Origin of the sequence: Bradyrhizobium lablabi (genome assembly GCF_900141755.1) — a bacterium.
Taxonomy (GTDB): domain Bacteria; phylum Pseudomonadota; class Alphaproteobacteria; order Rhizobiales; family Xanthobacteraceae; genus Bradyrhizobium; species Bradyrhizobium lablabi_A.
Window position 1 is genome coordinate 7166373 of sequence record NZ_LT670844.1, and the last position, 57671, is coordinate 7224043.

Sequence of the window (57671 nt, forward strand, 5' to 3'; positions counted from 1 at the left end):
TTCCCTCCTGCGCCGCGCCCTCTGGGACGGGTCAGCCGGGAAGTACCACCCGGAAGATCACTATATGCGTGGTCCCGGGCCGAAATGGCGGGAAAAGCATTTTGGCGACCGCACGCCCGCCGGCGGCCGGTGAGTGAGTCTCGGCAGACAGCTCTCCGCACGCTGCGGCCTTGCGGATTTGACCACTACGATTTGGCCGCCGCATCCTCGTGAGAGCGACGCCGGCTTTCGCCGGGACCGGCGAGATCCTCGCCGATCGCCGCGATTGCGCCGGCGACCTCGGCCTTCGCGGCATCGGTGAGTTCAACGATGGGCAGGCGCGTGGCGGGTGACATGAAGCCGAGCAGGCAGAGCGCATATTTCAGCGCTGCCGGGTTCTCCCTGGAAAGTGCTGATGTCAGCGGCGCCAGCCGATGTTGCACATATCTCGCGGACTGCAGGCGCCCTTGCCTGGAGCTCGAATACATCGCCAGGCACAGATCCGGCGCGACGTTCGAAATCGTCGAGATGGAGCCATCCCCGCCATTGGCGAAATAAGCCAACGCCGTCGCATCGTCTCCGGACAACAGTCGAAAGCCTGACGGCAGCAGCGGCCGCAACCGCATCGGACGCGCAACGTCGGCTGTCGCATCTCTTAGTCCGATGAACTGTTCCGCCTCGGCGAGCCGGGCGAGGGTGTCGTCGGCGAGTTCGCGGATCGTGCGGGAGGGAATGTCGTGCAGAATGATAGGCAGGTTGGTCGCCTCCGCGATCGCCCGAAAATGCGCATGGATGCCGGCCTGCATCGGCCTGTTGTAATAGGGCACGACCGAAAGCACCGCGTCCGCGCCGGCGCGTTCGGCGCGCCGCGTCAGTTCGATCGCGTGGCTGGTTGAATTCGACCCCGCTCCGGCAATGACGCGGACGCGGCGGCGGGCCACCTCGACGGCGACACCGACGATGCGCTGTTGCTCGACAGGCGTTAGCGTCGAGGCTTCGCCGGCGGTCTCGCAAACCACGATCGCCGGGACACGTGCGTCGATCTGACGTTCGCAAAGTTTGGCCAAGGTCGCGAGGTCGACCGCGCCGCTTTCGTCGAACGGCGTCGGAAGATCGGGGATGTAGCCCGCGAGCCAGGTAGCGGGAAATGCCGGCGCGGCCATTGGATGTCACGCCGCCTTTTCGATATGCCAAAAACCCTGCCGGCAGGCGGAGAGCACGAGACCCTGCTGGCACCTGACCCCGGCCTCGATCCGAAAGCCGATCTGCTCCAGGCGGGCACGGACCTTCAGGCAGAAGCCGCTTTCGCGAGAAGGGATCAGAACGGCGATCGCCGCGTTGGCGCAGAGCAGCGGCGAGATCTGGGTAAGAGCGGCCTCGATCTCGTGAAGCGAATTTTGGGAGGTGACGAGGCCGACCGAATATTGTCGCCTTGGCAGGCGGCTGGCGGTAGCTGTGGCGACGCGAATGAATCCGCGCCGCCGCAGCGCCAGACAGAGCTCCATTCGATCGGCGCCGGCGACGATCACGCGATGCAGGCTTGATAAGCGGGTGAGCCCGATCATGGTGTCCACGACCTGCTCGCCCTCGGGGACTGAATGAGGCTGAACCATTTGGCGCTCCATAACGGTCGGCCGGCTTGTCATGCGACGCGCCGCGCGCTCGTGGCGGGATCGGACGAGGGGAGCTTGCCATCGATGTCGAGCTCGATCCCGCGCGACAGCTCGACGATCGTCTCCGGATGGTGGCCATTCTCGAACAGCGCGTATTTGATGGCTTGCGCGCGGTTGACGAACAGGCCGCCGTAGAGGCCGTTCTGTTCCTGGGCGACCCAGTTGCCGCGCCTGTTCTTGCCGATGAAAACGACGGTGGATGCAGCGCTTAACGATGGAGGTTCGACGAGCTTCACGTTGGTATTCCTTCTCTTGACGAGCAGCGCTAGGTCCCGACGCGGCCGGATGTTCCGCCGCTTTGTCTTGTTTGCAAATGTTCGGAGGGGAGTGATCGATCGGGAGACTGCCTTACTCATGCTCCCAATATCTTCCCGCCCGGATATGAATTCGAGGCAGGCAAGACGGCGATCTCATAAGCGCCGCATAAGCTGGCGCGAGGCTGCCCCAAACCGGGACGGTGGCGCGCGCGACGCGCGGCCGGGAAGTGCCGCAATAAAAAAGCCCCGGGCGATGCCGGGGCTTGGAGGTGGTGGAGAGATGGAAAAAATCAGTATTTCGCGACCACCGGCGAGTCCCAGTGGAATTTGTAGTTCACGCCGACAAGCGCGGTTTGCACCCGCTGCCGCGTCAGGATGGTTTCGCCGGTAATGGCCTGGCCGGGTGTCGTGGTGAAGTGCTGCGCGAAATCATCTTCGAAGAAGATATAATTGTATTCCGCGAACACCGACCAGTTCGGCGCAAACATCCATTCGAGGCCAACGCCGACGTCCATGCCGGGCATCGTGAAGCTGCCGGAGGACTCAAACAGCGCGCCGCTTCGCAGGAAGACCGAATTGCGATTGGTCACCCACGCCATACCGCCCTTGCCGTAACCGAGCAGCGTCGGCGTCCACAAATAACCGATCCTACCGGTTGCCGTGTAGATCGCCTTGAGACTGTTGGTCTCCGTGAACCCCGGGACATCCGGAATCAAATGCCTGCCGTTGACATTGCCGAAGTCGAAGCTGCCGCCGACACCAAACACCAAATTGCTGGCCTGGAAGTCACAACCGGCCTGACCGCCTCCGACAAACCCGCTGTCGTTTTCGCGGCCGTAATTCGCGAAGGTGGGGCCGATCCCGTCCTGGCCTACCTGCGTCGTATCCATCTTGCTCCAGGCGCCGCCGACGTTGCCGCCGATGTAGCAACCAGTCCAGGGGTACACGACCGGTGCGACGACCGGCCGGGCCTTGACCGCCATGTCGGCGGCCGAGGCAACGCCGGTTGCGCCCAAGCCGACCAAAATGCCCGCGGCAAAAGCCAGTTTCAGATGTCGGTTCATACATTCCCCCTGCGCGGCCCCGCGGCCAAAGAACGAGTCTTGAAGGAATTATTAAATTGAATGTTTCGCTTGTGCGACTGCGAACTGCACGATGTGGACTGCGCAAACTCACTTTCCCCGCGCGCGTTGTACATCTGCGACATCGCAAGGCACCAAAAAAAATATAAAAATAATATAGTTCGATATCTCGCGCGTTGATTAATCACGGGAATATTAGGGGAGACGACCTTACATATCCCGACATCTCTCCGTCACGTTTCAGCGTTGCCGGCGTGGCGCTTCAAGGCGAAGGGCGCTTTGCGATTCACCAACGAGTGTGAAAATCATCCTCGCGCGCCGCGAAGGCGCGGCTCGAATAGCGATGTGAGTAGATCGGCGCGGTTGGGGCGGCCGATCAGAACCACGCCATCGCCTTCGCCGACAACGGTGGTTGCCGGCGGGGCCGTGAACACATCGCCGTCGCGGCGATTGATCTGAATGACGTCGTTCGCGCCACGGCTCTTTGCAAACGGCTCTTTGCAAATAATACGCAAGCAATATGCAAGCCACCCGGACTGGCTGGGTCGCACCGCATTCCGAAACGTTTCGTCCCCTCGAGGCGAATACCAAAATGAAAACCCGCCCGAAGCTGAAATTCGGGCGGGTTCGCTTTAGCTTAGGGGTAAAACACGACGCCTTGTTCAAGGGCACCGCACAACAATTCTATCACCAGATTCTGCACTGCACTACAAAAGATTCTCGATCACCACACTTCTATGCCCGTTAGACATAACGGGAGGAACATCGCTCGATCATTTCGCGCGAATGAGCGGAGCGCGATCTCAGTTTGTAGATCGGGACGGGCGTGCCACGGCATTTGTTAACGGCGAGATCGCAGGCCGGTCTGCTCCTTGTAAGTCTTATCATCGATAAAATGATGCGCTCGCTGCGACATGTTGCAAGCCGCAACCGGGGGCATGATCAAATTGCCCAATTGGCGCGGTCCGAGCGCGCATCAGAGCCGATCGCGAGTCTTCCAGACCAAAAAAACAAAAGCCGCGGTCAATCCGGCCGCGATGAGCATCCAGTTTTGGCCTTCGAAACCGAGAAAATTGAAATGCTTGACCAAAAATTGCACCGCGTCCGCCCCATTTTTTGGGCAGATTAATGGGTTCCGCGGCGAAAATATATTATTTTTATATTTATTTGTCAGTCCAGGCCACCGCGGCCCGCGAGCTCAATGGCGCTTCGCTTAGCGTCCTCCGACGCGGCACAGCTCTCGGAGATCGCTGCGGAGGAAGTTTGGTGGCCAGTTAGACCTTGGTAGCAAGGATGCTCAAAACAGTGAACGGGCGGGAAGTGCCGGACCAAGCGAAAGCAGTCTGTCGAACTCGCTGGGGTAGTAGCGGATGCCATCCGGCCCTGTGATGAAGACCTGCCAGCCCTGTTCTGCAAGGGCCTGTCCCTTGGCGATCGCGGCGGCAACGCTCAACCGTATCGTCGTCGTGCCTTCTTCGCCTCTTGTTGCCTGCACAATGAAGGTCACGGCAATCCCTTTTGCGCAATGCCCGATGTCGCGTTCTAGCAATTTCCGTTCCAGCGTCTTGGAGCGCGTGCGCTGTTGTTGCCGCAAGATTCATTCGTATTGCGTCGTTTCAATGTTCGAGTCGGATGAAAGATACTTCGATCAAAGATACTTCGATCAAAGATATTTGTATCAAACGTAAGATTTGGATCAGAACATCAGACATGAGATTTCGAGCGCACCTCGATCGACAGGCCATTTAGAAAATCCTCCAGGGCCTGCCGGCCGGCCAGTTGAGCCGCGTGATGGGAGCGGAAGCCGCCTTCCCACAATCTGACGCCCATCGGCTTGCGTTTGCGGCGTATCTCCCAGCACCAGGCGTTCTGATCGCTCCAGGAAACGGCAACGTAGAATGACCGGCGCGGCGAAGGACGGAGCATAGCGATTCTAGGCCCCTTCGGTTTGACGGAAGGGCTTTTGCGAGCGCCGGTCGTCGGCTGTGCGACACCGCATCGCTTTAGTCCGCTGACGAATTTTCAAGGCGGGCCTGAAGGCGATAGCCGACGCCCGACTCCGTCACCAGCAGGCGCGGGTGATTGGGATCGGTTTCGATTTTCTGCCGCAGTTTGCGAACCAGAATTCGCAAGTACTGGATATTGTCTCTCTGGTTGCCGCTCCAGATCTCTTTGAGGAGCTGGTCGTGCGTCACCACGAGGCCGACATGCGTCGCCAGGATGTGGAGCAGGCGATACTCTTTTCTGGTCAATCGGATCTGGCCGCTATTGAGAGAAACGGTGCGGCCGACGAGATCGACCGACAGCGGACCGGCGACGACGATCGGATTTTCCGTCGCGGTCTTGAAATATCGTCGCAGCGCAGCCTCGCTGCGCGCGAGCAGTTCGGCCATGCCGAACGGCTTGACCACGTAATCATCGGCTCCGGACTGCAGCAGCCGAACCTTCTCGTCCTCATCAGACACCACCGAGAGAATGATGACGGGCACGTTCGACCATGATCGAAGTCGTTCGAGAACTTCCGTTCCATGGAGGTCCGGCAGAGCCAGATCAAGAATGATGAGGTCTGGTGCGCTAAATGTCGCGGCCTTCAATCCCTCCTCGCCGTTTTCCGCCTCGAGCACGCTGAAGCCGCGAAGTTCGAAACCCGCGCGAAGAAACCGTCTTATCTTTGGCTCGTCGTCGATCAAGAGCACGACGTTGCTGGGTTTATTCATCTCTCAGCGCTGCCAATTCAGAAGGCTCCATTGAAGCGCCGGGCAGGGCGATGGAAGCCGTCGTTCCCTGTCCCTGGCCCCGGCTCGAGACATCAATGGTTCCGCCGTTTGCCTTGACAAAGGTTGATGCGATCCAAAAGCCGAGGCCCGACCCCGGAATGCTGGCCCGATGGCGCTGGCTGCGGAATGAGCGAAGGCCAAGCTGTTGCCGCTCGTCCGGCGTTATTCCGACGCCTTGATCGGAAATCGACAGAACGACGCGATCCGCTTCCGCCCGTGCGCGGATCGAAATCGTCGAGCCGGACGGCGAGTATTTGGCGGCATTTTCGAGAAGCTGTCCGCAGGATTCCTCGATCAGACCTGAATCCACATTGACCAGCGGCAAATCTTCGCCGAATTCGACCTCGACCTCATGGGCCAGCAATTGCCGGGCTCTTCCCTTGACGGCTGCGTTGACGATGTCCCTTGGATCTGCCCATTCGAGGCGCGGGCTGACGCCGCCCGCGGTAACCCTTGTCGCATTGAGAAGGTTTCGAATGAAGCCATCGAGCTGCGCCGCTTCATCGGAGATTGCCTCGACCAGCGAATGAAGCGGGCCGTTTCCCCGGACGTCAGGCATCGAATCCATCACGCTTGCCGAACCCCGGATGGCGGCGAGCGGCGTGCACAATTCATGCGAAAGCGTGCCATGGAAGGCGTCTCGCAACAGCTGCGCCTGCAGATGCAGCCTTGCGTCCGCCATCGCCTTTTCGATATGGAGACGCTGCAGCGTCATGGACACTTCTTCAAGGATGCTCTCGACGCGGCGCGTCTTGAGGGCAACCGCTTCGCGCGAGCCGTCTCCGATATTGACGGCAACGAGGCCATGAACCGCAGTTTCGGAACTGACCGTTCCAAGCAACCAGACGTCCTGTGTCGCTTCATTGACGATCGCGTGGGCGGGATCGCCGATTTTTGCGGGCATCGCGGCGACACGGTCTCGCACCAGTGTTGGAACCGAGCCTGAATCGGGCGGCTCAAAGCGATCATCGGCGCCGGCTGCGAAGAATACGACCTGTTGTCCGAGCGTGCGAGACAGGTAGTTCTCAATGGCCGCGATCAGGTCCGATACCGTGAAACAGGCCGCCAAGCGTCGCGAGAATTCGTAAAGCTGCAGAATTTCGGTTTCGCGCCGGCGTACCGCGTCGGTCTCCTGGCGCAAGCGTGAGGCCAGATTGCTGCTGACCAGCGCCACCACCAGAAACACCAGCAAGTCGATGACCTCTTGCGGATCGTCGACGCGAAAACTGAAGAGCGGAGGAAAAAAGAAGAAATCGGCCGCGGCCATGCCGGCGATCGATGTCAGGGTGGCCGGCCAGATTCCCCACCTGGTTGCGGCGACAATGACGGGTATCAGGTAAGCGACCGGGACGAGGCTGGCAGCGACCGCCTTGTCAAGCGGCAGCAGGACGGCGGTGACCAGGCCGACCGACAGCAAGGACAACAGCAGAGGCAGCACGTCCGCCCGCAAGACACGATACGCAGTTAGCTCGTCATCCGGCTGCAGGACGCCCTCATTGCCGCTTCCAACCGGCCTCGCACGCGCCTTTGCGGGCTTTGGCACCATGAGCAGATCAGAATTCAAAAAATATGCCTCGTAGGTAAGACATCGAATGCTCGTCACGACGAAGGATCGTCACAATGGCTCGCTAACAGCCTTCGTGAGACCTAGCCCCCGGCAACGTTTGATCGCGACGCAAGAGTTATAAAAGTTAAGAGTATCTGCTCGCAGGGCTAGCGATCGCTAACCGCAGCGCGTCGCGAAAAAATCGTTCACCGTTTTTGCTTCAATCGTTGCCTCGATGTCGCCAACTACCCAGCAATGCGAGCATTCTCTATAACGACGTAGAAAATCTATGTTGTTGAGAGAGCAAGGAAATATAAAAAACATATATAAAATCGAATTGCCTATTCGATCCGCCCACGTTTTTGGCGCGTCTGAGCAGCTTTTCAGCAGAATCCGGGAGCTGGGGCTGGTCAGCCGGTTCTCATATCGCGGCCAAACAGCATAGAGAATCAATGTACCAACCGCGCGCCGTGCTTCGGCGCTCGAGGTTCGCAATCACCCGGGCGAAGCGCCGTCGGGGTGCGGCAGCCTTCCGTCCGGCGTCCGCGCCATCGCGTTGATGTAGTTGAGCGCCTGTTTTTCACCGGCAAGCTCCGGCTTCGACGCACGATACAATTCCGCTTCGCTGGGTTGACGATGCGGAGGAGGGGCGAGGGTCGCGATCGCGCTCGAGCTGATGTATTTCGGCGGATACAGATAGAATTCCATCAATGGCATATGCGGGCTGCGCCCATTGCGCTTGAGAATCGCTTGCGCCAACGATCCCGCTTCCGGGTAGATCGCGCTCCAGCCCGCAAAACTGCTGGCCAATATCTCCAGCGACAAAATCGTCGTCGCGATCCCAGCGAAGCCTTCGTTGGACTTCTTTGCACTCCTGGTCGTCGAAGCCTTTTTGAGAAGGCGACGAAACTCCCGATGCTTCTCGATGAAGGGCCCGAGCCGCGCCTTCCACATGATGTCCGGCAGGCACGAATAGCCGTGCAGCTCGTGGTAGCTCTCGATCAGGCTGCGGCATTGCGCCGTCAGGCTCTTCGGCAGGAAGCCGGGATCGAAGTTCGCAGCCTTGTCGGCGAGAACGGCGCCACCTGAATCGTTCGCAACCTCTGCCACGACTTTGCCTCGCCTTGCGATAAACGAACAGATTTCGCCCAACGCGTCGCAGCATAACGAGCAGTGGCATATATCTTCGATAGGTAGTCAGGGTCGCCTTCGTAGGAAAAAAATAGGACGAGGCGTCGCTGATGATTCAGCGCGCGAAAAATTGTTGTGTTGGTTCTTCTAAGTATTGCGAAAAAGTCACATCGCGGGACAAACTGTTGCGGCGCACCGCGAGAATTCGCGGAAACGTCACGAATTTCGCCTGGCATTTGAGCAAACCACCAGGGAATTGGCTCGAGCTTGTGCAGTCGAGCGCCAAAATGCGGCTTTCCCTATTTTTTCCCAATTAAATGCCGCGCCAAGTCCAATCGATAATTTTTGCCCCCTTGGGAAAGATGAGCAGGGTTAACGGACTCGTGAGCGCGTCTGTAAGGCGACTGTAAGGCGACTACAAACAACAGGTTGGGGCAAGACTATGAAAAGACTTCTTCTAGCGGGCGTCGCGGTGTCAGCGATTGGTCTGAGCAGCGCGGCACAAGCGGCCAATCCGTGCCCCTACGGCGGCGATCCCTACAAGAATTATGATTGCCTCGACCCTTATCTCGGCACCGACTTCCTCAGCCGCTTCATCAACTACTACCGGCTCGAATGGGGACATGACGTTGCGCCTGCCGATCCGAAGGCGCCGTCGTCACGCCGCCCTGAGAGCGAGGTGCCGCCGGCGCCGCAGAGCACGCCGCCGATGCCGTTCGCCGAGTGGCCCTATGGCGGCAGCACCAACCTCGGCGTGACCCGGCCGAGCTCGGTCGACAGCCCGCTGATGGCGGCGATGTCGAATACACCGTTCGGCCAGTGGATGAACGACATGCACATCCAGGTCTACGGCTGGGTCGATCCCGGCGGTAACCTCTCGACCAACTCGGTCCGCGGCGGCAACGCGCCGGCGGCCTATAGCTACAATCCGAACACCGTGCAGCTCGATCAGGCGGTGCTCTATATCGAGCGTCTGCCGGATACGGTTCAGAAGGATCACATCGACTGGGGCTTCCGTCTCGCGCCGATCTACGGCGAGAATTATCGCTACACCACCGCGTTCGGGCTCTGGAGCTACCAGCTCCTGAACCAGAACAAGAACAACGGCTACGACATGCCGATGGCCTATGGCGAGGTGTTCATTCCGCAGGTGATGGAAGGCTTGCTGATCCGGTTCGGCCGTTACATCTCGATCCCGGACATCGAGGCCCAGCTTGCGCCGAACAATTACATGTACTCGCACTCGATGACCTATACCTTCGACAACTATACCAACACCGGCATCGAAGCGACGCTGGCGGCGACCAAGAACTGGATTTTCCAGGCAGGCTTTATTGACGGCACCGAGGCGATGCCCTGGCATGTCGGTGCAAGGATCGCCAATCCGTTCCCGAATGCGCTCTATCCCGGACTAACCATGCCGAAAGATCCGGGCGCGGTTCCGACCATCACCCTGGGCGTGCGCTGGACCAGCGACGACGGCAAGGACGACCTCAATCTCGTTGCGGACGGCATCAACGGCGGCCAGTGGGGTTACAACAACCTGCAATGGTACGGTGGCACGTACTACCACAAGTTCAACGACCAGTGGCACATCTCGATCGAATCCTACAACGAGCACCAGAACAACGTAGCTAATCTGCTCAATCCGCAGGCGCTTGCCATCATCAATAACGGCGGCACGCCGTTCTCACCGCAATACATGCCGTTCAACGCACCGTTCGGCGCGATCTGCAAGACGGCCGCGGTGCTGAGCTGTACCGCCGAATTCCAGACCGCGCTGATGTATCTGAACTACAAGCCAACGCCTTTGGACAACATCTCCTATCGCGCCGAATTCGTCGACGACAAGGAAGGCCAGCGCACCGGTATCAAGACGCGCTACATCGAGACCGGCATCGGCTGGCAGCACTGGTTCTCGCCCCAGATCGAAATCCGGCCCGAGGTTTCCTACTACAAGGCGCTGGATAATTTCGCATTCAACGGCAACCCGAACCTCTTGATCGCGCCGACCAAGAAGTACGCCATCATCGGTGCGGCGGACATCATCATTCATTTCTGATGCGTGGAAAGATCGCGGCGGCCTTAGCCGTCAGACGCAGAACAGTTCGATAGGGGAATACAATGAAGCGAATTCTTTTCACCACCGTCTCGCTCGGGATGCTGGGCCTGATATCGCCCGCGCTTGGCGCCGATCTTCCGATGAAGGCTCCGGTGGTCGCGACGCCGCTGTATGACTGGTCCGGCTTCTATGTCGGCGTCTATGGCGGCGGCGGTTTCGGCAACCACAATCTCAACAACGCGCTCGGCCCTCTCGGCTTTGCCAATTTCACCATCAACTACGACTCCACCGGTGCCATCGGCGGCGGCGAGGTCGGCTACAATGTGCAGAGCGGCAATATCGTGGTCGGTGTCGAGGCCGATGGGTTCTGGTCCGGCATCAAGGGCAGCGATCTCAGCCAGTTCAACAACGGCACGCTGCCGATCTTCGCGATCGACCAGACCAAGCTCAAGGATGGCGCCTCGTTTCGCGCCCGCGCCGGCATTGCCGCTGACCGCTTGTTGCTGTTCTTCGACGGTGGCTGGGCTTTGGGCTACCTGGATCATACCAACACCGTTCCCGGCGTCGGCGTCGATGCGTTTACGGTTCACCGCAGCGGCCTGGCCGCCGGCGGCGGTATCGCCTATGCGATCACCAACAACCTGATCGGCAAGTTCGAATATCGCTACTACGATTTCGGCAGGTTCGTCCGCAGCAACCCGACAACCGGCGTGCTGCCCTACACCGTCGACAGCACCTATTCGGTCGTGACGCTGGGCCTCGACTACAAATTCAACTGGGGCGGCCCGGTCGTTGCGAAATACTGATCGGTTCGCCTGAGCTGATGGCGGCACCCTGATGGATCGAGTCTGAAATCCCCGATCCCGTCAGGCCGTTAGGTGAGTGCGGGTTTTCATTTGGAGGCAGAGATGACCTATTTGATGGGAAGAAGTGCGCGAATCGGGTTCGCGACCGTGGTTGCAGCGATCGTGACCGCGGGGTTCAGCGGCAATGCGCTCGCAGCTCACAAGGGACACCGGCACGTTCACGGCACAGTCTATGAGAGCCGCGCGCAGCTCGTCTCGCAACCGCCGGCGCAGCTTGGGCCGATGCGTTACTACGGCGGTCCGAAATCGCCGATGTGGCGATAACGCGGCGCGCGGAGCGTCACCTTTGGTGAGGTTCGTTTGCCGAGCCAGGTCCGATTGTTTGACATGCGATCCGGCAAGTTGCACGGACCAATCGTGCTAGGACTTTGCAACATCCCCGAACCGGGCTTGCAGGCGATAGCCGATGCCGGACTCGGTGATCAGCAGCCGCGGATGATCCGGATCGGGTTCGATGATCTGCCTGAGGTCGCGGACGAGGATTCGCAGATACTGAATATTCTTTCGGACGTTGCCCTTCCAGATCTCCTCCAGCAATTCGTCGTGCGTGACCACCAGGCCGACATGTTTGGCGAGGATGTGCAGAAGGCTGTACTGCTTTCGGGTCAATTTGATCTGGTAATTATTCAAAAGGACGGTTCGGTCGACGAGATTGATCGACAGCGGACCGGCGACCACGATGGGGCTCTCGGTGGCCGACTTGAAATATCGCCGCAGTGCAGCCTCGCTGCGCGCCAGCAGCTCGGCCATGCCGAACGGCTTCACCACGTAGTCGTCCGCGCCGGCCCGGAGCAGGCCGACTTTTTCTTCCTCGTTCGATTCGACCGAAAGGATGATGATCGGGACATCCGACCAGGACCGGATTGTCTCGAGCACCTCCGCTCCACGACGGTCGGGCAGGGCCAGGTCGAGGATAATGAGATCCGGCGAATTGAAGGTCGCCGCTCGCAGTCCTTCGGCGGCGCCTTCGGCTTCCTGCACGGAAAAGCCGCCGTGAAGCTCGAAACCCGCGCGGATGAACCGTCTTATCTTGGGTTCATCATCAATCAGGAGCACGAGATTTGTGAGTTTGCTCATTGGCCGTATCCCGCCAATTCAGAATCCTCGGTCCGGGCGAAGGACATTAAGACGCGGCGGGATAGGCAAACGCGCCGCAACCCCATGAAAGGCCCGTATTCCATACTGTTGTTGAGTCAGACGTTGCCCCGTTACCGAAAGCTATTTCCGGACAACACGAACGTGCATTGTTTCCGTATAAGAAATCAATGTGGCTACGTCGCAGAAGAAGTATGAATAAAGATAGGATTGCTGGAACGAGCGGTGGCCTGGAATCGTTGCCGCTCGATGTCTAGCCGCCGACCGAAAACACCTTGGCAAGGTCGGAGGCGCCAGGCAGATCAACAGCGCCCAGCTTGCTCGGCGGCGGCGCGAGCGTCGCGATGGCGGCGGAGCTGATATATTTCGGCGGATACAGATAGAACTCCATCAAGGGCATATGCGCGCTGCGCGCATTGCGCTTGAGGATCGCCTGCGCCATCGATCCCGCTTCCGGGTAGATCGCGCTCCAGCCGGCAAAACTGCTAGCCAATATCTCCAGCGACAATAGCGTCGTGGCGATCCGCACAAAGCCTTCATTGGACTTCTTTGCGCTTCTGGTGGTCGAGGCTTTCTTGAGGAGTTGCTGAAACTCCCGATGCTGCTGGATGAACGGTCCCAGCCGGGCTTTCCACAGGATGTCGGGCAGGCACGTGTAGCCGTGCAGCTCGTGATAGCTCTCGATCAGGCTCCGGCATTGCGCTGTCAGGCTTTTTGGCAAGAAACTGAAATCAAGGTTTTCAGCCTTGTCGGGAAACGCCGCGCTATCTGCGTTGGCAATCTGTGCAACGGCTTCCATCGTCCCGCCTCGCCAAGAGCGAACAGATTCCGCTCAATGCGTCAGCTTAGCGATGGGCGACATATATCTTCGATGTGCAATCACAGCCATTTGCATAGAAAAAATATAGCCAATGAATGCGTGAGTTTTTTCAGCAGCAGGCGAGAGCGTGCTCAATCGGCGCTAAGCGTCGGGAATGTAGCGCAAAAGACACATCGCGGAACAAACTGCTGCGACGCATCGCGCAAATCCAAAGAAATGTCATGAATTCCGCCGCGCGCTTGAGCAACGCGATGAGCAATTGACGCTTTCGGATGCAATCAGCGTCAATCGCATTCGTTCAGCTATTTATTTTTAATCTATTCGCCGACGAAACCGTATCGATTTTTCTTAAGCCCCCAACGAATGATCGATCACGAGGGTTAACGGAATCGTGAGAACGCCTGAAGGCGTCTGTGGCAACAGCTTGGGGCAAGACTATGAAAAGAATTCTTTTGGCGGGCGTCGCGCTGTCAGCGATTGGTCTGAGCAGCGCGGCACAAGCGGCGAGTCCGTGCCCCTACGGCGGCGATCCCTACAAGAATTATGACTGCCTCGACCCCTATCTCGGCACCGACTTCCTGAGCCGCTTCATCAACTATTACCGTCTTGAGTGGGGACACGAAGCCCCGCCGGCCGATCCCAAGGCGCCGCCATCGCGCCGCGACTACTGGCCCGGAACGCCGCAGGCCGTTCCGCCCTATCCGTTCACCGAATGGCCGTACGGCGGCGCCACCAGCCTTGGCGTCACGCGGCCGAGCTCGATCGACAGCCCGCTGATGGCGGCGATGTCGAATACGCCGTTCGGCCAGTGGCTGAACGACATGCACATTCAGGTCTACGGCTGGGTCGATCCCAGCGGCAACCTTTCCAGCAACACGGTGCGCGGCGGCAACGCGCCGGCGGCCTATAGCTACAATCCGAACACCGTGCAGCTCGATCAGGCGGTGATCTATTTCGAGCGTCTGCCCGATACCGTCCAGAAGGATCACATCGACTGGGGCTTCCGCATCGCGCCGATCTACGGCGAAAACTATCGCTACACCACGGCATTCGGGCTCTGGAGCTACCAGCTCCTGAACCAGAACAAGAACAACGGCTACGACATGCCGATGGCCTATGGCGAGGTGTTCATTCCGGGCGTCATGGAAGGACTGATGGTCCGGTTCGGCCGTTACATCTCGATCCCGGACATCGAGGCCCAGCTTGCGCCGAACAACTACATGTCATCGCACTCGATGACCTACACCTTCGACAACTACACCAACACCGGTATCGAAGCGACGCTGGCAGCGACCAAGAACTGGATCTTCCAGGCCGGCTTGACGGTCGGCACCGAGGCAATGCCCTGGCATGCCGGCGCAAGGATCGCCAATCCGTTCCCGAACGCGCTCTATCCGATGTCCACGATGGCGAAAGATCCGGGCGCGATGCCGAGCGTGACCCTCGGCGTGCGCTGGACCAGCGATAGCGGCAATGACGACATCAACCTCGTCGCAGACGCCATCAACACCGGCCAGTGGGGTTACAACAACCTGCAATGGTTCGGCGGCACCTATTATCACAAATTCAACGACCAGTGGCACATCTCGATCGAATCCTACAACGAGCACCAGAATAACGTCCTGAACATTCTCAATCCGCAGGCGCTCGCCATCTTCAACGCCGGAGGCACGCCGTTCTCGCCGCAATACATGCCGTTCAACTCGCCGTTCGGCGCGCAGTGCAAGAGCGTGGCGGTGCTGAGCTGCACGGCGGACTGGCAGACGGCCCTGATGTACGTGAACTACAAGGCGACCCCGCTCGACAACATCTCCTACCGCGCTGAATTCGTCGACGACTATCAGGGTCAGCGCACCGGCACCAAGACCCGCTACATCGAGACCGGCATCGGCTGGCAGCACTGGTTCTCGCCCCAGATCGAGGTCCGGCCCGAGGTTTCCTACTACAAGGCGCTGGATGCGTTCGCCTTCAACGGCAATCCGAACCTCGGCATCCCGGCCAACAGGAAGTACGCCCTCATTGGCTTGGCGGACATCATCATTCACTTCTGACGCGTGGAAAGATCGCGGCGGCCTTAGCCGTCAGACGCAGAACAGTTCGATAGGGGAATACAATGAAGCGAGTTCTTTTCACCACCGTCTCAGTGCTGGGGCTGATGTCGCCCGCGCTTGGCGCCGATCTTGCCATGAAGGCGCCGGTGGTCGCGACGCCGATGTATGACTGGTCCGGCTTCTATGTCGGCGTCTACGGCGGCGGCGGCTTCGGCAATCACAATCTCAACAACGCGCTCGGCCCGCTCGGCTTTGCGAATTACACGATCAACTACGACTCGACTGGCGGCATCGGCGGCGGTGAGGTCGGCTACAACGTGCAGAGCGGCAATTACGTGGTCGGCGTCGAAGGCGACGGGTTCTGGTCCGGCATCAAGGGCAGCGACCGTAGTCAGTTCAACAATGGCACGCTGCCGATTTTCGCGATCGACGAGACCAAGCTTCGCTACGGCGGCTCGTTTCGTGCGCGAGGCGGTATCGCTCTTGACCGCATCTTGCTGTTCGTCGACGGCGGCTGGGCAACCGGCAGCCTGGTTCATACCAACACCGTTCCCGGCGTCGGCGTCGATTCATTCACGGTTCAGCGCAGCGGCCTGACCGCCGGCGGCGGTATCGCCTATGCGATCACCAACAACCTGATCGGTAAGTTCGAATATCGCTACTACGATTTCGGCAGGTTCGTCCGCAGCAACCCGACAACCGGTGTGCTGCCTTACACCATCGACAACACCTATTCGGTCGTGACGGTTGGCCTCGACTACAAATTCAACTGGGGCGGCCCGGTCGTTGCGAAGTATTGACGGTTCGCCCGAGCGGATGGCGTCACGTCGCGCTCTGTAGCGGAGGGATGGTTGTTGAGGCGAAGGGCAGGGGTCGTGCTGGCTGTGGCAGCGTTGTGCGCGGTCGTTGCGGGATGCGTCAGCGACATGGGCGCGCCGAGCGCGGAAAATTCCGGCGCCAATCAACTTCGCTACTTCGGGGGACCGAAATCCCCGATGTGGTCAGGCCAGCAAGCCGGCCAATAGGTGAGTGCAGTTTTTTCAATGGAGGCAGACATGATTTATTTGATGGGAAGAAGTGCGCGGATCGGGTTCGCCACGCTGGTCGCGGCGCTCGTGACCGCGGGGTTCAGCGGCAATGCGCTGGCAGCTCACAAGGGACACCGGCACTTGCACGGCGCCGTCTATGAGAGCCATGCGCAGCTCGCCTCGCAACAGCCGGCGCAGCTTGGGCCGATGCGCTACTACGGCGGCCCGAAATCTCCGATGTGGCGCGGTCCGGCGAATTAGACACGCTTAGCGTTGCGCCTGAGCGAATAGATCTTTTCTCTGCGCCTCCTTGGAAGATGCGCAGCGTTATCGGAGCCGCGAGAGCGCGTGAGGGCGCCGGTAACAACAGCTTGGGCGAAACAGTGAAAATAGCTTTTTTGGCTTGTGTCGCGTTAGCAGCGTTCGGTCTAATCGATGCGGCACAGGCGGGCGATGCGGGGAGGGGGGCGTGCGCCTATGGCGGCGATCCCTACAAGAATTATAACTGCCTCGAGCCTTATCTCGGCAGCGATTTCCTCAGCCGCTTCATCAACTACTACCGGCTCGAATGGGGGCACGACGTTGCGCCTGCCGATCCGAAATTACCGCCGGGACGCCGCGACTACTGGCCGGCGACGCCTCAGACGCTGCCGCCGATGCCGTTCACGGAGTGGCCGTATGGCGGCAGCACCAATCTCGGCGTGACGCGGCCGAATTCGGTCGACAGCCCGCTGATGGTTGCGATGGCGAATACGCCGTTCGGCCACTGGCTGGACGATATGCACATCCAGGTCTACGGCTGGCTCGATCCCGGCGGCAACCTCTCGACCAACACGGTGCGCGGCGGCAACGCGCCGGCGGCCTATAGCTACAATCCGAACAATGTGCAGCTCGATCAGGCCGTGCTCTATATCGAGCGTTTGCCGGATACGGTCCAGAAGGATCACATCGACTGGGGTTTTCGCATCGCGCCGATCTATGGCGAGAACTATCGCTACACCACCGCGTTCGGGCTCTGGAGCTACCAGCTTCTGAACCAGAACAAGAACAACGGCTACGACATGCCCATGGCCTATGGCGAGGTGTTCATTCCCTGGGTGATGGAAGGCCTCAACATCCGGTTCGGACGCTACATCTCTATTCCGGACATCGAGGCGCAACTTGCCCCGAACAACTACATGTACTCGCACTCGATGACCTATACCTTCGACAACTATACCAATACCGGTATCGAAGCGACGCTGGCGGCGACCAAGAACTGGATCTTGCAGGCCGGCTTTTCGGCCGGAACCGAGTCATTGCCCTGGCATGTCGGTGCACGGATCGCCAATCCGTTCCCGAGCGCGCTGTATCCAATGCAAACCATGCCGAAGGATCCCGGCGCGGTTCCCAGTTTCACCCTGGGCGTGCGCTGGAGCAGCGACGACGGCAATGACAACATCAATCTCGTTGCCAATGCCATCAATGGCGGCCTGTGGGGCTACAACAACCTGCAGTGGTATGGCGGCACCTATTACCACAAATTCAACGACCAATGGCACATCTCGATCGAATCCTACAATGAGCACCAGAATAACGTGCCTAACCTGCTCAATGCCTCCGCGCTCGCCATCATCGCCAACGGGGGCACGCCGTTCTCGCCGCAATACATGCCGTTCAACGCTCCCGGCGGCGCAATCTGCAAGAGCGCGGCGGTGCTGAGCTGCACGGCGGAATTCCAGACGGCTCTGATGTATCTGAATTACAAGGCAACGCCTTTGGACAACATCTCGTACCGCGCTGAATTCGTCGACGACTATCAGGGTCAGCGCACCGGTACCAAGACCCGCTATATCGAGACCGGCATCGGCTGGCAGCACTGGTTCTCGCCCCAGATCGAGGTCCGGCCCGAGGTTTCCTATTACAAATCGCTGGATGCGTTTGCATTCAACGGCAACCCGAATCTGGGCATCCCGGCCAACCGGAACTACGCCATCATCGGCGCGGCCGACATCATCATTCACTTCTGATGGATGGAAGAGCGTGGCTCAAATTGTCCCTGCAAAGTCCAGGGGTAAAGCGCGCGCGGCCGCTGTTGTCCTTAACTTCAGCAACCCGCTGCCTATGCCGGGGGCAACAGTAGAATGTCTGAGCAAATCCGCAAATTCTATCGCTTTGGCTATTTTCACTATATGACTTTCATCGAAAATCACTCTTGGACTCCCGTGCGGTTTTCAAGACACGTAAGCCTGATGTAAGTTCAATGCTGTATCGCAACATAACAAACCTAATCAAAGAATGATGAGGTGTTGTTAGGCGAGTGGCCGTGCATCGCTTTGGGGGTAGTAAACGTGAACGTTTTCAAAAACCTGTCGAGACGTTCTCGGGCGGTTTTTCTGGCTTTGATCGTGATCGGCGGAGCCGCGCTATTATGGAGCAAGGGTTTCATCGGCCTTGCCGATGTCCAGGCGCAGCGGAAGGAGCGGACCGCATCCACCGCCGCGGACCAGCCTGCGTCGGATAAGGCCGCCGACCTGCCCATTGTCGACTTGTCGGACAAGCAGGCGGGCTCGCTCAAGATCGGTCCGGTCGGATCGCGTGAGTTCGCGATTCTAAAGACGTCGGTCGGCACCATCGACTTCAACGAGAATGTGCTGGTCCAGGTTTTTTCCCAATATCCGGGCAAGATCCTGAAGGCGTTCTTCAATCTCGGGGACGAGGTGAAGCAGGGCGACATCCTGTTTACGATCGACAGCCCCGATCTCCTGCAGGCGGAGTCGAACCTACTCGCCACCGCCGGTGTCCTCGAATTGCAAAAACGAGTGCTGGCGCGGGTGACGATGCTGCTGAAATCCGGAGGCAGCGCCCAGAAGGACATCGATCAGTCGACGTCCGACGAACAGACCGCCGAAGGCAACTTCAAGGCGGCGAGAAATGCGGTTCGCATTTTCGGCAAGACCGACGAAGAGGTCGACCAGATCCTGGCGCAACGAAAGGTTGATTCCACGTTGCTGGTGCCGAGCCCGATCTCGGGAAAAGTCGTTGCGCGCAACGCGGCACCGGGATTTCTCACTCAGCCCGGCAACGCGCCCGCGCCGTTTTTGATCGCCGATGTGTCGACGATGTGGATGCTGGCGAATGTGATCGAGACCGATGCGCCGGCCTACCGATTAGGCCAGGCAGTCGAGGTCAGGGTGCCGGCCTACCCGGATACTGTGTTCAAGGGGCACGTTACGAATCTTGGGGCGATCATCGATCCAAACTCCCATCGACAGCTCGTGCGTTCCGAAATCGACGATCCCCAGCATCTGTTGCGATCGGGGATGTATGCAAGTTTTGTGATTCACGTCGGAGACCCCGTCAATTCGCTTGCGGTGCCTGCCCAGGGCGTGGTCAGGGAAGGTGACGGCACGATGACGGTGTGGGTCACAAACGACAGCCGGCGCTTCACCAAGCGAACCGTCAAGATCGGCTTGCAGCAAGGCGGCTGGACCCAGATCCTGGAAGGCCTTCAGCCCGGAGAAACCGTCGTCACGGACGGTGCGGTATTTCTGAGCAACAAGCTCTTGCTGGGCGATGCCGGCTAAACCACGCTTGCGCTCGTTAAATCAAATACACACGGCGAGGTCACTTGATTAAGTCCCTGTTACAGTTCGGTCTGACGCGCAGCGCGATCATCGTCCTGGGCCTTGCGGTGTTCTGTGCCGCCGGGCTGATTGCCTTTACCAACTTGAATATCGAAGCCTACCCCAACCCGGCCCCTGTGATTCTGGAGATCACCGCGCAGGCGCCGGGTCTGTCCGCCGAGGAGATGGAGAAGTATTACACCATTCCGATGGAGGTTGGCCTCTATCCGACGCCAGGCGTCGTCAATGTCCGCTCGACGTCTTTTTATGGCCTGTCGTTCGTCCGGGTGACTTTTGCGTATGGTGTCGACTATTACTTCGCGCTGTCGCAAGCCTCGATCAGTTTGACCCAAAACGTCAATCTGCCTGGCAACCAGGTTGCGCAAATTCAGCAGTCCAGCCTGGTCGGAGAAATCTACCGGTATCAACTGGTCGGTCCGCCGCACTTCGGGCTCACCAATCTGCGGACCCTGCAGGACTATGTCGTCACGCGCCGGCTCCTGACCATTCCCGGCGTGGTGCAGATCAATTCGTGGGGCGGCACCACCAAGCAGTTCAATGTCGATGCGGACCTGCAGAAGCTCGAAGCCTACAACGTCACCGTCCCGCAGCTGATCAGCGCGCTCGGCAACGCCAACATCAATGTGGGCGGCCGCGAGATCACCATCGGACAGCAATCGGTCAATATCCGCGGCATTGGGCTCGTCGACAGCGGCGGCGCCGACGACGTCACCAAGGGATATAAGGTCCAGGATATCGAGAACGTCGTCCTCACCCAGTCAAACGGGCTGCCGATCCAGATCAAGAACGTCGCCAAGGTCAGCGTCGGCTACGTCCCACGGCTCGGAATTGCGGGCAGGGATCACGATGATGACGTAGCAGCCGCAATCGTCGTGATGGGGCGGACCCAGCACACCAACGATATCATTCCGCGCGTTCAGGCCGCCGTGGAGAAGCTCAACAGCGACGGAAGCCTGCCGCCCGGGGTCAAGATCGTTTCCTATTACGATCGCAGCTCGCTGGTCGGCGTCACCACCCACACCGTGCTGCACAATCTGATCTTCGGTTGTCTGCTGGTTTTCCTCATTCAATGGGTTTTCCTCGGCGATCTCCGAAGCGCCATCATCGTCGGCGCCAACATTCCGTTCGCGCTGTTCTTCGCCATCATCATTCTGGTGCTGCGTGGCGAAGATGCCAACCTTCTCTCGCTCGGCGCGGTCGATTTCGGCATCATCGTCGATTCCGCCGTGATCATGATGGAGAACATCTACCGCAACTTCCAGTCCACCCCGGAGCACCGGCAAACGCTCCTTCGCCAGCTTTCCGAGGGGTATTGGGGACCGGATCCGACATCGGTGGCGGGACACACGACCGCAAGCCAGCGGTGGAATGAGCGGTTGCGCATCATCTTCGCGAGCGCGCTGCAGGTCGACAAGGCGGTCTTCTTTACCGCCGCGATCACGGTGACCGCCTTCGTGCCGCTGTTCACGATGACAGGTGTGGAAGGGCAGATCTTCGGGCCGATGGCGCGAACCTATGGCTACGCGCTTGCGGGAGCGCTGCTCGCGACCTTCACGGTGACGCCGGTGCTGGCCGCGCTGCTGCTTCCCAAGCACATCGAGGAGGTCGAAACGGTGATCGTGCGCGGCCTGCGCGCGACCTACACGCCTGTGCTGCGCTGGGCGCTCGGCAATTTAAAGGTCGCGGTGATCATCGGCATTGTCTTCATGGCCGTGAGTTTCCTCGCGGCGTCGCGGCTCGGCAGTGAATTTCTGCCTGCCCTGGAGGAGGGCAATCTGTGGATCAGGGCGGCCATGCCGCCCACCATCTCGCTCGATGCCGGCACCGAGGCGACCGGCAAGATGCGCGAGATATTGCTGAGGCATCCCGAGGTGCTCACGGTGGTATCGCAGCATGGGCGGCCGGATAACGGCAGCGACGCCTCGCCATTCTCCAATGTCGAGTTGTTCGCACCGCTAAAGCCCTTCGACGAATGGCCCGCTAACCTGACCAAGGAGATGCTGACGGAGGAACTGCAGAAGGAATTCAGGGAGGAACTGCCCGGGGTCGGGTTCAACTTCTCCCAATATATCCAGGACAATGTCGAGGAAGCGCTGTCGGGCGTCAAAGGCGCCAACTCGGTCAAGATCGTCGGACCGAACCTTGAGATACTGGAACAGCTCGCGACCAAGGTGATGGCCGAGATGGCGAAAGTCCAGGGCGTCGCCGACCTCGGAATTTTTCACCTGCTCGGTCAACCCAACCTGAACATCAAGGTCGATCGCGAAAAAGCCGCGCGCTACGGCCTCAACACCGGCGACGTCAACAGCGTCGTGCAGGCGGCGCTGGGCGGCACCAATGCAACCACGGTTCTCGAAGGCGACCGGCAATTCAGCCTGGCGGTCCGGCTCGATCCCAAATATCGCGCCAGCATCGACGCTGTCCGTTCCGTTAAGGTCGCCTATGCGACCCCCTCGGGGACAAATGCCTACGTCCCACTCAGCGAAATCGCGGACATCACCCTCGATACCGGCGCTTCGTTCATCTATCGCGAGCGCAGCCAGCGCTACATCCCGATCAAGTTCAGCGTACGCGGCCGCGATCTCGGCGGCACGGTGGCGGAAGCCCAGGAACGGGTCGCCAAAGCCATCAAGCTTCCGAACGGCTTCCAGATCCTGTGGGCCGGCGAGTTCGACGACCTGCAGAATGCCAAGCAGCGGCTGATGATCGTTGTCCCCATCACGCTGCTTTTGATCCTTGTGCTGCTCTACGGCCTGTTCAACTCGCTGCGTGACAGCCTTTTGGCGGTTGCCGGCATCCCCTTTGCGATCGGCGGCGGGCTGATCGCGCTTTATCTCGCCGGCCTTGATTTCAGCGTCTCGGCGGCGATCGGCTTCATCTCGCTGTTCGGCGTCGCTGTCATGGACGGCATTCTCAACATCACCTATTTCCGCGAACTCCGGGTTCAGGGCATGGATATCAGCGAGGCGGTGTTCCACGGCGCCGAGCAACGGATGCGGCCGATGTTGATGACCGCACTTTCGGCGGGCGTCGGATTGTTCCCGGCGGCGATTTCCCATGGCATCGGCAGTCAGGTGCAGCGGCCTTTGGCAACCGTTGTGGTCGGAGGTATGTTTATCGGACCTCTGCTGCTGCTGGTCGTCGCGCCCGCGCTCCGAAAGATTTTTCTCTCGAGAGACCGGGCGTCCGAACCTGAAAGTGGCGGCGAAGCCGTCGCGGCGGCCGAGGGCGGTTTGGAGAGTTGATTGGGAAGGCGCAATGTCGGGTGTTTTGAGGGATTTGATCACATGTTGTGTTTAGCTGATCCTCGACAGCGGCTTGCTGCGCCCGACGGGCGGCCTTCCGGCGGGAAGTGGCGCGCCGTCGCCGGCGCTGCGATGGTGACGATCCTGTCATTGGCCATCACCGGCTGTGCGGTCGGACCGAATTTCAAGCCCGCGGCCGCGCCTGACGTCGACGGTTATGTGCCTGGAAAGCTTGCCTCGCCCGATCCCGGACGCGGCGGTCCTCGCGTTGCCAGACAGCATTTTGTCTCTGGCGCCGAGGTTTCGGCGCGCTGGTGGTCGGCGTTCAAATCGCCGCTGCTCAACGATCTCGTCAAGCAGGCGGTCGATCATAATCCTAACCTGCAGGCCGCGGAGGCCGCGATCAAGATCGCGCAATACAACGCCCGGGCCCAGCGCGGATTGTTCTTTCCGCAAGTCAACGGCAATTCGACGTCCTCGCAAATCCTGGTTGCCAATCCCGGCCAGGTGCCGTCTATCCCAACGGAGGGACCGCAGACCGAATTCTCGCTGGTGACCCATCAGCTGACGGTGTCGTTCGTGCCGGATATCTGGGGCGCCAACATCCGCTCGGTTGAGAATCTGGATGCCCTGACCGAGCTGCAATTGTTCCAGCTCGAGGCCGCCTATCTGACGCTGACCAGCAACGTGGTGACGGCTGCCATTCAGGAGGCCTCGCTTCGCGGCCAGATCGCCGCGACCCAGCGGATTATCGGGATCGAACGGCATCTTCTGGATATTCTCAAGCAACAGTTCAGCAGGGGTGCGGTTGCCAAGGCGGACGTGCTTGCGCAGGAAGCAGCGCTCGCGGCGGCCGAACAATTGCTGCCGCCGCTGGAAAAGCAGCTGGCGCAGCAGCGCGATCTGTTGACGGCGCTGGCCGGGCAGTATGCGGCTGATGAGGTCGCACAGAAATTCGATCTCGCGCATTTCGCGTTGCCGGCCAATCTGCCGATCAGCCTGCCGAGCAAGCTGGTCGATCAGCGGCCCGACGTCAGGGCGGCGGAAGCCAACATGCATTCGGCAAGCGCGCTGGTTGGCGTGTCGATCGCCGCCCGGCTGCCAAATCTCGTGCTCTCGGCCAACGGCGGATCTGCCTCCTTCAACCTTGCCGAGAGCTTCCTGCCCGGAACCGGATTCTATACGCTTGCCGCGAGCACGACCGCGCCGATCTTCGATGGTTTTGCGCTCTATAACAGGCAGAAGGCGGCCGAGGCCGCGCTCGAGCAGGCCGAAGCGCAATATCGCTCCACCGTCATCGCCGCATTCCAGAACGTCGCGGACGCCTTGCGGGCCCTGCAGGCAGACGCCCGCGCCATGAGGGCGGCTGTCCACGCGGAAGAGACGGCGAAGGCAAGTCTCGATGTCGTTCGAAGCCAGGTGGACGCAGGTCAGGTCAATCAGCTCGCCGTCCTCAACGCCCAGCAGACTTATCTCACCGCGGCCGTGATCCGCGTGCAAACCGAAGCCAATCGTCTCGCCGACACTGCCGCGCTATTCATGGCACTCGGCGGTGGCTGGCCGGTGACCTGCACCACGCCGGTCTGGCGCGAATGCGCGATGGCGGAAGGTCCACCACCTCCGCCCAATATCTGACGCCGGAAGCGATCTAAGTCAGATCCGAAATCGGAAAAATCCAGTCGCGCGTGAGATTCACCAAGCGACGTAAGCGCAGAGCAATGACAGGGGCAAGATCGCAGGACCGAGATACAGCCAGGTGCGGTACGCCTCAATGTCTTTCGGCAGAATAAAAATGTTGGCGATGAGCCACAGACACACCGTGAGACCTAGCCCCACGCGCAAGAGATCGCTTGGTGTCTCGAGTACAGAGCGAAGACTTTCGACCTGAGGGCTGGCGACGCGCGCGGCGATTACCGTCATGATGAGTAAAAAAACCGCGCGAACAGCTACGCCGGCGGTCCAGAAGGGAATTCTGGGATTCGATTTTTTTGGCAAATCACCTTGTAAATTCAGGTCGGTGCTCATAGCACATTCCCGCATCAGTATGCTCAAAAACCTATCTCTTATAGCCCTGCAACAGCAAGAGGTTATTTTATTTCTATGGATCACAGTCCATTTATATGAGTCATATAAATTAAAGGTCAGCGATACTTACCGTATAATGCTGCAGCGCATGCAAAAATTGCATTCCTGGCACGGTAGAGAGCTGCGGGCCGACTTGTTCGGCATGCCCTCAATTCACAAAAAATCAGATGATTTGCAGGGGCTTATTGTCGCCAGATGAGTGATGTATGGCACAAGCTTCGCACGTCTTTTGGCCAGCAGAACATCAGGGATGAGGAGGGGCGCATGATCGGCGGAACGAAAGCGATCAGAACTCTTGTCGCCGCCGCGACAATCATTTCATCGCTCACGCTCCCGGCGTACGCCGATCCTTTCAGCAAAAGACCGGGGAGCGGCGGATATTCCGGTCCGCCCGTCGAGAATCACCCGAAGGTCGATGAGAAGGCCTACAAGGCCGCGCTCGAGCGGATACCGGATCCCGACAAGAAGTTCGACCCCTGGGGTATCGCTCGGCCAGCCGAACCTGCGAAGACCACGAAGAAATCAAACTAGGGATTGCCTGCACGGTGCAGGCGAGGGGCGCCGAAGCCATGAGGCTGTAGCTGCGCTCGTTCGAGAGTGCGATGCGGCAATCGCGTGGCGCGCGAGATGTGTGCATTGCCAACACACGACGTCCCTCGCAAATGATTGAAGTTGGCTGTTTTTTCGCCGGTCAATCGTCTTGCTGATCTTTCGCGCAGTACACGATTGATTCTTGCGCTTCCGGAAACTTGGGATCATCCTCATCCAGAGGGACAACAAGACGGCGAGCAGAGTCGTCGATAGGAAAGCATCAAAGCCTGTTCGTTTGAGTTGTCTCGAATCGAATGGAGGCTGCAATGTATAAATCTCTGGCGACCGTCGCCGGAACAGTCGCGATCGTTTCGGCCGGGCTGTTGACGCCCGCCCAGGCTGGCGGCTCAGCCAGCGCGGCTTCGAAATACGGCCACTCCAGCCAGGTCGCGACCTATCAGACGCAGAGCAAGCGACAGGTGCAACGCAACGACTTCCCGATCACGGAATATTCGTCGTCGTCGGCGAGGACGCACGGGGCCAAATACCGCTAGTTTGCCGAAGCTTCCGGTTTGGCAAGCCTACTAGTTTGGCAGGTTTTCAAGGGCGTTCTTTGCGCTCATTGATGAAGGCAAGTCGGCGGTCATAGCCGGCGGTGCACCAGCTCCAGGCGCGTGATGCGCGTCGGCGTGGCGCGCCAAATCAGCGTCGTTCACCCATGCCCGCACGGTGGCCAGGACTTCGGGCAGGATCGCGTTGACGTCGTCCTTGGTCATGCCCGCGCGCACGCGCGGGTCATAGAGAATGTTGAGAAGATACTGGTCGTAGACATCGAAGAAACCCATCTGGACCTCGTCATTGAACATCGTCCAGGGCACCGAGCGGTCGTCATTGATGGCTCCGAGCGCTTGCAGCAGCTCCTCATAGGCACAATCATAAAATACGAATTCTCCGGCATCGACCGGCAGGATCACCTCGGCGCGGCGGATGCGATAAAGCTTGTCCTTGCCGATGCCGGACAGACATTCGGGACTGAGCGACTTCTGGATTCGGCTCGCTTTGCCGCTCCCATAACGGGCACGAATGGTCCGCCTTAGATCGTGCTCCGCGACCAGCGTAACCGTGAAATTAGCGGCCTCGCGGTCGTTGGTGACGGCGACATCGAGATGATTCACGCGTGCGCGGATGTCGTCAACGATCGCGGCGATTTCGGAACGACGGTCGGGCAGGCCCTTGCTGACCACGAAGATCCGCACCGGCTCATCGAACTTGCGAACGCGTTCCGCCGGCGCGCCGATCTGCAATTCGGCGTTGAATGCGATCTTGAAAAAGCCGTCGCGTATCTCGTCATTGGTAAAATCTTTTCGCTCGGAAGCGCGCCGGCTCGTGATGTCGGGATTTTCAGCATTCGCGGCACTGTTGCCCAGCCCGATAAGCGCGGTCAGCACGATCAACGTCTGTGTCAGCCTGCAAAAACTCATCGTCTTTCCCTAACGCGTGAGTATTTCCCTAACGCGTGGCGTCGTCGCGTCGGCGCTGCTTGCACGTCTACACCAAGCAAAATTCGTACCGTCGGTTGCTAGCAACATAGTCACAACGGCATAGGAGTTCGCGATGAGCGCGAATGGCTTGTTATAGAGAACTCATAAGGGGAGAGCCGCTCGCGCGCCGCAAAATGCGATATGAAAAAATTATTTTTTTGGTATCGAACAACTATGCGCGGATTATTTTTTACGAACGAACGAACTCGCGAACGAACGATGCGAGCGGTGATCCGCTCTCGGAAACGATAAAGCTCAGTTCCGCGATGCAAGGACCGCAATCGGGCCTTCGCGGTGTTCGCACGGACGGCAGCACACAATCCCCCAAAACTCCAAGCCGCCACGCCATCGTTCCCTCGCGCGTTTTGCTGCGGCAATTCGTCGGGCTGTGCGGCCAAGAAGAGGCGCACGCACGCAACGGCGATTCCCCCGGAGGGCGCTGGCTGACGAGGCGGGGGCCCGCAAGTGAAGTCGGGTCCATTCAATCAAGTGGTTCACACGGGATCGCGACCTTTGCCGGAGCAGGACGCGGCCGGCGACGGGGGCGCGGTTTATTCGACATTTCCCGCGGTGGTGGAATTGAATTCGGTCGGCGTTGTCGCCTCATGGACCCCGACGCCGCCGCTGACGTTCGAGGCAAGCTGCGCTGTGCCCTTGAAATTCGCGATCTCGACGCAGCCCCATTATGAGGCCTATGGACGGTTCATCTTCCGGCCGCTGCTGTTGGGGCCTCTGCCGGGATAGCGGGCTTCGTATTCGTCCGCGCCACTCTCCGAGTGACGCTTCCCGCATTGGCGATTAGGATGGTCTTCACGGGAGGACGCTCTCCATGCCAAGAAAAGGGATCACCGGCCACGACGAATGGGTTGTCACGGAGGCGCTGGCAACGGCGCTGGTGGCGCTGGAGCAGCTTCCACCGCAACACCAGCCGCGCGCGCATATGGACGACGTCAGGAAGCTTTTGGCCGCCAGTTGCCAACATGGAACCGTCAACCTGCATTTGGCCCAGGCCAAGTGCAGATTATTTCCGGACCTTGATCCCGCGACCGTCTATCAGGAATACGGCCTCGGGGACGGGCAAGGCTGAAGAGGTTGCCGTCTGTTGTTGATGCGCCTGGAGTCGGGCTGATGAGATTTAGGTTTCCAGCCCGACCGCTTCAGGCGCGAAGATCGATCCGGGTTCGCTATTTGGCAGCACTGAAAAGCAAGACCGGTTCGCGACGCCGACGGATCAATAGGCCTGCGGTAGGCAGGGCGGCGGGCCGTTATCCCAGGGCTGGCCGGCAAATGCGCCCACGCGCGGAGCCGGAATACAGGCCCGCCCGTCAACATAGCCCTCGTCAGGCATAGTCGTCGCATTGGTACGGTCAACGAGGTGCCGCGCTACGTGGGTCTCGCGAGCCATAGCGGGAGTTGCGAGCATGGCTGCGGCGATCAACGCAGTCGCCAGAATTTTCGGCTTAGTCATTCAATTTCTCCATCCGATATCACAAGCCAATGACGTTGGCTCCTCTTTGGAGATGGAGAAGCATTCGACCGTTTAAAGTAACATTTCCTCACGTCGGTTCAACGCAGTGCGAGATGGGTGCGACTTTCGTCGTTTGCCACCGAAGTTGAATTTGGGTTCGCTTCCTAACGCACCGCCGCCAATTGAGGGCAAGCCCCCTTACCTGATATCGGCCGGGCCACGGCAAGTGTGGATTTGCGGCTCGCTGACGCGACCCTTGCCGCAGCCGCCAACGAGGTAGCTGGGAGATAGATTGGGCCACGTGCTGGCAGCTGGCGCATCTGAATCTTCGGACCTCACCATGTCAGGAAAGGCCGGCTTGGTCTGAAAGGAACCGGCGGCCTGGCAAGTCGACCAAGTGGGGGCTGTGAGACCGATTACCAAGCCCACGAAGCCGAGGCGGCGAAGCACAGAGTTCAACATCTTAATCTCCACGCATAGAATTCTTTACTCTTGGGATGATCTCAGGGCGAGACTCTTGGGATCTCAGGGCGAGGCCTGCGTGAAATCCTGATCTGAGGTGGATGCCTCGCGCGGGATGCGGATCACGACAACACCATGGTTCAGCGCCTGGTGACACGAGTTGCAACCGTCCGTAAGATCGGCATAGGCCTTGTCGAATCCAGCATCGTCTTTCGACTGGATCGCGCTCGCGAGTTCCGTGAACGGTTGGTCCGTAACGGAGGTGATCATGGCCGGAACGGACATATCGTGCTCTGACGGATGGGCCTGACCGAGACGCTTGAAGGCGCCTTTCAGATTCCCAAGCTCGTAGGCGGCGAAGGCCCAATTCTTTTGCTGCGCGGCCCGCCAAAGCCTTCGATGTCGCGGCTGGATCGTCGCGATCATCATGTCACTGATGCTGGGCAGATATTGAGCGGTTTGAGACTTGGGCAATTCCTGCGCTCGCACGTCGCCGTGCGGGGTAGGCAATGCCACGACAACAGCTGCAGCCGCAGAAATCGCGAGAACGGCGGCGGCGAGCCGGTGAAGGCGGTCAAGTATTTTCACGGTGCAGGCGCAGTTTCACGGATCATCGAAATATTGATTTTTCGAGTCGAAATGCTAACGGTCGGCGAAGTGCGGAGCCATTAAATTGCGGTTTAAGAAGTTCACTTGGAACTGAGACGCGATGAGGCGGAGCGGGCAGGTCGATCCTAAACTCGTATTTAATTGAGCAAACCGTGAAGAAACGTGATGTTGCTCGCATCCTTTGTCGATGAACGGCATTGATCTTCCGGAGGGGTAAATGACTGAACACGTCGCTCTTCGCTACGCGGTCACTCGACGGCAATTATTGGGCGCTGCCGGTGTTGGAGCGTTGGCGCTCGCAAGACCGTCCTGGGCAGAAACGACGATCAACCTTCCGCTTCCCGATGGTCCGGATGAGCGGGCGATCACGACCGCCTTTCCTCAGAAGGGCCCAATGATCCTGCAGCGGACCCGTCCTCCGCTGTTGGAGACGCCGTTCGAGGTTTTCGACAAGGGCGTATTCACGCCCGCCGATCAATTCTATGTGCGCTGGCATTGGGCCGTCATTCCAACCGATATCGATGTTGGAAAATTCAGCCTGACCGTGCGCGGCCACGTAAATCAGACATTGACGCTATCGTTGAACGACATCCTGCATGGCTTGCCGAGCGTCCAACTCTCCGCGGTGAACCAGTGTTCTGGCAACTCGCGCGGCCTCTTCCAGCCACGGGTGACCGGTGGTCAATGGGCGAACGGCGCCATGGGCAATGCGCAGTGGACCGGGGTGCGGCTCAAGGACGTGCTGGACAAAGCCGGCGTGAAGCCGGGTGCGGTGCAGGTGCGGTTCAAGGGCCTGGACGAGCCGGTGGTGGCGGATGCGCCGCATTTCATGAAATCGCTGGATATCGACCACGCGCGCGATGGCGAAGTGATGATCGCCTATGCCATGAACGGGGAGCAATTGCCGTTGGTGAACGGGTTTCCGCTGCGGCTGGTGGTACCCGGCTGGTACGCGACCTATTGGGTGAAGATGCTGTCCGACATTGAGGTGCTGGATCAGCCCGATACGAATTACTGGACCAAAGTGGCCTACACCATTCCCGACACGCCCCACGCCAGCATCAAGCCTGGCGAAACAGACGTGAAAATGATTCCAATCAATCGGATGGTGCCGAGATCCTTTGTCACCAACATTCCCTCAGGCCAGAAGTTGAAAGCGACGGTCCCGACGACATTGCGCGGCATCGCGTTCGGTGGCGACTGTGGCGTGGAAAGCGTCGACTACTCGATCGATCGCGGCCAGAGCTGGCGTTCGACCAAACTCGGAAAAGACGAGGGCAAATACAGCTTTCGGCAGTGGCAAACGCAATTAACGCTGCCTGCACCCGGTGAATATGCCCTCATGGTCCGCTGCACCAACAGCAATGGCGTGGCGCAGCCGGACACACCAAACTGGAACCCCGCCGGCTTCATGCGCAACGTCGTGGAGTCCGTGAACGCGTCAGCGGTTTGACGGAGTATCACGATGTCTCGCAACCTCCTGTCATGCCTCATTTTGCTCGGTGTCGCGTCCACGCCTCTCGCCGCGCGCGCCGCTACACCGTTCGAACTGAAGTCGGTGAAGATCGATCTGCCCGATAGCGACAAGATGTTCGAAGGTCCGGGATCGGACGCCATCAACAACAACTGCCTTGCCTGTCACTCCGCCGGAATGGTGTTGACCCAGCCGGCTTTGTCGAAGCAGGCCTGGACCGCGGAAGTCAACAAGATGATCAACAACTACAAGGCTCCCGTGGCGCCCGAGGATGTTGGGGCGATCGTCGAGTATCTGGCTAATACCAAAGGCGCGAAATAGCGGTCCGCTCGTCGGCTCCGTCATCGCGCGCATTGCGCGTGATGCGGCGCCGATTTGAAAGCGATTCAAGATTCTAAATCCGTATTTAGTTGAGGGCATGGAGTTGGGCCTTCATGTTCGAGAGGGAAGCGCCAGGCGCGCAATGATTGAGTCTGCTCGGAGGTAAGATGATTTTGTTCTCGCGCTCCTTCATCCGCAAACGTGCGATCTCCTTCGCAACAACTGCGTCGGTCGCGGTAGTGTCGCTTGGCATGGCCCAGGGACCAACTTCGGCGCATCGAATTCGCGCGGCGACGCCGATCCAGTACGTCGCGGACCGGACAGACAATTCCAGCGAAGCGTCGTTCCTGTCGGAAAACGAGTCCGCGATGAGCCAGATGATGACCGACATGATGGTCAAGCCGACCGGCGATATCGATCGAGACTTCGTGGCGATGATGATCCCGCATCATCAAGGCACGATCGACATGGCGAAGGCCGAACTCAAATACGGTCAGAACGAGCTGCTCCGCCGTCTGGCGAAGGAAATCATCGCCAACCAGCAGCAGGAGATCACGGTGATGCGGCTGGCCGTCGACGACGAACGGCCGCTGCCGTCAACTTCGCCGGCGCAGCCAGCCGCTTCCAGTGCGCCCCGGATGTCAAAAGAGCCGATGCCGCATGAGATGACGTCCCGTGAGACCATGGGGATGTCTCATGATGCCAAGCCGCGTGATTAAGATCGACGGCTGATCATGAACCGCGCTGTCGCATGCTGCCTTTTGGCGCCATGCCGACCGTGGTGGTGGCGTGGCGCATCCGTCGCGGGCGCGGCGACGTCCGGTCCGTGTTTTCCGGTGGGCCAACCCTGGCCTGGGCCTATTCGGCGGAACAATTCTCCAGCACCGTCCCGGTTGCCGATCCTGCCGATCTTAAAACCCTATTTAGTGGTGCGGCCAATTTTTCGAGCCTATGTTTTTCAGGAGCGGCCCACCGCGCTTTGCCCCCGGAGGCGGTGTTCAGATGGCCGTAGAGTGGACGGCGTCGCCACGCCTTATTGCCCCCGAGTAGGGCGGGCGGCGCTGTCCGACTCCACGAAGGATGAAATTCATCATTTGCAGGCGGTCAGCATTATGGCATTGGTCTCAAGCAAGCGAACGGTTTCAGAGGGACGAGGCGCGATCGCAGCGAATGCTTTGGCCGCAATCGAGAATAAATTGATGGCAAAAGTGCTTCTCATTGAGGACGATAGCGAAACAGCCGAGGAAATCACGGCCGAATTGGCCGATCGCGGTTTTGAGGTGGATTGGTCGGCCGACGGCATCGAAGGCCTCGACAAGGCCCGTGCGACCCGGCCGGATGCCATGATTGTCGATCGCCTGTTGCCAGGAATGGATGGCCTCACGGTCATCGAGGCGCTGCGCAAGGATCAGGTGCGCACCCCGGTGCTGGTGCTAAGCGCGCTTGGCGCGGTAGACGACCGCGTACGCGGATTGCGGATGGGAGGCGACGACTATCTGACCAAGCCCTTCGCCATCGTGGAACTGGTTGCCAGGGTAGAGGCGCTGCTGCGCCGGCCGGTCGAATCGCGCGAGACGACGCTGCGGGTCGGGCCGCTTGAGCTCGATCTGATCGAGCGTACCGCCAAGCGCGGCGATCGGGTCATCGATTTGTTGCCACGCGAGTTTCGACTGCTTGAATATATGATGCAGCGCAGCGATCAGTTGCTGACGCGGGCAATGCTGCTCGAGGAGGTCTGGAATTATAAATTCGTTCCTGCGACCAATCTTGTAGACGTGCACATGGGCCGTCTACGCCATAAAGTGGACGGGCCCGATGAGGTCCAGATGATTCATAATGTCCGCGGTGCCGGGTTCATCCTTCGTTCGGGATCGTGATTTTCAGATGACTCCGGCGGCGGTGCGCATCGGCTGGCGTCGAGCAGGTATACCGGGCGGCGATACTCCGATGCGTCAACCGCAGTTCATACGCTCGAGCACGTTCCACTGGGCCTTGATGGTGGCCGGCGTATTCGCCGTTTTCATCATGGTGCTGTTCGGATTCATTTACTGGAAGATCGATGACTACCTGATCGCACGATCCGACCGCGTGATCACCGTGGAGCTGGACGGCATATCCGGCCTGTCGCCCCAGCGCAGGCTCGAAGCAATCGACGAGAAGTTGAGACAGGATCCTCGAGGGGTACAGCTCGCGGCGATATTTGCCGCCGACGGTCATCGGATTATCGGCAATATTGATAGCCTGCCGCCCAACCTGCTGATCGACGCGCCGGCGCAGAGCACCGACATCATCCGGACGGATCGAGGCACCAGGGAAAGTCAGGTTGTCCGCGCGATCGCGCGGCGGATGCGAAACGGCGATGTGCTGGTGCTTGGGCGCAACGTCGATGAAACTATGGAAATATCGCACGTTGTTGGTCAGGCGCTCGCGCTCGGTCTGTTGCCGGCCTTCCTTCTTTGCCTGCTGGCGGGCGCCTGGCTGAGCGTACGCGCGCAGAGACGGGTGGAAGAGGTCAACCAGCGGGTCCGTCGCATCATCGCCGGCGATCTGCGCGAGCGGCTGCCGCATCGTGACGTCGACGAACCGTTCGACAGGCTCGCCGTCATCGTCAACGGCATGCTCGACGAGATGGAGACGATGATCCACGCGCTCGCCGGCGTCGGCAACGACATCGCCCACGACCTGCGAACGCCGCTGACGCGGGCGCGGCTCGCTCTCGAGCGCGGGCGCACCAACGCAACCACCCTCGAGCAGCTTCAGACCGTAGCCGACAAGGCGATCGCGGGCATCGACCAGGCGCTGACGATCATCACCGCACTGCTGCGCCTTGCGGAGATCGAAAACAGCCGGCGTTCCTCGGGCTTCGGCAGCGTCCCGGTGCATGAACTGCTGCGGGAGGTGGGCGACATCTATGAACCGATTGCCGAAAACAAGAACATCGTCCTCCAGGTCCAGGCTACACAGCGGCTCAATCTGCGCGGCGATCGGGATCTGCTGATCGAGGCGGTTGCCAACCTGGTCGACAACGCCATCAAATTTACCCCCGAAGGTGGCAAGGTGGACATTGAACTGCTGCGGGGGAAGAACGAAACCATCGTGCGCGTGACCGATACCGGCTGTGGCATCAGCGAACAAGACCGCGAGGCCGTGCTGCGGCGGTTTTACCGCTCGGACAAGATTCGAAACACGCCGGGCGTCGGTCTTGGCCTCAACCTGGTGGTCGCGATCGTAAAATTGCACGGTTTCCGGTTGGCGATACATCCGGGCCCGGCTGGCTGTGTCGAGATCATCTGTCCCGATCGGCAAGACGACTCAATCGCGTGATCGCAGGCATTTTTCTCCGAAGCCGACGTGTGTTCTCAGGCTAAATCCAATTTAGCTCCCTGAATGCCAGTTTAATGGCGCTGGCAAGCGATCATCCTAGATTCAGGGCGATGCAGCTGAACATTCAGAATGCAGGTTGCGAGCATTCGCGTTCCCCCGGTTTGAGAGATTGCGAATCTCGCAACGGATCAACCGATCGAGAACTCAAGCTATGACCAGAATAAAATTCCTCAGTGTGGTGGCCATTGTGTCAGCGATAACCGTAGCGCCGGTATTCGCGCAGGCGGCGATCCAGGAGCCGGGCGCGTTCGCATTCTACCATCCCGATGCTGATGTCCTAAATGGCGGCCGGCCCACGCCGGCTGCGGCCGCAGATGCCATGGCCTCGGTACGATCGGGCAATCGCGACGCCTTTGCCTCCATGGACGGCAGCGGGAACAGCTCCTCGTGTGCCCGGCGTTACCGCTCCTTTGATCCGGCCTCGGGTACCTACCTTGGCCATGATGGTTACCGCCATCCGTGTCAGTGAGGCGCCTTACGAGCGGGAGAGGGCGGCCAAGCGGGCCGTTCTCGCGCGCGGACGGTAACTCGAAAAAATCCGCAATCCCCTTCCAAAAACCTGGAACAAAAGCTCGGTCACGGCATTATGGGCGTTATGCGTGTTTGCGCACGCAGAACGGTCGGCGCCGGAATGGCGACGACTGCCGTAGGCGGAAGCGTGCGGACCATAAATTTTTTTTTATTGGTCCCGCCCGCGCGTTATGTGTGATGTTGAACGCTGTCTGAAGCTTGAACTTCCTGTCAGCTTTCAAATTCGACAGTTCGGGAAAGGTCCTTATGTGAAGGGACGGCCCTTGACCAGCGTACGTCGGCGCGACCTACTTCGCCTTGCGATCGCCGGGGCTGGAGCGACGGCCGTAAGCACGGTGGTGCCGGAGCCGGCGGCAGCCAAACCCGTCGATCTCAATGACAAGCGCAAGGCCCGCTACCACGCCGATTCCGCAGAGGTTCAAGACTTCTACCGTGTCAACTCTTATCCAGCTCGATAAGGGGGAACGGTGGTGCTGATCAAAAAATCGGACCGTCATCGAGATCGCGGACGCCTCGCCGGCGTAGACGCAAGTGAGCTAGCAAGTGAGTCAAACGGTCATCTGGATCGCCGTACTTTCTTGAAGCGCTCCGGCGTTACCGCCGGCGCGCTGGCGGCGCTCGGCAACCTGCCGCTAGGCGGCGTGCGTAAAGCGGAGGCCGGTCCGCCACCTCCGCCGGGCGCAACAGTTACCACCCGCAAGAATGTCTGCACGCATTGCTCGGTCGGTTGCTCGGTGATCGCCAAAGTCGCCAACGGCGTGTGGATCGGCCAGGAGCCTGATTACGACAGCCCGATCAACCGTGGATCGCATTGCTGCAAGGGTGCGGCGGTTCGCGACGACGTGCTGAGCACGCGCCGCTTGCGTTACCCGGTGAAGCTCGTGAACGGCCAATGGACCCGCCTTTCGTGGGAAACGGCTATCAACGAGATCGGCGATAAGCTACTGGAAATTCGTCAGAAGTCGGGGCCGGATTCGGTGTACTGGCTGGGCTCGGCCAAATTTACCAATGAAGCCGCCTACCTCAACCGCAAGCTTGCGGCCTTCTGGGGCACCAATAATTCCGACCATCAGGCGCGGATCTGCCATTCCACCACGGTCACAGGCGTCGCCAATACCTGGGGCTATGGCGCGATGACCAACAGCTACAACGATATCCGCAATGCCAAGACCATTATGGTGATGGGCGGCAATCCGGCAGAAGCGCATCCGGTTTCGCTGCAGCATATTCTCGAAGGCAAGGAACTCAACCGCGCCAACATGATCGTGGTCGATCCGCGAATGACACGGACCGCCGCGCACGCAACCGAATATGTTCGCGTGCGTCCGGGCACCCATATCGCCACGATCTACGGGATGCTCTGGCACATTTTCCAAAATGGCTGGGAGGACAAGGAATTCATCCGCCAGCGTGTCTACGGCATCGACGACATCCGCAAACAGGCGGCAAAATGGACGCCGCACGAGGTCGAGCGCGTCACGGGCCTGCCCGAAGCGCAGGTCAAGCACGTCGCCGAAACCTTCGCCAAGCAAAAGCCGGCGACGCTGATCTGGGCGATGGGACAAACCCAGTTCACGACCGGCACCGCGAATGTCCGTGCCAGTTGCATCCTGACTCTCGTCACCGGGAATGTCGGATACGCCGGCGCCGGCGCCAACATTTTTCGCGGCCACACCAATGTGCAGGGCGCTACCGATCTCGGCCTCGATGTAACGACGCTGCCGCTCTATTACGGTCTCGCCGAAGACGCCTGGCGGCATTGGTGCAGGGTGTGGGAAGTCGATTACGAGTGGATGAAGTCACGCTTCCCGAGCAAGACCCTGATGGAAACGCCGGGCATTCCGTCTACGCGCTGGTTCGACGCGACGTTGCTGCCGAAGGACCAGGTCAGCCAGCCTGATAATGTGCAGGCGATGTTCATCATGGGACATGGCGTCAACACCATTACGAGGATGCCGGAAGCCAAGCGCGGCATCGAGAAGCTCGAGCTGTTGGTGGTCTGCGATCCCTATCCGACCGCCTGGTCGGTGCTCTCGGAACGCAAGGACGGCATCTATCTTTTGCCGGCCTGCACCAGCTTCGAGATGGATGGCTCGCGCACCGCGTCGAACCGCTCGCTGCAATGGGGCGAGAAGATCGTGGACCCGGTTTTCGAATCGAAAAACGACTACGACACGATGTATATGCTTGCCCGCAAATTCGGCTTCGCCGACCGCATGTTCAAGAACATCAAGGTCGAGAATGGCGCGGTATCGGCGGAGGATATCCTGCGCGAGATCAATCGCGGCGGCTGGTCCACCGGTTATTGCGGGCAATCGCCGGAACGGCTCAAGGCCCACATGAAGAACCAGGCCAAGTTCGACCTGGTCACTTTGCGGGCGCCGAAGGATGACCCGGAAGTTGGCGGCGAGTATTACGGCCTACCGTGGCCATGCTGGGGAACACCGGAGTTCAAACATCCGGGTACCCCGATCCTTTACAACACCAGCCTGCCGGTGAAGGAGGGCGGCGGCACGTTCCGTGCGCGGTTTGGCGTCGAACGCGTCGCCAAGCGCAAGGTGATTGAAAACGGACAGGAGGTCGAGAAAGAAGAGCACGTTAATCTTCTCGCCGAGGGCTCCTATTCGGTCGGGTCCGAAATCAAGGACGGATATCCCGAGTTCACCCTCGGCGTGCTCAAGAAGCTCGGCTGGGACACGGACCTGACGCCGCAGGAAATGGAGACGATCCAGCGCGTCAATCCGGCCAATCCCGACGCAGTATCCTGGTCGCTCGACCTTTCCGGCGGAATCCAGCGGGTGGCGATCGAGCACGGTTGTTCGCCCTATGGCAACGCCAAGGCACGCATGATCGCCTGGAATCTTCCCGACCCGATCCCCGTCCACCGTGAGCCGATCTACACGCCGCGCCCTGACCTCGTCGCCGATTATCCGACATTGCCGGACGCCAAGCAGTTCCGCGTACCCAATATCGGCTTTAGTGTGCAAAAGGCCGCCGTCGACAGGGGCATCGCCAAACAGTTCCCGCTAATTCTGAGTTCCGGCAGACTCGTCGAATACGAAGGTGGCGGCGAAGAGACGCGCTCCAACAAGTGGCTCGCGGAGTTGAAACAGCACATGTATGTCGAAATCAATCCGGCGGATGCAGGCGAGCGCGGCATCAGGGACGGCGGATGGGTCTGGGTGACCGGACCGGAGAATAGTTCAAGGACGCGCATGAAGGCGTTTGTGACCGAGAGGGTTGGCAAGGGCCTCGCCTGGATGCCCTATCATTTCGCCGGCTGGTTTGAGGGCACAGATTTGCGCGCCAAATATCCCAAGGGCTCCGATCCGATCGTGCTCGGCGAGAGCGTGAACACGCTCACCACCTACGGCTACGATCCCGCCACCGGCATGCAGGAACCGAAGGCGACCCTATGTCAGATCAGGGCAGCGTGAGAGAGCGGAACCAATGGCCCGTATGAAATTCCTTTGCGACGCGGACCGCTGCATCGACTGCAACGCCTGCGTCACCGCTTGCAAGAACGAGAACGAGGTGCCCTGGGGCATCAACCGCCGGCGTGTCGTCACCATCAATGACGGCAAGCCCGGCGAGCGCTCGGTATCGATGGCCTGCATGCATTGCACCGATCCCCCCTGTGCGGCGGTCTGCCCGGTCACCTGCATTTACCCGACTGAAGACGGTATCGTGCTGCATTCCAAGGATCTGTGCATCGGCTGCGGCTATTGCTTCTATGCATGCCCGTTCGGCGCGCCGCAGTACCCCAAGGTCGGCAATTTCGGTTCGCGCGGCAAGATGGACAAGTGCACCTATTGCGCCGGCGGCGGCGGGCCGGAGGCTCCCGGTAGCGCCGAGGAGTTCGAGAAATACGGCTCGGACCGTTTTGGCCAAGGTAAGTTGCCGCTATGTGCGGAGATGTGTTCCACCAAATCGCTGCTCGCGGGTGACGGCGATATCATCGCCCAGATCTACAAGGAACGAGTCCTCAAGCGCGGCTATGGCTCCGGTGCGTGGGGCTGGATGACGGCGTATCGCGAGGACGTCGAAGTCTGAGCAGGCAGACCTGATGGTCGCAACCCCAGGAGGAGGATGATCGTCATGATTTTTCTTGCACGCATTCGCCTCGCGATCCTGCTCGTGATGCTCCTCCTTGGCATAGCGGTGTTCGGCCCGGCGATCGCGCAGAAGCTCAATCCCGACGGCACCCCCAATCCCACCGCAAGCGTTACCAGCGAACGGGACCTTCTCAAGCAGTTCCCTCGCATCGAAGGGCGTATCGTCATTCCCGATCAAAAGGCCAGCGTGCTGATCCAGCCTGCCGGGCGGATGTGGCAGTATTTCCATGAGGTGCTGCTGCATTGGGGCGCTGCGATCGTGATCCTCGGCACCGTCGCTCTGCTCGGCCTCGCCTATCTGATGATCGGACGGGTCCGAATTGCCGAAGGACGCTCGGGAAAGAAAATCCTTCGCTTCAAAGCCTTCGAGCGTTTTTCGCATTGGCTGACCGCCGTTTCATTCGTCGTTCTCGGCCTGACCGGATTGAATATCACCTTCGGCAAAATCTTGCTCTTGCCGGCTGTCGGCCCGGATGCGTTTTCGGAAATCTCGGAGGCGGCAAAATACGTCCACAACTTCACCAGCTTCTCGTTCATGGTCGGCCTCATCTTGATCACCGTGATCTTCTTCCGCGACAACATTTTCGGCAGGGTCGATCTTGAATGGCTCAAGCAAGGCGGCGGCTTCATTAAAAACAAACACGCGCCCGCCGGACGCTTTAACCTCGGGGAAAAGCTTGTCTATTGGTTTTCCCTTGCAGCTGGTGTTGCCGTTTCCGTGTCAGGCGTTGTGCTGCTGTTTCCCTTCTATGGAACTAACATTGCCGACATGCAGATCGCGCAGGTCGTGCACGCCGTCGTGGCCGTTCTGTTCGTCGCCTTGATTCTTGGCCACATCTATATCGGCACGCTCGGCATGGAGGGTGCGTTCGAGGCCATGGGCACCGGCGAGGTCGATCTCAACTGGGCAAAAGAGCATCACGATCTCTGGCTTGCCCAACAACTCGCAAACCAAGACCGACAAGGACAACCTTCGGCGACGCCGGCAGAGTGAGCATCCTGACGAACTCAGTGGACGCTGAGCAGGCAAATGCCGGGCGGAGGAGCCGCGCGTATTCATCACGACGATAATTTGTCTGCGCAGTACTGCGAAAATTTGCGGGGTGCCGATACTTAAGGGGTAAAATTATGGATGATGTCACGCGACGTACATTGCTGACTGCGACCGCTGCCGGCGGATTTCTGGCGGCGGCTAACGCCGGCGCGCAGACCAATGAACCGGTCCCGCAGCGGCCCGGGCACGGCGGCACCGATCCCGGTCCGCGCAACCTCGCACGCGACCGGCAGAATCCCGATCTGCTGGTGCCGCCCTCGACCGATCACGGCACGCTGCCCAATTTGCGTTTCTCCTTCTCCGACGCGCACATGCGGCTGGAGTCCGGCGGCTGGACCCGTCAGGTCACCGTGCGGGAGCTCGGTGTTTCCAAGGATATCGCCGGCGTGAACATGCGCCTGAATGCCGGCGGCGTTCGCGAGCTGCATTGGCACAAGGCCGCCGAATGGGCCTACATGTTGTATGGCAGCGCCCGCATTACGGCGATCGACGCTCAGGGACACAACTTTGCCGATGACGTCGGTGTCGGCGATCTCTGGTATTTCGCGTCGGGCGTTCCGCATTCGATCCAGGGTCTTGGTCCGGACGGCTGCGAATTTCTCCTGGTGTTCGATGACGGCGATTTCGACGAGGACAATACCTTCCTGTTGAGCGACTGGTTCAAGCACACACCGAACGAGGTACTCGCCAAGAATTTCGGTGTTGCCGGCTCGTCCTTCGAGCATGTTCCCGATCCAAGCGAGCTCTATATTTTCGCCGCCGCCGTACCCGGGCCGCTCGACTCCGACAAGATTGCCGGAACGATCCCGGTATCGCCGACCTTGAGCCACAAAATGCTGGCGCAGCAGCCGATCAAGACCAAGAGCGGCACGGTGCGGATCACGGACACCAGCGTATTCCCGGCTTCCAAGACGATCTCCGCCGCGCTGGTCGAGGTCCAGCCCGGCGGGATGCGCGAGCTGCACTGGCATCCCAACAGCAATGAATGGCAGTATTACATTGAAGGGCAGGCGCGCATGGGCGTGTTCGCGGCATCCGGCCAGGCGCGGACCTTCGATTTTCAGGCCGGCGACGTCGGCTTCGTGCCCTTTGCCATGGGGCACTATGTCGAGAACACCGGAACCACGCCGCTTCGCTTCCTGGAGGTGTTCAAGAGCAGTTACTACGCGGACGTATCGCTCAATCAATGGCTTGCGCTGACGCCGCCTGAGCTCGTGAGGGCGCATCTGAAGCTGGATCCCCAGACCTTGGCTGCTCTCCACAAGGAGAAGTTTCCGGTTGTGCCGGCCTAATCTGCTTGGGCCGACGTCGCAGGAATAGCGGAACGCCGGCAATTCAACTCCTGTCGTTGCCGTTGCGTTTTTGCGCCTCCCGCTCGCGCAGATAATCATCGGTGGTACGGGCTGGCTGCTTCTGCACGCCGTAGGGATCGAAACCTTCCTCGCTAGCCGCAGCTACGCGGCAATCGTCGCACATCCTGATCACATCAAGGCGTCGGGATGAGCCGGTATACATCCAGTGCTTGCCTTCGAGCTTCGCCACCACGCGATCGATCGTGCTCTTCACGCCGAACGGCTTGCCGCAGCGGATGCAGCAAAACGGCGCCTCTTCCTTGAGGATTCGGGCAGGGGCCCTGGCGGCGTCAAAATCGAGCTGGGGTCTAAGGGAGATAACATTCTCCGGGCAGGTCGCCTGGCACAATCCGCACTGCACGCAGGCATCTTCGACAAAGCGAAGCATTGGTCTGTCGGGATCGTCGCGCAAGGCGCCCGTCGGACACGCCGAGACGCAGGCCAAACAAAGCGTACAGCCGCCGGCGTCGATCTCCACAGCGCCGAACGGCGCTCCTTCGGGAAGCGGAATGACGCCGACCGGGTCCGGTGCAGCGCGATGAAGCTCGCTCAGTGCAAAACGCAGCACGCTTCTTTTCCCTCCCAAGGGGCGGAAGCTCGCCGGACGCGGCGCCGGAGGCATCGATGGGATTGCCCGCAGCGCCTCGCCGAGAAGGTCCGGATCGTCGGTTTCGACGGTCGCGATCCGGCCGGCGCCGAAGCCGAGCCCGGTCAGAATCGGATCCGCCAGCGCTATCGTCCGCATCAAGCCGGCGACGTCGTGGCGGGGCCGCGCTCGAAGCAGCAACCGCATCGCCGATGCGCCATAGGCGAAGGCGGCGGCGACGCTCTCCAGGCCGACCTGCGTGATCTCGTTGACCGCAAACGGCAGCACATGGGCCGGCAATCCGTCGCCGAACCGCGCCAGCGCATCGATCAGCGGTGCGCCATGGGATTCATCATGCACCAGGACGATCGCCCGTTCTCCGCCGGCTTCACGATAGGCGATAAGCATCGCGCGCAGCTTGCGCATCAGCACGTCTTCTGAAGGCAGCGCGTACGACGCAGCACCCGTCGGACATGCAGCGGCGCACTGCCCGCAGCCCGCGCAAATGTTCGCGTCAATCGCCACGTGGTCGCCGTCAGGTGTGATAGCCGATGTAGGACAAAGATCGAGGCAGCGGGTGCAGCCGACCACTTGCGAACGTGAATGGGCACATAGCGAGGCGTCGTATGCGACGTAACGCGGCTTCTCGAAAGTGCCGGTAAGGTCGCGCGCTTTGAGGACTGCCCGTAGCATTGCAGCGGGGTCGCCCGGATCGGCACGCAGATAGCCGTCGCGCAAATCGGCTGCGGGGAAGAACGCCGTCCCGCCCGTCAGGTCGAGAATGATATCGCAGCTCGATCGCGTATCGTTACGCGATGGTCCAAACACCAACGCGCTGCGCGATGACGGCAACGGTTGCGCGAAATCGTCGACCGTGACCTCGAAAGCACCGAGATAGCCGGTGGCGCTTCTGACCTTTCCTTTCGCCACCGGAAAATCGGCTATTCGCGGAGGTACGATGGCTGCGGGCGGTTCAATCAATACGGTGACATCAAGGTAGTCCTTGAGAAGGTTGCCGGCCTCGACCGCCGTTTCGTCGCGGCCGCAGATGAGAATGACGCCGGCGCTCTCCAGTTTGACGAACGACGCAGGCGGCGTAGGCTCGGCCGCCATCGCAAGCAGCGCCGCCATTTTCGGTCCCGCCTGGGCAGCGTCGCCGGACCATCCCCCGGTCTCCCTTATATTGGCAAACTGGATCGGACTTGCTCGTCCACTTTCCGCTGCGACCTCGGAGAATAGTGACGCCTCCTGGGTGCATCCCACAGTGAGTGGCGCATCTGTCGCCGCGATCGCCCGGAACCGATCAAGTTCGGCGCGGCATAGTTGGGTCGCGGTCGTCGGTTCGCCACGGCAACCGCGGCGGACCGCATCTCGGTCCAGCGGCATCGTGTCGTCGCACGAGCAGATCAGGACTTGCCTGGTGGTATCAGCCATCGCTCTCACAATTTCTTGTAGCGGAAGCCCGTCTTCCGGATGCTGCGGCATGCTGGCCGGGATGCCCGGAGAAGTATATATTATTCCTCATGGAAAGTGCGATGCTGGCGTAGCCAACGGACATTCCGTCGCGTCCGCCATCGGGTGTGTTTGCGCTGAGAATGCCGTTCAGACGCCGGGTAGCGCGATCCGGTTGCGGGAGGGCCGAACAGGTGAAACTGCTGCGCACCATCCGGCTCGATCCGTCGGATTCATTCATATTTGAAAAGGCGGCAGAGCCCGGCGAATGGGCTGTGTCGGGCGCCTTTGCGTTCGCCCATTGCGATCCGGCAAATTTGCGGGGCAAGGCGCGCACGGCCTTTCGCGCCGGCTTTTTGGGATTGGAGTCGCTTGGCTGTTCGACGCTGGCGCAGATTGTCGAAGCGAGCGAAAGCGATCGTGGCGCCGTTGTCGAGATGCTGGCGTCGCAACTCGTCGCGCATTTCGGCGCCCCCGATCTTGCCGCCGCGCGTCGGGCCGCAGAGGAGGAGACGAGCTTTGCGGCATCGCTGTGCGACCATCCGCCGGGCGTTGTTGTCGCCGTGACCCGCAGTTACGACAAGGGAGTAATCCGCGAGACGTTCCGCACGCTGCGTCCACGCGACGGGGCCGGCCATGCGCCCGCTTTCGAATTTCTGGAGGTGCTCGGCGATGATGATGCGTCTAGTGAACATCTCGATCTCGGAAGACTGGAGAAGGGAGCGCATCGTTGAGTGCATCGCGCGACTTCTGGATGTCCTGCGGTCATCATTTGCTTGATCGCGACAACACGGGCAGGTTGCTTGTTACCGACGAATTCCTGAAGGCCTATCTGGCGCGTCCTGAGCTCGTGCCTCCGCCGGAGGCATGCGCGGCGGAACGACGGCTGCACCAGGCGATGTTGAGCGATCCACGGCGGTCGGTCGCGGCTGCGCAGGTTGCCGAGGTCGCCGACACCGACGCACGCGAAAATTGGGAGATGATGATTGCCTGGCGCGATCATCTGGTGAAGCACCGCACGCTGGAGGCCGCCTACCTCGAAATTATCAGGCGCAAGATCAAATTCCCCCATGTTCTTATCGGCCAGGCGATGCAAGCGATCTTGCGAAACGTATTGGATGATTGCGATGATGTTTTCGTGCTGCGGGCCGCCGAAATGCTCTTCCGTCCCCAGAAATTGATCATTGCGGAACGTTCCGTGGTCGCCGTCGACGAAGAGACGGAGGCGTCGCTCGATCGGCAGCCCCAATCGCCATTGGCTGCGTTGCTGGGATTGCCGGCGGTGACCGAATTCGACATGCTCAACGATGTAACCGTAGGCGGTTACTGGGAGCGCAGCGACCGCTTCGACATGGCGCTCGACCTGACTGCCGGTCAACGCGGTTTGGTCGCGCTTGGCGACGTCCTCACGCGCTGGCTGCGGCATTTGCTTGCAATCGATGTCGTGATCGAACCCCTGGCGGAACTCCGCAATACGCCATTGTCATGGTACGTAGGGCTGAGCTCCGATGCTACGCGCATCGGCGATGCCCTTTGGGATGGCGGCGATCTCGGCGATGCGATGCGGGCCCAGTTGGTTGGCCTGTTCCGGCTGACTTTCCGCAATCCGGAAGATATGATCGAAAAGGTCAGGGGGGAACCGGTCTATCTCTTGGCGGCCATGACGGCTGACGAGGTGTTGCGGTTGAAGCCGCAAAATCTCCTGACCGGCCTGCCGATCCGACACGAGGAGGCGGTGAATTGAGATCGACAGCGCTTGCGCATATTCCGGTTGGCGTCGTGGTCGAACGGCGCAAGGCCAAGAGCATGTGGGTCGATTATCTGTGGCGACCGGTCTCCGTGTTTGCCGGAAAACCGGCAGCCGCCCCTTGGACGGCGCTCGCTGCCGGGGCGGAAAGCTCGTTGTTCCTTGCGGGTGAGGCCGTGATCGAATTGCATCGGACCGAGACGACAAATTATCGCGCCAACCTCGCATCAGGCGCGCCGGCATTGTGGGTTGCCTTGCGTCCCATTGCTTCGGAGCGGCCCTATGAGATTCTCGCCGTAACGGCCGATCCGGCGGAAGGAGAAGCGTTTACCGACGCCGGCAGCAATCTGGTCGAAGCCGTACCCATGCCGCCCGACATCGTAGCAGCCGTCGATCAATTCGTCGCCCAGCATCATGTCGAGCGTCCCTTCGTCAAGCGTCAGCGCGATCAGCAGACCGCCTCCTCCCGGCGAGCGGGATGGGAGAACGAGGAATGACGGAGCCCGCTAATTTCCTCTTGCGCTGGGCGCGATTGAAGCGCGAGTCGGATGCCGGGCGGGCCGAACCAAGCGCGTCGCCTCAGACCGATGCGGCGGCCGACGAGGCCTTTGACCTGGCAAGTCTGCCATCGATTGAAGCCATCACCGCCGGCACGGACATCCGCGGATTTCTGCAAAGCTGCGTGCCTGCCGAATTGACGCGAGCGGCACTCCGTCAGGCCTGGGCGAGCGATCCGGCAATTCGCGACTTTATCGGCATCGCCGAAAACCAGTGGGATTTCAATGATCCGGATGCGCTGCCCGGTTTCGGTCCGCTGTCGGCTAAAGAGGGCGCACCGGCACTTCTGGCGCAAGCGCTTGGCACGCGCGACGAACCCGCTGAGATGGCCTCGGAAATGCCGATATCAACGGAGCAGTCGCTGTCGGCCACCACCGATCACAAGCCCGCCGTTTTCGATCAGACTGTTCAGCAAACGTTTGACGTCCCGGCGTCGAGCAGCGACGTTCGCAGTGTATCAAACGACGGGAGTGGAGGAGATAAGACCGCCGAGAGCGATCGTGTTACCGAACGAGGCGACCTTCCACGAATTCATCGTCACGGCAGTGCTTTGCCGCGCTAGTGTTGGATAGCTGCGGCCGGTTCGGTCGTCTCAATATGTCACAGGTCAAGAATGGAGCCTGCGCAAGAGTCTGGATCTCACATTTCTCCCGAGCGCGACGATGAGATCGATCGTGCTCGTGCGCAGGAGTATGCGCTGCTGGCGACCTTGCTTTCGCGCAGTCCCGATAGCCAAATGATTGAGCGGCTGGCCTTGCTGCGCGGCGACGCCAGCTCGCTCGGTGTCGCGCATGCCGCACTCGGTGAGGCCGCCAGGCGGACGAATGAAGACGATGTTGGGCGGGAATATTTTGATCTATTCATTGGCCTCGGGGGAGGGTTGCTGTTGCCGTATTCGTCCCATTATCTAACGGGCGCCCTCTACGGACGCCCGCTGGTGCGAGTGCGCGAGAACCTTCAGCTGCTGGGCATCGAAAAAGCGCCGGAGCGTTCGGAGCCGGAGGATCATGCCGCGCTGCTTTGCGAGATCATGGCGCGTCTTGTCGGCGGCGATATAACGGCTCCGTCAGGCGCTGATCGTGACTTCTTCGAACAGCATCTCAAGCCTTGGATAAGCCGCTTCTTTGTCGATCTCCAGCACGCCAGACCGGCGAAGTTTTACGCGTGCGTGGGCGCGGTCGGACGAACTTTCGTGGCACTCGAAACGGAGGCTTTTGCCCTCGCGCCTTGAGCAACTAATTTCGGACGGCCTTTGTCGATTGTCCGAACCGTTCTATTTGGAAACAGGAGAAATACGATGCGTGAGTTCATCGCGGTATGCCTGGTTGCCGGCACTATTGCTGTCGCGGCCGCCGCCGTCCTCGACAATTTCGTGCAGCAGCCTTCCTCGGTCGCGTTTGCGGAACCCAGCGCGAGGATCTAGTACCAGGATCAGTTTGGGTTCCCTGAACGGGCCTCGCGGATAAGTGATCCCGGCCGTGGCCCTCGCTGCACACCGCTTTGAACCTGTCCGCAGCTGCGCAGACACAATGATGGTTCAGAGACGGGAGCTTGCCATGATGCGTCTGACGATTTCTGCCATCGCGGTTGTAGCGCTGATGGGGGCTGCGGCCGCCATGCTGCCGCGATCGCCTTCGATCGAGCTGTCGGCCGCTGCCATGCCGCCACTGCAGGAACTCCATACCATGGCGGGCGTAAGTACGCTTCCGGTTCAGGACATCGAGGACCAATCGCTGGTTTTTCCGCCGGCGGCAAAACGTTAAGAGGGCTTCCCTCAGCCTGGAAAGCGCCGGACGAAGCTGCCGTGCGTTTGCCTCAGGTGTTGGGGCTGAGTTCGGCGGCGGCGTCGAACGCGTCGAGCGCGCGGGTAGAATAAACGACGGCCGCGCCGGCATTGACGGAGACTGCCACGCCCAGCACTTCGGCGAGTTCCTCCCTGGTCGCGCCCCGTTTGAGGGCCGCCGCGGTATGCACCGTGATGCAGCCGTCGCAGCGCAGGGTGATGGCGACCGCAAGCGCTATCAGTTCGCGAGCCTTTTCATCGAGATGGCCCGTCTTATGGCCTGCCCCGCTCAGGGTGGCGTAGCCTTTGACGACATCGGGGTTGAGTTTGCCGAACCCGCCAACCCCGGCGGTGAGCTGCTGCCGATATGTATTCCAATCCAGCATGTGCATGACGCTTCCCTCCGAGGCGATGCGCCGCCGATCTGGCGGGCAGTATGGTCGAGCAGGGCTTTGACGGGGAGCCGGGGCTCGATCGCCCGGCTCCTGCTAGTGATCATCGTGGATATGCCGGCGTGTCTTAATCGACCAACGCCGGCTGTTTGAGGCCGAGGGCCTTCGCCACCCCGGCCCCGTAGGCCGGATCGGCGCGCGTGCAATTGTCGACGTACCGCTGCTTGATGTGCAGCCTGGCGTCGCCCATCGCCCGCGCGGTGTTCTCGAACAGAACCTGCTGCTGGGCAGGCGTCATCTTCCGGAACAAATTGCCGGGCTGCTCCCAATGATCGTCGTCAACGCGGTGGTCAAAGTGCGCCGCGTCGCCCTCGATCGGCATCGGAGGTTCGGCGAAATCGGGCTGGTTATCCCAAAGTCCGGCGCTGTTGGGGTTGAAGGTGAGCGTCCCGCCCAGATTGCCGTCGGTCCGCATCTTGCCGTCGCGGTGATAGCTTTGGAACGGGCATTGGGGCGCGTTGACCGGGATATGGTTGAAGTTGATACCGAGCCGGTAGCGTTGCGTGTCGCCATAGGAGAACAGCCGCCCCTGGAGCATCTTGTCCGGCGAGAAGCCGATGCCGGGCACGATGTTGGCGGGCGAGAAGGCGGCCTGTTCCACTTCCGCGAAATAGTTGTCCGGGTAGCGGTTGAGCTCCATCACGCCAACCTCGATCAGCGGATACTCCGCCTTCGGCCAGACCTTGGTCACGTCGAAGGGATTGTGCCGATGAGTCTGCGCCTGGGCGTCAGTCATCACCTGAATGAAAAGCGTCCAGCGCGGAAAGTCGCCCGCCTCGATCGCGTTGAGCAGGTCGCGGCCGTTGCTTTCGCGATCCTTGGCGACGAGGGCCTCGGCCTCCGCGTCGGTGAGGTTCGCGATTCCCTGCTGGGTGCGGAAGTGGAACTTGACCCAGACACGTTCATTGGCGGCATTGAGCATCGAGAAGGTATGGCTGCCGAAAAGGTGCATGTTGCGGAAGCTCTTCGGGATGCCGCGATCGGACATGATGATGGTGACCTGATGCAGCGCCTCGGGGAGCAGCGACCAGAAATCCCAATTGTTGTCCGCGCTGCGCAGCCCGGTGCGCGGGTCGCGCTTGATGGCATGGTTGAGGTCCGAGAACCGCAGCGGGTCGCGGAAGAAGAAGACCGGCGTGTTGTTGCCGACGATGTCCCAGTTGCCCTCCTCGGTATAGAACTTGAGGGCGGTGCCGCGGATGTCGCGTTCCGCATCGGCCGCGCCGCGCTCGCCGGCTACCGTCGAGATGCGGGCGAACATCGGAGTTTTCTTGCCGATCTTGGAAAAGATTTTGGCCTTGGTGTAGCGAGTGATGTCGTGCGTCACCGTGAAGGTACCGTGGGCGCCCCAGCCTTTGGCGTGCATGCGCCGCTCCGGGATTACTTCCCGGTCGAAATGCGCCATCTTTTCGATCAGCCAGATATCCTGGAGCAGCGCCGGGCCGCGCCGACCGGCGGTCATGATGTTGGTGTTGTCAGCTACCGGCGCGCCGGTGGCATTAGTAAATCGCTTCGTTTTGGACATGGTGGGCTCCTGGGTTTTGGACATAGTGGACTCCTGAAATGCGAGACTTCGCGCGTCGCCGCCGGCCGATGCTGTCTGACCGATGCTTCCGAAAGCCTCAGCGCTTGAATTATCGATTGGAGGACGCGGAGAGGTTTACCCACGCCAGGCGGAAGCGCGGATCACGCTGCAGAAATTGACCCGGGTGAAGTGCGGGTCCTTATCCGCGAGTACGTCGGCGTTGACGTTGCCGAAGGTCGTCTCCGGCTTGTGCTTGTTGCCGTCGTAGAAGGCCTGGATGATGTCTTCTTTGAAACGCGCGCTACGCGGATGTGCATGCACCACCGCCTCGCGCTCCGCATCGCCGAATTCGGAATAAGCGAGACCAAGTACATCCATTTCGACGCCGGCCGTCACTAGAGCTACGACCGGGTGCATGTGCGGGGGGATGCCCGGCGTCGTGTGCAAGGCGATCGCGGTCCAGACAGTTTCAACGTCTTGTTGATGGACTCCGTGGCTTCGCAGGAAGTCACGGGCGGTATTTGCGCTGTCAACCTCGAAGCGTTCCTGCGTGCTGCTGTGCTGATGCGTCAAGCCCATGTCGTGGAACATCGCGCCTGCATAAAGCAGTTCGGGATCGAATCTTAATCCGCGACGCTTGCCTGCCAGGGCGCCCCAGTAGTACACGCGGCTCGAATGGTGAAACAGCAGCGGTGATTCGGTGTCCCGCACCAGCTCCGTTATTTCACGCGCGAGCTTGCTGTCGGGAATCCTGATTCCCGCGAGATCGACATTCGTCGCAAGACTGGTCGTCATTGTACGTTTCCTGATGATGGGTTGAATGGATATTTCGAGCGTTGAGGGTTACTGTGGCTCCACGGCCCGATCGCGCTGATCGATGCCAGGCGCGCTGTTTGGTGCATTGTTGAGCGACAGGCCCGCGAGAATCGAGCCTGATCCGCGCGGCGAGCGGCGAGGTGACGTCGGACGGATCGTGGGGCGGATGGATTTCGACGAGGTCGTGAGGCCGACCTCGGCCCAGACTTCCGCCAGCGCCTCGACCAGGTGCTCGATATCGGCGTCGCTGTGATACGGCGCCGGCGTGATCCGCAGCCGCTCGGTTCCGCGGGGCACGGTCGGATAATTGATAGGCTGGAGGTAGATGCCGTACCGACCGATGAGGGTGTCGCTGATCTGCCGGCACAGCACCGCATCGCCGACCATCACGGGCACGATGTGGCTTTCGTTGCGGAGATGGGGCACGCCGGCCTGGTCGAGCCGCAAACGGAGCCGTGCCACCCGATCCTGATGCCGTTCGCGTTCTACGGTGCTGGTCTTTAGATGACGAATGCTGGCCAACGCACCGGCCGCGATCACCGGAGGCAGCGAGGTGGTGAAGATGAAGCCCGGGGCGAAGCTGCGTATGAAGTCACAGATCGTAGCCGACGCAGCCACATAGCCGCCGATCACGCCGAACGCCTTTGCCAACGTGCCTTCGATGATAGTTAAGCGATGACTTACCCCTTCGCGGTCCGCGACGCCGCCGCCATTGGGGCCATAAAGGCCAACGCCATGCACTTCGTCCAGATAGGTCATGGCGTTGTGCGCGTCCGCGACGTCGCATAGCTCCGCGATCGGCGCAATATCGCCGTCCATGGAGTATACGGATTCGAAAGCCACCAGTTTTGGTGCGTGCGGATCAAGATCCGACAGTTTTCGCTCGAGGTCGCGCGGGTCGTTGTGAGCGAAGATGCGCGTCTGGGTGCGGCTATGCCGCATGCCCTCGATCATCGAAGCATGGTTCAGCTCATCCGACAGGATCGTGCAGCCGGGCATCCGGGATGCCAGCGTGCTGAGCGACGCCATATTGGAGACGTAACCGGAGGTGAACAGCAGGGCGGCTTGCTTGCCGTGCAGGTCGGCCAATTCGCGCTCAAGCAGAACATGATAGTGATTGGTGCCGGCAATGTTGCGAGTGCCGCCCGTGCCCGCGCCACAGCGATCGAGCGCCTCATGCATGGCCGCGAGGACGGCGGGGTGCTGTCCCATACCCAGGTAATCGTTGGAGCACCACACCGTGATCTCGCCCGTCCAGCTGGCGTGACGATGGGTGGCGCGGGGGAAGGCCCCCGCGTTACGCTCCAGATTGGAAAATATACGGTACCGTCCTTCGCGATGGAGTTCCTCAAGCTGCCGGCCGAAATGGGCTTCGTAGTTCATGTCATGCTCCGATCAGCGCTGAACGGCTGACGTCGTCGGTTCAAGGTCGCTCTCGATGCAACGGCGGTCAGGCGGCCTGAAGCTTGCGGAACCATCTGCGGTCGGCCTCCAGGCGACAACTGAAGCGATCGATGCACTTCTTTGAGCAGAGGGCTGTTTGGCAGGAGTAGTAACGGATGAGGCCAAAGCGTCTGCTGCAGATCGCGCAACGCTTCGCTGCGTCGTTTCGAAAACATCGCGGGTTGTTGTGCATTGCCGCCTCCTGTGGGAATCGCGTGGGTAGTGGTTCGTGAGCATCCATGGCTCGCCGTCGCACCTCGCACACACGTGAAGTGCGGCCTCGGGATCGTAGTGTTGCTCCAGGTCCCGCGGCTCATAGGGACATCGCTCGCAGAGTTTGACCCTCATGTACCGGCTCCCGACGCTCAAACGTCTTCGCTGTCATTCCAGATTGCAGCGAGAGTAAAGCGTTAGAGATCGATGCCTCAATTGTACGTAGGTAAGCATCCAGTATCGAAAGGGATCGGAAGGCTCATACGGAGGTTTGTGATGCGTGCCTTACACCCGGTTTTTGGGAACCGCGTCCACAGCCCGCGAGACGGCCGCAATCGAATTGCCGCGTATCCCCCGAAATGCTCTAATCGTGGCCATCGGAGAGGCCCGGGTGCTCGGTGAATGGTGGAGAACCAGACCACGAATTTCCGGAATGCGGCCATGCTGCTTTTCTTCGGCGGCGTCGGTACGGCTCGGTGGTGGTCAGCAGCCTGGTTACCCTGAGCGAGGCGAGCAAGGAGAATGACCAAACCTGTTAAAGCCGATCTCTCTCAACGACGGCAGAAGATGCCGACGGCGTTCTATTACGCATTGGCTGTCTTCTCGGTCGCGGTAGCGGTCATTGCTGCGGAAGCCATCACACGTTTGTTGAGCGCGGAGGCGATCGCATCGTCGATGCTTTGCGCCGTCATTTTCACAGCCTGGTTTGGCGGTTTCGGCCCGGCATTGTTGGCGATCACGCTCGCCGTCTTATCCTTTCATTATTACCTGGTGCCGCCAATCAACTCGTTTACGTGGAAGCATGATCTGTTTGGCGTGGGTATTTCGGAGGTGCCGCGGCTAATACTGTTTTCCATTGTATCGATCCTCATTGCATTCCTGATCTCGGCGCAGAGAAAAACCACGGAAAGCCTGCGGCGCTCTCGCGACGAGCTGCGAACAGCGATCGCGGATCAAAAGCGGATTGAAGCCGCGCTGCAAAACGCATTTGACGAGATCAAGAAATCCGAAGACCGCCTCCGAATCGTCATCGACACCATCCCGACGCTGGTGTGGCGCGCTGGGACCGACGGGGCCACCGAGTTCCTTAATCAACGATGCCTTGATTATACGGGTCTTTCGCTTGACGAGGCTCTGGAATGGGGGTGGGCCAGCGCCATTCATCCCGATGACAGCGCGGGCATCCTGGCGACGTGGCGTGCGATACGGACGTGGCGCACGCGAGGCGAAACCGAAGCGCGGCTTCGGCGATTCGACGGCGAATATCGTTGGTTTTTGTTCCGCATCGAGCCACTGCATGATGAGGCGGGCAATATCGTCGAGTGGTACGCGTCGGGCACCGACATCGAGGACCGCAAGCAGATCGAAAATGCCCTGCGTCAGAGCGAAGCGTATTTGGCTGAAGCCCAGCGATTGAGCCATACAAGCAGCTGGGCCTGGGATGTGCGCCTTCAGGAATTCGTGTTTCGCTCGGCGGAAGTATACCACCTGTTTGGGCTCGATCCTGAAAAGGACGCTGTGTCACCTCAGCCTTTCCTGGATCGTATTCTCCCCGAGGACAGGGACCGGGTTAGCGAGATGGCGCGGCGAGCCGTCCGAGAGAAGGCGGACCTCGAAGTCGATTTCCGCATAGCGCGTCCGGACGGTTCGGCAAGATACGTGCATTCGGTCGGACATCCCGTTGTCGGTGACGACGGTGAAGTGGTCGAACTCGTTGGGACGCACGTCGATGTCACCGAGCAGCACCTCGCAAAGGTCTCGCTGCAAGAGGCTTTTGACGAGATCAAGAAATCCGAAGATCGCCTCCGACTTGTCATCGACACCATCCCGACGCTGGTCTGGCGCGCCAGCCCGGAAGGGATCCCCGATTTCCTTAATCAACCAGCCCTCGTCTATACCGGCATCTCATCGGACCAGGCCGAAACCGGCTGGCCTCGCGCTTTTCATCCTGACGACATGAAGGGCATGTTGGTGAAGTGGGCCGCAATACGGGAATCAGGTATGCCCGGCGGGCTCGAAGCCCGGCTCCGCCGCTTCGACGGTGAATATCGCTGGTTTTTGTTCCAAGCCGTGCCGCTGCGCGATGAGGCGGGAAACATTGTCAAGTGGTACGGGTCGTCCACCGACATCGAAGACCGCAAGCGGGCGGAGGAGGCGCTTCGCGAGAGCGAGCAGCGCTTTCGTGATTATGCCGAAACGGCCTCCGATTGGTTCTGGGAGACCGGACCGGACCACCGCTTCATCCGTCTACGACAGCACATCGGTGCGACGGGCAGCGCGCGCTTTCCCCCAATTGGCTTGACTCGCTGGGATGCTGCAACCGATGTCGAATTGGAACCTGAAAAATGGCGAATTCATCGGGCGGCGCTTGACGCACGTCGGCCATTTCGCGATTTCGTATACAGCACCGGTGCAGACCGGGTTGGAGCGGCGAGATACGTCCAAACAAGCGGCAAGCCCATCTATGACGCAAGCGGCAATTTTCTCGGCTATCGCGGCACAGGCACCGATATCACGGCGACGATCCGCGCCGATCACGCCGAACACGCGCTGCACGAAGCGCAGGCAGAACTCGCACACGTTACACGCGTGACCACGCTGGGAGAACTGACGGCCTCCATCGCCCATGAAGTAAACCAACCGCTCGCCGCCGTCGTCGCCAACGCCGAAGCTTGTCTACGCTGGCTCGGCCGCGAGACACCCAACCTGGAAGCGGCGCGCCGCTCGGCGGAATGGATCATAAGCGATGGCAATCGGGCCAGCGACGTGATGCAACGCGTCCGGGCGCTCGCGAAAAAGTCGACCATTGAAAGGGTGCCGCTCAATATCAATGACCTCGTCAGGGAGACCGTCGCGCTGGTACAGCATGAGCTGATCAGCCACCAGGTGCTATTGCGAACGGAGTTGGCGTCCAATCTTCCCATGATCGAAGCCGATCGAGTCCATTTGCAGCAGGTTATTATCAATCTGGTGATGAACGGTATCGAAGCCATGCAGCCCGTCGCGGACCGGCTCCGCGAACTGGTGATACGCTCGCTCCAGGACGAAGCGCCACAGGTGCTGGTAAGTGTGGCGGATTGCGGGGTTGGGATTTCGGCCGAAAATGCGGATCGGTTGTTCAACGCCTTCTTCACGACCAAGCCGAGCGGCATGGGTATGGGACTCTCGATCTGCCGTTCGATCGTGGAGGCCCACGGTGGCCGACTGTGGTCCACCGGAAACCTGCCTCACGGCGCCACGTTTCATTTCACCCTGCCGGTGAGGGCAGACCTGGCGTCGGACCCTCGCGCCGTCGAGTTGCCGGCGGCGGACGCGTCGGGAAGCTAGAGCATGATCCGGAAAAGTGGGTACCGGTTTTCCGAAAAGATCATGCTCAAAACAAGAAGTTAGAGCGGGATGACGATTCGAAGAAAAGTCATCACGCTCTAGGCTGCCGGCCGGCCAGCGGCTGGCTGCGATGGAGTCAAGACGGCACCCGCCCTCGATACAGCCGCGGCAGTGATCGCATCGCTGCTACCTTGCGAAATATTGCTCGGGGCAAAGTCGCCAAAAAGGATAGCGGCCGTACTGATGACGGCCACAAGTGCGGTCACCACCACGGGTATCAAGTCGTCGCGCCGATCGTTTGCTTGAGTGCGCATGGCCGATCCTGCTGCTTCCTGGGCCTCAATATGGGTTTGCCGTCCGTTGCCCCCAGCATGCGATATCGGAGCACCGAACCGCACGGGAACTATGAGAGAGAGATATAGCAGCGGTGCATGGAACGGCCATTAAATTGGCTTTTAAGGCTTTAAATTCGGCTTGAAGCGGCAGCTTCAAAGGCTACCCATACGTTCGCCTTTTCGAGCGTCTGGTTTCGGATTGACGAACGCGAGTAAACGTAAACTAATCACTATGCTAAAGTAGCGCTCCCGGCAGGAGGTCCGCGTGAAGGAGCTCTCGAGCTACGTATTCTCGCCGCTGCGGGAGGGAGATCTTGCTCTCTATCGGGGCTCCGGCAATGGCATGTCGTCGATCCTGCTTGTCGCGGCGGAAGAAACGTCGTTCGGTTGCGTCGAGCGGCTTGAACACGAATATGAGCTGAAAGCCGAACTCAACGCTGACTGGGCGGCGCGACCGGTCGCGCTGACCCGCTACAACGACCGCCTGGGGCTGGTGCTTGAAGATCCCGGCGGGGCGCCGCTCGCTCGACTGCTCGGCCGGCCACTGGACGTATCGCGATTCCTGCGCATCGCTATCCCGCTCGTGGGAGCGCTTCGCCGGGTGCATGAGCAAGGCCTCATCCACAAGGACATCAAGCCGGAAAATATCCTCTTGGACGCGGCGAGCGGCGGCGTGCACCTGACAGGATTCGGCATCGCCTCGCGTTTGCCGCGCGAGCATCAAGCCCCTGAGCCGCCGGAGGTGATCGCGGGGACACTCGCTTACATGGCGCCGGAGCAAACCGGCAGGATGAACCGCTCGGTGGACTCCCGCAGCGATCTCTATGCGCTGGGTGTCACTTTTTATGAAATGTTGACGGGACAGCTTCCTTTCGTCGCCGCCGATCCGATGGAGTGGGTACATTGCCACATCGCGCGGCAACCGGTACCGCCCAACGAGCAGTTTGCCGGCGTCCCGGAGCCGCTCTCGGCTATCGTGATGAGGCTCCTCGCCAAGACCGCCGAGGAACGCTACCAGACAGCCGCTGGGGTTGAGGCCGATCTCCGGCGCTGCCTGGCGAAATGGGAGGCGGCCGGCGGCATCGAGCTTTTTCCGCTGGGCGCGCAGGATAGTTCAGATCGGCTGCTCATCCCGGAGAAGCTTTACGGCCGGGAGCGTGAGATAGATGCGCTGGTCGCGGCTTTCGACCGAATTGTGGCGCAAGGCACGACTGAACTCGTGCTTGTGTCCGGGTATTCCGGCATAGGCAAGTCCTCGGTGGTGAACGA

The 57671-nt window shown here is 60.1% G+C and carries 55 protein-coding genes (1 of these 55 only partly in view); 36 read left to right on the plus strand and 19 right to left on the minus strand.

Annotated elements, in window-relative coordinates; all coding sequences use genetic code 11:
• Nucleotides 1–185 precede the first annotated feature (185 nt).
• The 4 genes from dapA to B5526_RS33395 form a co-directional block, all read right to left on the minus strand.
• A complete protein-coding gene (gene dapA, locus B5526_RS33380; RefSeq protein ID WP_079543936.1) occupies nucleotides 186–1142 on the minus strand; it encodes a 4-hydroxy-tetrahydrodipicolinate synthase in 957 nt (318 codons plus the stop codon).
• Nucleotides 1143–1148: 6 nt separating this feature from the next.
• Nucleotides 1149–1592 carry a hypothetical protein gene (locus B5526_RS33385; protein WP_079545775.1) on the minus strand — a complete coding sequence of 148 codons (444 nt, stop codon included), beginning with the start codon at nucleotides 1590–1592 and terminating at the stop codon, nucleotides 1149–1151.
• 29 nt (nucleotides 1593–1621) lie between these two features.
• Nucleotides 1622–1888, minus strand: coding sequence for a hypothetical protein (locus B5526_RS33390; protein WP_079545777.1), 267 nt, complete (start codon nucleotides 1886–1888; stop codon nucleotides 1622–1624).
• A 311-nt stretch (nucleotides 1889–2199) separates the two neighbouring features.
• Complete coding sequence (locus B5526_RS33395) at nucleotides 2200–2973, minus strand: outer membrane protein (protein ID WP_079543937.1); 774 nt, start codon at nucleotides 2971–2973, stop codon at nucleotides 2200–2202.
• A gap of 844 nt (nucleotides 2974–3817) precedes the next feature.
• Between B5526_RS33395 and B5526_RS38180 the strand changes: the two genes are divergently transcribed.
• Complete coding sequence (locus tag B5526_RS38180; RefSeq protein ID WP_154071580.1) at nucleotides 3818–4120, plus strand: hypothetical protein; 303 nt, start codon at nucleotides 3818–3820, stop codon at nucleotides 4118–4120.
• Between the two features lie 168 nt (nucleotides 4121–4288).
• Here B5526_RS38180 and B5526_RS33405 read toward each other — a convergent pair whose 3' ends face one another.
• The 5 genes from B5526_RS33405 to B5526_RS33425 all read right to left on the minus strand — a co-directional run bounded on the left by B5526_RS33405 (nucleotide 4289) and on the right by B5526_RS33425 (nucleotide 8424).
• A complete protein-coding gene (locus B5526_RS33405; RefSeq protein ID WP_079543939.1) occupies nucleotides 4289–4585 on the minus strand; it encodes a hypothetical protein in 297 nt (98 codons plus the stop codon).
• A 110-nt stretch (nucleotides 4586–4695) separates the two neighbouring features.
• Nucleotides 4696–4917 (minus strand): hypothetical protein, encoded by a 222-nt coding sequence (locus B5526_RS33410; RefSeq protein ID WP_079543940.1) that lies wholly within the window; start codon nucleotides 4915–4917, stop codon nucleotides 4696–4698.
• Between the two features lie 77 nt (nucleotides 4918–4994).
• Nucleotides 4995–5708 carry a response regulator gene (locus tag B5526_RS33415; protein ID WP_079543941.1) on the minus strand — a complete coding sequence of 238 codons (714 nt, stop codon included), beginning with the start codon at nucleotides 5706–5708 and terminating at the stop codon, nucleotides 4995–4997.
• Nucleotides 5701–7332: a sensor histidine kinase gene (locus B5526_RS33420; protein ID WP_154071581.1), complete on the minus strand. Its 1632-nt coding sequence runs from the start codon at nucleotides 7330–7332 to the stop codon at nucleotides 5701–5703. The genes B5526_RS33415 and B5526_RS33420 overlap by 8 nt, the downstream gene beginning before the upstream one ends.
• A gap of 477 nt (nucleotides 7333–7809) precedes the next feature.
• Nucleotides 7810–8424 (minus strand): hypothetical protein, encoded by a 615-nt coding sequence (locus B5526_RS33425; protein ID WP_154071582.1) that lies wholly within the window; start codon nucleotides 8422–8424, stop codon nucleotides 7810–7812.
• A gap of 463 nt (nucleotides 8425–8887) precedes the next feature.
• Between B5526_RS33425 and B5526_RS33430 the strand changes: the two genes are divergently transcribed.
• The 3 genes from B5526_RS33430 to B5526_RS33440 all read left to right on the plus strand — a co-directional run bounded on the left by B5526_RS33430 (nucleotide 8888) and on the right by B5526_RS33440 (nucleotide 11637).
• Entirely contained in the window at nucleotides 8888–10507 is a 1620-nt protein-coding gene (locus tag B5526_RS33430; RefSeq protein ID WP_079543944.1) for an outer membrane beta-barrel protein, read from the plus strand.
• 62 nt (nucleotides 10508–10569) lie between these two features.
• Complete coding sequence (locus B5526_RS33435; protein ID WP_079543945.1) at nucleotides 10570–11313, plus strand: outer membrane protein; 744 nt, start codon at nucleotides 10570–10572, stop codon at nucleotides 11311–11313.
• A 102-nt stretch (nucleotides 11314–11415) separates the two neighbouring features.
• A complete protein-coding gene (locus B5526_RS33440) occupies nucleotides 11416–11637 on the plus strand; it encodes a hypothetical protein (protein ID WP_079543946.1) in 222 nt (73 codons plus the stop codon).
• A gap of 96 nt (nucleotides 11638–11733) precedes the next feature.
• On the opposite strand, the gene B5526_RS33445 is transcribed toward B5526_RS33440, so the two are convergent.
• Nucleotides 11734–12450 (minus strand): response regulator, encoded by a 717-nt coding sequence (locus B5526_RS33445; protein ID WP_079543947.1) that lies wholly within the window; start codon nucleotides 12448–12450, stop codon nucleotides 11734–11736.
• Nucleotides 12451–12721: 271 nt separating this feature from the next.
• Nucleotides 12722–13267 carry a hypothetical protein gene (locus B5526_RS33450; RefSeq protein ID WP_079543948.1) on the minus strand — a complete coding sequence of 182 codons (546 nt, stop codon included), beginning with the start codon at nucleotides 13265–13267 and terminating at the stop codon, nucleotides 12722–12724.
• A 458-nt stretch (nucleotides 13268–13725) separates the two neighbouring features.
• Here B5526_RS33450 and B5526_RS33455 point away from each other — a divergent pair, with 458 nt between their 5' ends.
• The 7 genes from B5526_RS33455 (at nucleotide 13726) to B5526_RS33485 (ending at nucleotide 24873) form a co-directional block, all read left to right on the plus strand.
• A complete protein-coding gene (locus B5526_RS33455; protein ID WP_079543949.1) occupies nucleotides 13726–15339 on the plus strand; it encodes an outer membrane beta-barrel protein in 1614 nt (537 codons plus the stop codon).
• 62 nt (nucleotides 15340–15401) lie between these two features.
• Nucleotides 15402–16139 carry an outer membrane protein gene (locus B5526_RS33460; RefSeq protein ID WP_079543950.1) on the plus strand — a complete coding sequence of 246 codons (738 nt, stop codon included), beginning with the start codon at nucleotides 15402–15404 and terminating at the stop codon, nucleotides 16137–16139.
• 255 nt (nucleotides 16140–16394) lie between these two features.
• Nucleotides 16395–16628: a hypothetical protein gene (locus tag B5526_RS33465; protein WP_154071583.1), complete on the plus strand. Its 234-nt coding sequence runs from the start codon at nucleotides 16395–16397 to the stop codon at nucleotides 16626–16628.
• Nucleotides 16629–16750: 122 nt separating this feature from the next.
• Entirely contained in the window at nucleotides 16751–18376 is a 1626-nt protein-coding gene (locus B5526_RS33470) for an outer membrane beta-barrel protein (RefSeq protein WP_244562122.1), read from the plus strand.
• Nucleotides 18377–18697: 321 nt separating this feature from the next.
• Entirely contained in the window at nucleotides 18698–19933 is a 1236-nt protein-coding gene (locus tag B5526_RS33475) for an efflux RND transporter periplasmic adaptor subunit (protein ID WP_244562123.1), read from the plus strand.
• A 44-nt stretch (nucleotides 19934–19977) separates the two neighbouring features.
• On the plus strand, nucleotides 19978–23238 hold the full coding sequence (locus B5526_RS33480) for an efflux RND transporter permease subunit (protein WP_079543953.1): 3261 nt from the start codon (nucleotides 19978–19980) through the stop codon (nucleotides 23236–23238).
• 42 nt (nucleotides 23239–23280) lie between these two features.
• Nucleotides 23281–24873, plus strand: coding sequence for an efflux transporter outer membrane subunit (locus tag B5526_RS33485; protein WP_154071584.1), 1593 nt, complete (start codon nucleotides 23281–23283; stop codon nucleotides 24871–24873).
• Between the two features lie 57 nt (nucleotides 24874–24930).
• Here B5526_RS33485 and B5526_RS33490 read toward each other — a convergent pair whose 3' ends face one another.
• The gene (locus tag B5526_RS33490) at nucleotides 24931–25263 is read right to left on the minus strand and encodes a hypothetical protein (RefSeq protein ID WP_079543955.1); all 333 of its coding nucleotides are present in this window, start codon (nucleotides 25261–25263) and stop codon (nucleotides 24931–24933) included.
• 324 nt (nucleotides 25264–25587) lie between these two features.
• Between B5526_RS33490 and B5526_RS33500 the strand changes: the two genes are divergently transcribed.
• Nucleotides 25588–25854 carry a hypothetical protein gene (locus tag B5526_RS33500; protein ID WP_154071585.1) on the plus strand — a complete coding sequence of 89 codons (267 nt, stop codon included), beginning with the start codon at nucleotides 25588–25590 and terminating at the stop codon, nucleotides 25852–25854.
• A 326-nt stretch (nucleotides 25855–26180) separates the two neighbouring features.
• The gene (locus B5526_RS33505; protein WP_079543957.1) at nucleotides 26181–26408 is read left to right on the plus strand and encodes a hypothetical protein; all 228 of its coding nucleotides are present in this window, start codon (nucleotides 26181–26183) and stop codon (nucleotides 26406–26408) included.
• A gap of 30 nt (nucleotides 26409–26438) precedes the next feature.
• Here the strand turns inward: B5526_RS33505 and B5526_RS33510 are convergent, their stop codons facing one another.
• Nucleotides 26439–27335 (minus strand): DUF2927 domain-containing protein, encoded by an 897-nt coding sequence (locus tag B5526_RS33510; protein WP_079543958.1) that lies wholly within the window; start codon nucleotides 27333–27335, stop codon nucleotides 26439–26441.
• Between the two features lie 573 nt (nucleotides 27336–27908).
• Between B5526_RS33510 and B5526_RS33515 the strand changes: the two genes are divergently transcribed.
• The 3 genes from B5526_RS33515 (at nucleotide 27909) to B5526_RS39535 (ending at nucleotide 28939) form a co-directional block, all read left to right on the plus strand.
• A complete protein-coding gene (locus tag B5526_RS33515; protein ID WP_079543959.1) occupies nucleotides 27909–28139 on the plus strand; it encodes a hypothetical protein in 231 nt (76 codons plus the stop codon).
• Between the two features lie 85 nt (nucleotides 28140–28224).
• Nucleotides 28225–28482 (plus strand): hypothetical protein, encoded by a 258-nt coding sequence (locus B5526_RS33520; protein ID WP_079543960.1) that lies wholly within the window; start codon nucleotides 28225–28227, stop codon nucleotides 28480–28482.
• A 334-nt stretch (nucleotides 28483–28816) separates the two neighbouring features.
• The gene (locus B5526_RS39535; protein WP_283807582.1) at nucleotides 28817–28939 is read left to right on the plus strand and encodes a hypothetical protein; all 123 of its coding nucleotides are present in this window, start codon (nucleotides 28817–28819) and stop codon (nucleotides 28937–28939) included.
• Between the two features lie 449 nt (nucleotides 28940–29388).
• Here B5526_RS39535 and B5526_RS39290 read toward each other — a convergent pair whose 3' ends face one another.
• Entirely contained in the window at nucleotides 29389–29610 is a 222-nt protein-coding gene (locus tag B5526_RS39290; protein ID WP_244562124.1) for a cytochrome c, read from the minus strand.
• A gap of 15 nt (nucleotides 29611–29625) precedes the next feature.
• On the opposite strand from B5526_RS39290, the gene B5526_RS39295 reads away from it, so the two are divergent.
• The 11 genes from B5526_RS39295 (at nucleotide 29626) to B5526_RS33595 (ending at nucleotide 42105) form a co-directional block, all read left to right on the plus strand.
• On the plus strand, nucleotides 29626–29997 hold the full coding sequence (locus B5526_RS39295) for a hypothetical protein (protein ID WP_244562125.1): 372 nt from the start codon (nucleotides 29626–29628) through the stop codon (nucleotides 29995–29997).
• Nucleotides 29998–30151: 154 nt separating this feature from the next.
• Nucleotides 30152–31387, plus strand: coding sequence for a molybdopterin-dependent oxidoreductase (locus B5526_RS33540; RefSeq protein WP_079543963.1), 1236 nt, complete (start codon nucleotides 30152–30154; stop codon nucleotides 31385–31387).
• Nucleotides 31388–31399: 12 nt separating this feature from the next.
• Complete coding sequence (locus B5526_RS33545; protein ID WP_079543964.1) at nucleotides 31400–31729, plus strand: hypothetical protein; 330 nt, start codon at nucleotides 31400–31402, stop codon at nucleotides 31727–31729.
• A 167-nt stretch (nucleotides 31730–31896) separates the two neighbouring features.
• Complete coding sequence (locus B5526_RS33550) at nucleotides 31897–32448, plus strand: DUF305 domain-containing protein (RefSeq protein ID WP_244562126.1); 552 nt, start codon at nucleotides 31897–31899, stop codon at nucleotides 32446–32448.
• 480 nt (nucleotides 32449–32928) lie between these two features.
• On the plus strand, nucleotides 32929–33606 hold the full coding sequence (locus B5526_RS33560) for a response regulator transcription factor (protein WP_079545789.1): 678 nt from the start codon (nucleotides 32929–32931) through the stop codon (nucleotides 33604–33606).
• Nucleotides 33566–35053, plus strand: coding sequence for a sensor histidine kinase (locus B5526_RS33565; protein ID WP_349642752.1), 1488 nt, complete (start codon nucleotides 33566–33568; stop codon nucleotides 35051–35053). Before B5526_RS33560 ends, B5526_RS33565 begins: the two co-directional genes overlap by 41 nt.
• A gap of 211 nt (nucleotides 35054–35264) precedes the next feature.
• A complete protein-coding gene (locus tag B5526_RS39300) occupies nucleotides 35265–35582 on the plus strand; it encodes a BA14K family protein (protein ID WP_244562127.1) in 318 nt (105 codons plus the stop codon).
• A gap of 532 nt (nucleotides 35583–36114) precedes the next feature.
• A complete protein-coding gene (locus tag B5526_RS33580) occupies nucleotides 36115–39081 on the plus strand; it encodes a formate dehydrogenase subunit alpha (RefSeq protein WP_079545796.1) in 2967 nt (988 codons plus the stop codon).
• 13 nt (nucleotides 39082–39094) lie between these two features.
• The gene (gene fdh3B, locus B5526_RS33585) at nucleotides 39095–39697 is read left to right on the plus strand and encodes a formate dehydrogenase FDH3 subunit beta (protein WP_079543967.1); all 603 of its coding nucleotides are present in this window, start codon (nucleotides 39095–39097) and stop codon (nucleotides 39695–39697) included.
• A gap of 45 nt (nucleotides 39698–39742) precedes the next feature.
• Nucleotides 39743–40753, plus strand: coding sequence for a formate dehydrogenase subunit gamma (locus tag B5526_RS33590; protein WP_079545798.1), 1011 nt, complete (start codon nucleotides 39743–39745; stop codon nucleotides 40751–40753).
• A gap of 134 nt (nucleotides 40754–40887) precedes the next feature.
• Nucleotides 40888–42105, plus strand: coding sequence for an oxalate decarboxylase family bicupin (locus B5526_RS33595; protein ID WP_079543968.1), 1218 nt, complete (start codon nucleotides 40888–40890; stop codon nucleotides 42103–42105).
• A 43-nt stretch (nucleotides 42106–42148) separates the two neighbouring features.
• Here B5526_RS33595 and B5526_RS33600 read toward each other — a convergent pair whose 3' ends face one another.
• On the minus strand, nucleotides 42149–44137 hold the full coding sequence (locus B5526_RS33600; RefSeq protein ID WP_079545800.1) for a 4Fe-4S binding protein: 1989 nt from the start codon (nucleotides 44135–44137) through the stop codon (nucleotides 42149–42151).
• Between the two features lie 260 nt (nucleotides 44138–44397).
• Here B5526_RS33600 and B5526_RS33605 point away from each other — a divergent pair, with 260 nt between their 5' ends.
• From B5526_RS33605 to B5526_RS33630, 7 genes are all read left to right on the plus strand, one after another.
• Nucleotides 44398–44937, plus strand: coding sequence for a DUF6505 family protein (locus B5526_RS33605; protein ID WP_244562128.1), 540 nt, complete (start codon nucleotides 44398–44400; stop codon nucleotides 44935–44937).
• Nucleotides 44934–45947, plus strand: coding sequence for a DUF6352 family protein (locus tag B5526_RS33610; protein WP_244562129.1), 1014 nt, complete (start codon nucleotides 44934–44936; stop codon nucleotides 45945–45947). Before B5526_RS33605 ends, B5526_RS33610 begins: the two co-directional genes overlap by 4 nt.
• The gene (locus B5526_RS33615; RefSeq protein WP_079543970.1) at nucleotides 45944–46447 is read left to right on the plus strand and encodes a DUF3305 domain-containing protein; all 504 of its coding nucleotides are present in this window, start codon (nucleotides 45944–45946) and stop codon (nucleotides 46445–46447) included. The genes B5526_RS33610 and B5526_RS33615 overlap by 4 nt, the downstream gene beginning before the upstream one ends.
• Before the next feature lie 35 nt (nucleotides 46448–46482).
• Nucleotides 46483–47070 carry a DUF3306 domain-containing protein gene (locus B5526_RS33620; protein WP_244562130.1) on the plus strand — a complete coding sequence of 196 codons (588 nt, stop codon included), beginning with the start codon at nucleotides 46483–46485 and terminating at the stop codon, nucleotides 47068–47070.
• Between the two features lie 51 nt (nucleotides 47071–47121).
• Nucleotides 47122–47739, plus strand: coding sequence for a TorD/DmsD family molecular chaperone (locus tag B5526_RS33625; protein ID WP_079543972.1), 618 nt, complete (start codon nucleotides 47122–47124; stop codon nucleotides 47737–47739).
• A gap of 66 nt (nucleotides 47740–47805) precedes the next feature.
• Entirely contained in the window at nucleotides 47806–47931 is a 126-nt protein-coding gene (locus B5526_RS39540; RefSeq protein ID WP_283807583.1) for a hypothetical protein, read from the plus strand.
• Between the two features lie 133 nt (nucleotides 47932–48064).
• Nucleotides 48065–48271, plus strand: a complete 207-nt coding sequence (locus tag B5526_RS33630) for a hypothetical protein (RefSeq protein WP_079543973.1) — start codon at nucleotides 48065–48067, stop codon at nucleotides 48269–48271.
• A 52-nt stretch (nucleotides 48272–48323) separates the two neighbouring features.
• On the opposite strand, the gene B5526_RS33635 is transcribed toward B5526_RS33630, so the two are convergent.
• From B5526_RS33635 to hemA, 4 genes are all read right to left on the minus strand, one after another.
• Nucleotides 48324–48683: a carboxymuconolactone decarboxylase family protein gene (locus B5526_RS33635; RefSeq protein ID WP_197688390.1), complete on the minus strand. Its 360-nt coding sequence runs from the start codon at nucleotides 48681–48683 to the stop codon at nucleotides 48324–48326.
• Between the two features lie 127 nt (nucleotides 48684–48810).
• A complete protein-coding gene (locus tag B5526_RS33640) occupies nucleotides 48811–50268 on the minus strand; it encodes a catalase (protein ID WP_079545806.1) in 1458 nt (485 codons plus the stop codon).
• Between the two features lie 135 nt (nucleotides 50269–50403).
• The gene (locus B5526_RS33645; RefSeq protein ID WP_079543974.1) at nucleotides 50404–51063 is read right to left on the minus strand and encodes an HD domain-containing protein; all 660 of its coding nucleotides are present in this window, start codon (nucleotides 51061–51063) and stop codon (nucleotides 50404–50406) included.
• A 48-nt stretch (nucleotides 51064–51111) separates the two neighbouring features.
• Nucleotides 51112–52467, minus strand: a complete 1356-nt coding sequence (gene hemA / locus B5526_RS33650) for a 5-aminolevulinate synthase (RefSeq protein ID WP_079543975.1) — start codon at nucleotides 52465–52467, stop codon at nucleotides 51112–51114.
• A 795-nt stretch (nucleotides 52468–53262) separates the two neighbouring features.
• Between hemA and B5526_RS33660 the strand changes: the two genes are divergently transcribed.
• On the plus strand, nucleotides 53263–56067 hold the full coding sequence (locus tag B5526_RS33660) for a PAS domain-containing protein (protein ID WP_079543977.1): 2805 nt from the start codon (nucleotides 53263–53265) through the stop codon (nucleotides 56065–56067).
• A gap of 678 nt (nucleotides 56068–56745) precedes the next feature.
• Nucleotides 56746–57671 carry the start of a trifunctional serine/threonine-protein kinase/ATP-binding protein/sensor histidine kinase gene (locus B5526_RS33665; protein WP_079545809.1) on the plus strand. The gene runs 4501 nt beyond the window's last position, so 926 of the gene's 5427 nt are visible here — the first part of the coding sequence; the start codon lies at nucleotides 56746–56748; its stop codon lies off the right edge, out of view.

Excerpts from the sequence above, each read along its gene's own strand:
- dapA (WP_079543936.1), bottom strand. The coding sequence starts at position 1,142 with ATGGCCGCGCCGGCATTTCCCGCTACCTGGCTCGCGGGCTACATCCCC.
- B5526_RS33385 (WP_079545775.1), bottom strand. The coding sequence starts at position 1,592 with ATGGTTCAGCCTCATTCAGTCCCCGAGGGCGAGCAGGTCGTGGACACC.
- B5526_RS33395 (WP_079543937.1), bottom strand. The coding sequence starts at position 2,973 with ATGAACCGACATCTGAAACTGGCTTTTGCCGCGGGCATTTTGGTCGGC.
- B5526_RS33410 (WP_079543940.1), bottom strand. The coding sequence starts at position 4,917 with ATGCTCCGTCCTTCGCCGCGCCGGTCATTCTACGTTGCCGTTTCCTGG.
- B5526_RS33415 (WP_079543941.1), bottom strand. The coding sequence starts at position 5,708 with ATGAATAAACCCAGCAACGTCGTGCTCTTGATCGACGACGAGCCAAAG.
- B5526_RS33430 (WP_079543944.1), top strand. The coding sequence starts at position 8,888 with ATGAAAAGACTTCTTCTAGCGGGCGTCGCGGTGTCAGCGATTGGTCTG.
- B5526_RS33435 (WP_079543945.1), top strand. The coding sequence starts at position 10,570 with ATGAAGCGAATTCTTTTCACCACCGTCTCGCTCGGGATGCTGGGCCTG.
- B5526_RS33440 (WP_079543946.1), top strand. The coding sequence starts at position 11,416 with ATGACCTATTTGATGGGAAGAAGTGCGCGAATCGGGTTCGCGACCGTG.
- B5526_RS33445 (WP_079543947.1), bottom strand. The coding sequence starts at position 12,450 with ATGAGCAAACTCACAAATCTCGTGCTCCTGATTGATGATGAACCCAAG.
- B5526_RS33450 (WP_079543948.1), bottom strand. The coding sequence starts at position 13,267 with ATGGAAGCCGTTGCACAGATTGCCAACGCAGATAGCGCGGCGTTTCCC.
- B5526_RS33455 (WP_079543949.1), top strand. The coding sequence starts at position 13,726 with ATGAAAAGAATTCTTTTGGCGGGCGTCGCGCTGTCAGCGATTGGTCTG.
- B5526_RS33460 (WP_079543950.1), top strand. The coding sequence starts at position 15,402 with ATGAAGCGAGTTCTTTTCACCACCGTCTCAGTGCTGGGGCTGATGTCG.
- B5526_RS33465 (WP_154071583.1), top strand. The coding sequence starts at position 16,395 with ATGATTTATTTGATGGGAAGAAGTGCGCGGATCGGGTTCGCCACGCTG.
- B5526_RS33485 (WP_154071584.1), top strand. The coding sequence starts at position 23,281 with ATGTTGTGTTTAGCTGATCCTCGACAGCGGCTTGCTGCGCCCGACGGG.
- B5526_RS33490 (WP_079543955.1), bottom strand. The coding sequence starts at position 25,263 with ATGAGCACCGACCTGAATTTACAAGGTGATTTGCCAAAAAAATCGAAT.
- B5526_RS33500 (WP_154071585.1), top strand. The coding sequence starts at position 25,588 with ATGATCGGCGGAACGAAAGCGATCAGAACTCTTGTCGCCGCCGCGACA.
- B5526_RS33505 (WP_079543957.1), top strand. The coding sequence starts at position 26,181 with ATGTATAAATCTCTGGCGACCGTCGCCGGAACAGTCGCGATCGTTTCG.
- B5526_RS33510 (WP_079543958.1), bottom strand. The coding sequence starts at position 27,335 with ATGAGTTTTTGCAGGCTGACACAGACGTTGATCGTGCTGACCGCGCTT.
- B5526_RS33520 (WP_079543960.1), top strand. The coding sequence starts at position 28,225 with ATGCCAAGAAAAGGGATCACCGGCCACGACGAATGGGTTGTCACGGAG.
- B5526_RS39535 (WP_283807582.1), top strand. The coding sequence starts at position 28,817 with ATGGCTGCGGCGATCAACGCAGTCGCCAGAATTTTCGGCTTAGTCATT.
- B5526_RS39290 (WP_244562124.1), bottom strand. The coding sequence starts at position 29,610 with ATGTCCGTTCCGGCCATGATCACCTCCGTTACGGACCAACCGTTCACG.
- B5526_RS39295 (WP_244562125.1), top strand. The coding sequence starts at position 29,626 with ATGGGCCTGACCGAGACGCTTGAAGGCGCCTTTCAGATTCCCAAGCTC.
- B5526_RS33540 (WP_079543963.1), top strand. The coding sequence starts at position 30,152 with ATGACTGAACACGTCGCTCTTCGCTACGCGGTCACTCGACGGCAATTA.
- B5526_RS33545 (WP_079543964.1), top strand. The coding sequence starts at position 31,400 with ATGTCTCGCAACCTCCTGTCATGCCTCATTTTGCTCGGTGTCGCGTCC.
- B5526_RS33550 (WP_244562126.1), top strand. The coding sequence starts at position 31,897 with ATGATTTTGTTCTCGCGCTCCTTCATCCGCAAACGTGCGATCTCCTTC.
- B5526_RS33560 (WP_079545789.1), top strand. The coding sequence starts at position 32,929 with ATGGCAAAAGTGCTTCTCATTGAGGACGATAGCGAAACAGCCGAGGAA.
- B5526_RS33565 (WP_349642752.1), top strand. The coding sequence starts at position 33,566 with ATGTCCGCGGTGCCGGGTTCATCCTTCGTTCGGGATCGTGATTTTCAG.
- B5526_RS39300 (WP_244562127.1), top strand. The coding sequence starts at position 35,265 with ATGACCAGAATAAAATTCCTCAGTGTGGTGGCCATTGTGTCAGCGATA.
- fdh3B (WP_079543967.1), top strand. The coding sequence starts at position 39,095 with ATGGCCCGTATGAAATTCCTTTGCGACGCGGACCGCTGCATCGACTGC.
- B5526_RS33590 (WP_079545798.1), top strand. The coding sequence starts at position 39,743 with ATGATTTTTCTTGCACGCATTCGCCTCGCGATCCTGCTCGTGATGCTC.
- B5526_RS33595 (WP_079543968.1), top strand. The coding sequence starts at position 40,888 with ATGGATGATGTCACGCGACGTACATTGCTGACTGCGACCGCTGCCGGC.
- B5526_RS33600 (WP_079545800.1), bottom strand. The coding sequence starts at position 44,137 with ATGCCGCTGGACCGAGATGCGGTCCGCCGCGGTTGCCGTGGCGAACCG.
- B5526_RS33625 (WP_079543972.1), top strand. The coding sequence starts at position 47,122 with ATGGAGCCTGCGCAAGAGTCTGGATCTCACATTTCTCCCGAGCGCGAC.
- B5526_RS39540 (WP_283807583.1), top strand. The coding sequence starts at position 47,806 with ATGCGTGAGTTCATCGCGGTATGCCTGGTTGCCGGCACTATTGCTGTC.
- B5526_RS33630 (WP_079543973.1), top strand. The coding sequence starts at position 48,065 with ATGATGCGTCTGACGATTTCTGCCATCGCGGTTGTAGCGCTGATGGGG.
- B5526_RS33635 (WP_197688390.1), bottom strand. The coding sequence starts at position 48,683 with ATGCACATGCTGGATTGGAATACATATCGGCAGCAGCTCACCGCCGGG.
- B5526_RS33640 (WP_079545806.1), bottom strand. The coding sequence starts at position 50,268 with ATGTCCAAAACGAAGCGATTTACTAATGCCACCGGCGCGCCGGTAGCT.
- B5526_RS33645 (WP_079543974.1), bottom strand. The coding sequence starts at position 51,063 with ATGACGACCAGTCTTGCGACGAATGTCGATCTCGCGGGAATCAGGATT.
- hemA (WP_079543975.1), bottom strand. The coding sequence starts at position 52,467 with ATGAACTACGAAGCCCATTTCGGCCGGCAGCTTGAGGAACTCCATCGC.
- B5526_RS33660 (WP_079543977.1), top strand. The coding sequence starts at position 53,263 with ATGACCAAACCTGTTAAAGCCGATCTCTCTCAACGACGGCAGAAGATG.